At 43.4% G+C, this 57,671-nt stretch carries 54 protein-coding genes and 1 pseudogene (2 of these 55 only partly in view); 37 read left to right on the top strand and 18 right to left on the bottom strand.

Annotation, left to right across the window (positions count from 1 at the left end; genetic code table 11):
• From alaS to I2494_RS07425, 5 genes are all read right to left on the bottom strand, one after another.
• Window positions 1-17 carry the 5' end (the start) of an alanine--tRNA ligase gene (gene alaS / locus I2494_RS07445; protein WP_218466439.1) on the bottom strand. The gene continues 2,611 nt to the left of window position 1, outside the view, so 17 of the gene's 2,628 nt are visible here — the first part of the coding sequence; it begins with the start codon at window positions 15-17; the stop codon falls past the left edge of the window.
• 139 nt (window positions 18-156) lie between these two features.
• Window positions 157-624 carry a regulatory protein RecX gene (locus I2494_RS07440; protein WP_218466438.1) on the bottom strand — a complete coding sequence of 156 codons (468 nt, stop codon included), beginning with the start codon at window positions 622-624 and terminating at the stop codon, window positions 157-159.
• A gap of 37 nt (window positions 625-661) precedes the next feature.
• Window positions 662-1,717, bottom strand: coding sequence for a recombinase RecA (gene recA, locus I2494_RS07435; RefSeq protein ID WP_218466437.1), 1,056 nt, complete (start codon window positions 1,715-1,717; stop codon window positions 662-664).
• A 105-nt stretch (window positions 1,718-1,822) separates the two neighbouring features.
• Window positions 1,823-2,311, bottom strand: coding sequence for a nicotinamide-nucleotide amidase (gene pncC, locus I2494_RS07430; protein WP_218466511.1), 489 nt, complete (start codon window positions 2,309-2,311; stop codon window positions 1,823-1,825).
• 214 nt (window positions 2,312-2,525) lie between these two features.
• Window positions 2,526-3,713, bottom strand: a complete 1,188-nt coding sequence (locus tag I2494_RS07425) for an MFS transporter (protein WP_218466510.1) — start codon at window positions 3,711-3,713, stop codon at window positions 2,526-2,528.
• 102 nt (window positions 3,714-3,815) lie between these two features.
• Between I2494_RS07425 and I2494_RS07420 the strand changes: the two genes are divergently transcribed.
• A complete protein-coding gene (locus I2494_RS07420; RefSeq protein ID WP_218466436.1) occupies window positions 3,816-4,703 on the top strand; it encodes a LysR family transcriptional regulator in 888 nt (295 codons plus the stop codon).
• Here I2494_RS07420 and I2494_RS07415 read toward each other — a convergent pair.
• Entirely contained in the window at window positions 4,700-5,260 is a 561-nt protein-coding gene (locus tag I2494_RS07415) for an acetate and sugar kinases/Hsc70/actin family protein (RefSeq protein ID WP_218466435.1), read from the bottom strand. The genes I2494_RS07420 and I2494_RS07415 overlap by 4 nt on opposite strands.
• A gap of 236 nt (window positions 5,261-5,496) precedes the next feature.
• The gene (locus tag I2494_RS07410) at window positions 5,497-6,780 is read right to left on the bottom strand and encodes a maltoporin (RefSeq protein ID WP_218466434.1); all 1,284 of its coding nucleotides are present in this window, start codon (window positions 6,778-6,780) and stop codon (window positions 5,497-5,499) included.
• An 845-nt stretch (window positions 6,781-7,625) separates the two neighbouring features.
• On the opposite strand from I2494_RS07410, the gene I2494_RS07405 reads away from it, so the two are divergent.
• The 3 genes from I2494_RS07405 to I2494_RS07395 all read left to right on the top strand — a co-directional run bounded on the left by I2494_RS07405 (window position 7,626) and on the right by I2494_RS07395 (window position 11,967).
• On the top strand, window positions 7,626-8,360 hold the full coding sequence (locus I2494_RS07405; protein ID WP_130592011.1) for a MurR/RpiR family transcriptional regulator: 735 nt from the start codon (window positions 7,626-7,628) through the stop codon (window positions 8,358-8,360).
• Between the two features lie 172 nt (window positions 8,361-8,532).
• A complete protein-coding gene (locus I2494_RS07400) occupies window positions 8,533-10,506 on the top strand; it encodes a beta-glucoside-specific PTS transporter subunit IIABC (protein WP_218466433.1) in 1,974 nt (657 codons plus the stop codon).
• A gap of 24 nt (window positions 10,507-10,530) precedes the next feature.
• The gene (locus I2494_RS07395; RefSeq protein ID WP_218466509.1) at window positions 10,531-11,967 is read left to right on the top strand and encodes a 6-phospho-beta-glucosidase; all 1,437 of its coding nucleotides are present in this window, start codon (window positions 10,531-10,533) and stop codon (window positions 11,965-11,967) included.
• A 122-nt stretch (window positions 11,968-12,089) separates the two neighbouring features.
• Here the strand turns inward: I2494_RS07395 and I2494_RS07390 are convergent, their stop codons facing one another.
• Together I2494_RS07390 and mltB are read right to left on the bottom strand one after the other, a co-directional pair.
• Window positions 12,090-12,833 carry an SDR family NAD(P)-dependent oxidoreductase gene (locus I2494_RS07390; protein ID WP_218466432.1) on the bottom strand — a complete coding sequence of 248 codons (744 nt, stop codon included), beginning with the start codon at window positions 12,831-12,833 and terminating at the stop codon, window positions 12,090-12,092.
• A gap of 715 nt (window positions 12,834-13,548) precedes the next feature.
• Window positions 13,549-14,658, bottom strand: a complete 1,110-nt coding sequence (gene mltB, locus I2494_RS07385) for a lytic murein transglycosylase B (protein WP_218466431.1) — start codon at window positions 14,656-14,658, stop codon at window positions 13,549-13,551.
• Window positions 14,659-14,852: 194 nt separating this feature from the next.
• On the opposite strand from mltB, the gene I2494_RS07380 reads away from it, so the two are divergent.
• The 7 genes from I2494_RS07380 (at window position 14,853) to I2494_RS07350 (ending at window position 26,276) form a co-directional block, all read left to right on the top strand.
• Complete coding sequence (locus I2494_RS07380) at window positions 14,853-17,399, top strand: penicillin acylase family protein (protein ID WP_218466430.1); 2,547 nt, start codon at window positions 14,853-14,855, stop codon at window positions 17,397-17,399.
• Entirely contained in the window at window positions 17,396-18,493 is a 1,098-nt protein-coding gene (locus tag I2494_RS07375; RefSeq protein ID WP_218466429.1) for an acyltransferase family protein, read from the top strand. The genes I2494_RS07380 and I2494_RS07375 overlap by 4 nt, the downstream gene beginning before the upstream one ends.
• 174 nt (window positions 18,494-18,667) lie before the next feature.
• On the top strand, window positions 18,668-19,918 hold the full coding sequence (mdtM, locus tag I2494_RS07370) for a multidrug efflux MFS transporter MdtM (protein ID WP_218466428.1): 1,251 nt from the start codon (window positions 18,668-18,670) through the stop codon (window positions 19,916-19,918).
• Window positions 19,919-20,127: 209 nt separating this feature from the next.
• A complete protein-coding gene (locus I2494_RS07365) occupies window positions 20,128-21,312 on the top strand; it encodes an ROK family transcriptional regulator (protein WP_218466427.1) in 1,185 nt (394 codons plus the stop codon).
• Window positions 21,313-21,351: 39 nt separating this feature from the next.
• Window positions 21,352-22,623 carry a hypothetical protein gene (locus I2494_RS07360; protein ID WP_218466426.1) on the top strand — a complete coding sequence of 424 codons (1,272 nt, stop codon included), beginning with the start codon at window positions 21,352-21,354 and terminating at the stop codon, window positions 22,621-22,623.
• 32 nt (window positions 22,624-22,655) lie between these two features.
• A complete protein-coding gene (locus I2494_RS07355) occupies window positions 22,656-23,825 on the top strand; it encodes an MFS transporter (RefSeq protein WP_218466425.1) in 1,170 nt (389 codons plus the stop codon).
• Between the two features lie 459 nt (window positions 23,826-24,284).
• Window positions 24,285-26,276, top strand: a complete 1,992-nt coding sequence (locus I2494_RS07350; RefSeq protein ID WP_218466424.1) for an O-linked N-acetylglucosamine transferase, SPINDLY family protein — start codon at window positions 24,285-24,287, stop codon at window positions 26,274-26,276.
• Window positions 26,277-26,499: 223 nt separating this feature from the next.
• On the opposite strand, the gene I2494_RS20785 is transcribed toward I2494_RS07350, so the two are convergent.
• A complete protein-coding gene (locus tag I2494_RS20785; protein WP_456085660.1) occupies window positions 26,500-26,697 on the bottom strand; it encodes an IS1/IS1595 family N-terminal zinc-binding domain-containing protein in 198 nt (65 codons plus the stop codon).
• Between the two features lie 970 nt (window positions 26,698-27,667).
• Complete coding sequence (locus I2494_RS07345; protein WP_218466423.1) at window positions 27,668-28,663, bottom strand: winged helix-turn-helix domain-containing protein; 996 nt, start codon at window positions 28,661-28,663, stop codon at window positions 27,668-27,670.
• 488 nt (window positions 28,664-29,151) lie between these two features.
• Between I2494_RS07345 and I2494_RS07340 the strand changes: the two genes are divergently transcribed.
• The 21 genes from I2494_RS07340 to I2494_RS07240 all read left to right on the top strand — a co-directional run bounded on the left by I2494_RS07340 (window position 29,152) and on the right by I2494_RS07240 (window position 47,319).
• On the top strand, window positions 29,152-29,394 hold the full coding sequence (locus tag I2494_RS07340) for a Flp family type IVb pilin (protein ID WP_218466422.1): 243 nt from the start codon (window positions 29,152-29,154) through the stop codon (window positions 29,392-29,394).
• 245 nt (window positions 29,395-29,639) lie between these two features.
• A complete protein-coding gene (locus I2494_RS07335) occupies window positions 29,640-30,503 on the top strand; it encodes a CpaB family protein (RefSeq protein WP_218466421.1) in 864 nt (287 codons plus the stop codon).
• Between the two features lie 78 nt (window positions 30,504-30,581).
• Window positions 30,582-32,039, top strand: coding sequence for a type II and III secretion system protein family protein (locus tag I2494_RS07330; protein ID WP_228350867.1), 1,458 nt, complete (start codon window positions 30,582-30,584; stop codon window positions 32,037-32,039).
• 27 nt (window positions 32,040-32,066) lie between these two features.
• Window positions 32,067-33,203, top strand: a complete 1,137-nt coding sequence (locus I2494_RS07325; RefSeq protein ID WP_218466420.1) for a hypothetical protein — start codon at window positions 32,067-32,069, stop codon at window positions 33,201-33,203.
• Window positions 33,204-33,272: 69 nt separating this feature from the next.
• Window positions 33,273-34,559 (top strand): CpaF family protein, encoded by a 1,287-nt coding sequence (locus I2494_RS07320; protein ID WP_218466419.1) that lies wholly within the window; start codon window positions 33,273-33,275, stop codon window positions 34,557-34,559.
• Window positions 34,556-35,461, top strand: coding sequence for a type II secretion system F family protein (locus I2494_RS07315; protein ID WP_218466418.1), 906 nt, complete (start codon window positions 34,556-34,558; stop codon window positions 35,459-35,461). Before I2494_RS07320 ends, I2494_RS07315 begins: the two co-directional genes overlap by 4 nt.
• 8 nt (window positions 35,462-35,469) lie before the next feature.
• A complete protein-coding gene (locus I2494_RS07310) occupies window positions 35,470-36,318 on the top strand; it encodes a type II secretion system F family protein (RefSeq protein WP_218466417.1) in 849 nt (282 codons plus the stop codon).
• Window positions 36,306-37,877, top strand: a complete 1,572-nt coding sequence (locus tag I2494_RS07305; protein ID WP_218466416.1) for a hypothetical protein — start codon at window positions 36,306-36,308, stop codon at window positions 37,875-37,877. Before I2494_RS07310 ends, I2494_RS07305 begins: the two co-directional genes overlap by 13 nt.
• A gap of 23 nt (window positions 37,878-37,900) precedes the next feature.
• The gene (locus I2494_RS07300; protein ID WP_218466415.1) at window positions 37,901-38,359 is read left to right on the top strand and encodes a hypothetical protein; all 459 of its coding nucleotides are present in this window, start codon (window positions 37,901-37,903) and stop codon (window positions 38,357-38,359) included.
• A gap of 50 nt (window positions 38,360-38,409) precedes the next feature.
• Complete coding sequence (locus I2494_RS07295) at window positions 38,410-38,772, top strand: hypothetical protein (protein ID WP_218466414.1); 363 nt, start codon at window positions 38,410-38,412, stop codon at window positions 38,770-38,772.
• A gap of 305 nt (window positions 38,773-39,077) precedes the next feature.
• On the top strand, window positions 39,078-39,638 hold the full coding sequence (locus I2494_RS07290; protein WP_218466413.1) for a GTP-binding protein: 561 nt from the start codon (window positions 39,078-39,080) through the stop codon (window positions 39,636-39,638).
• A gap of 23 nt (window positions 39,639-39,661) precedes the next feature.
• A complete protein-coding gene (locus I2494_RS07285; protein WP_321206108.1) occupies window positions 39,662-40,087 on the top strand; it encodes a roadblock/LC7 domain-containing protein in 426 nt (141 codons plus the stop codon).
• Between the two features lie 15 nt (window positions 40,088-40,102).
• Window positions 40,103-40,627 carry a hypothetical protein gene (locus I2494_RS07280; protein ID WP_218466411.1) on the top strand — a complete coding sequence of 175 codons (525 nt, stop codon included), beginning with the start codon at window positions 40,103-40,105 and terminating at the stop codon, window positions 40,625-40,627.
• 32 nt (window positions 40,628-40,659) lie between these two features.
• Window positions 40,660-41,079 carry a prepilin peptidase gene (locus tag I2494_RS07275; protein WP_218466410.1) on the top strand — a complete coding sequence of 140 codons (420 nt, stop codon included), beginning with the start codon at window positions 40,660-40,662 and terminating at the stop codon, window positions 41,077-41,079.
• 85 nt (window positions 41,080-41,164) lie between these two features.
• The gene (locus tag I2494_RS07270; RefSeq protein WP_218466409.1) at window positions 41,165-41,536 is read left to right on the top strand and encodes a roadblock/LC7 domain-containing protein; all 372 of its coding nucleotides are present in this window, start codon (window positions 41,165-41,167) and stop codon (window positions 41,534-41,536) included.
• Window positions 41,536-42,072, top strand: coding sequence for a protoglobin domain-containing protein (locus I2494_RS07265; protein ID WP_218466408.1), 537 nt, complete (start codon window positions 41,536-41,538; stop codon window positions 42,070-42,072). Before I2494_RS07270 ends, I2494_RS07265 begins: the two co-directional genes overlap by 1 nt.
• A gap of 102 nt (window positions 42,073-42,174) precedes the next feature.
• Window positions 42,175-42,684, top strand: a complete 510-nt coding sequence (locus I2494_RS07260) for a TadE/TadG family type IV pilus assembly protein (RefSeq protein WP_218466407.1) — start codon at window positions 42,175-42,177, stop codon at window positions 42,682-42,684.
• Window positions 42,684-43,304, top strand: a complete 621-nt coding sequence (tadF, locus tag I2494_RS07255; protein ID WP_218466406.1) for a tight adherence pilus pseudopilin TadF — start codon at window positions 42,684-42,686, stop codon at window positions 43,302-43,304. Before I2494_RS07260 ends, tadF begins: the two co-directional genes overlap by 1 nt.
• A 46-nt stretch (window positions 43,305-43,350) precedes the next feature.
• A complete protein-coding gene (locus I2494_RS07250) occupies window positions 43,351-45,234 on the top strand; it encodes a TadE/TadG family type IV pilus assembly protein (RefSeq protein WP_218466405.1) in 1,884 nt (627 codons plus the stop codon).
• Window positions 45,235-45,310: 76 nt separating this feature from the next.
• Complete coding sequence (locus tag I2494_RS07245) at window positions 45,311-46,570, top strand: RCC1 domain-containing protein (RefSeq protein ID WP_218466404.1); 1,260 nt, start codon at window positions 45,311-45,313, stop codon at window positions 46,568-46,570.
• Window positions 46,571-46,662: 92 nt separating this feature from the next.
• Complete coding sequence (locus I2494_RS07240; protein ID WP_218466403.1) at window positions 46,663-47,319, top strand: lytic transglycosylase domain-containing protein; 657 nt, start codon at window positions 46,663-46,665, stop codon at window positions 47,317-47,319.
• Window positions 47,320-47,342: 23 nt separating this feature from the next.
• On the opposite strand, the gene I2494_RS07235 is transcribed toward I2494_RS07240, so the two are convergent.
• A complete protein-coding gene (locus tag I2494_RS07235) occupies window positions 47,343-48,227 on the bottom strand; it encodes a LysR substrate-binding domain-containing protein (protein ID WP_218466402.1) in 885 nt (294 codons plus the stop codon).
• Window positions 48,228-48,342: 115 nt separating this feature from the next.
• On the opposite strand from I2494_RS07235, the gene I2494_RS07230 reads away from it, so the two are divergent.
• Complete coding sequence (locus tag I2494_RS07230) at window positions 48,343-48,918, top strand: nuclear transport factor 2 family protein (RefSeq protein ID WP_218466401.1); 576 nt, start codon at window positions 48,343-48,345, stop codon at window positions 48,916-48,918.
• Window positions 48,919-48,967: 49 nt separating this feature from the next.
• Here I2494_RS07230 and I2494_RS07225 read toward each other — a convergent pair whose 3' ends face one another.
• Complete coding sequence (locus tag I2494_RS07225) at window positions 48,968-49,672, bottom strand: SDR family oxidoreductase (protein ID WP_228350878.1); 705 nt, start codon at window positions 49,670-49,672, stop codon at window positions 48,968-48,970.
• 164 nt (window positions 49,673-49,836) lie between these two features.
• On the opposite strand from I2494_RS07225, the gene I2494_RS07220 reads away from it, so the two are divergent.
• Entirely contained in the window at window positions 49,837-50,673 is an 837-nt protein-coding gene (locus tag I2494_RS07220; RefSeq protein WP_218466400.1) for a LysR family transcriptional regulator, read from the top strand.
• Window positions 50,674-50,767: 94 nt separating this feature from the next.
• Here I2494_RS07220 and I2494_RS07215 read toward each other — a convergent pair whose 3' ends face one another.
• Window positions 50,768-51,661: a LysR family transcriptional regulator gene (locus tag I2494_RS07215; protein ID WP_228350866.1), complete on the bottom strand. Its 894-nt coding sequence runs from the start codon at window positions 51,659-51,661 to the stop codon at window positions 50,768-50,770.
• Between the two features lie 102 nt (window positions 51,662-51,763).
• On the opposite strand from I2494_RS07215, the gene I2494_RS07210 reads away from it, so the two are divergent.
• From I2494_RS07210 to I2494_RS07200, 3 genes are all read left to right on the top strand, one after another.
• The gene (locus tag I2494_RS07210; protein WP_407657875.1) at window positions 51,764-52,969 is read left to right on the top strand and encodes an MFS transporter; all 1,206 of its coding nucleotides are present in this window, start codon (window positions 51,764-51,766) and stop codon (window positions 52,967-52,969) included.
• A gap of 11 nt (window positions 52,970-52,980) precedes the next feature.
• Window positions 52,981-53,445, top strand: a complete 465-nt coding sequence (locus I2494_RS07205; RefSeq protein WP_218466399.1) for a cyclophilin-like fold protein — start codon at window positions 52,981-52,983, stop codon at window positions 53,443-53,445.
• A gap of 97 nt (window positions 53,446-53,542) precedes the next feature.
• Entirely contained in the window at window positions 53,543-54,571 is a 1,029-nt protein-coding gene (locus I2494_RS07200) for an alpha/beta hydrolase (RefSeq protein WP_218466504.1), read from the top strand.
• Window positions 54,572-54,724: 153 nt separating this feature from the next.
• Here the strand turns inward: I2494_RS07200 and I2494_RS07195 are convergent, their stop codons facing one another.
• The 4 genes and pseudogenes from I2494_RS07195 to I2494_RS07180 all read right to left on the bottom strand — a co-directional run.
• Window positions 54,725-56,035 carry an anaerobic C4-dicarboxylate transporter family protein gene (locus I2494_RS07195; RefSeq protein WP_218466398.1) on the bottom strand — a complete coding sequence of 437 codons (1,311 nt, stop codon included), beginning with the start codon at window positions 56,033-56,035 and terminating at the stop codon, window positions 54,725-54,727.
• 312 nt (window positions 56,036-56,347) lie between these two features.
• Window positions 56,348-57,101 (bottom strand): annotated as a pseudogene (locus I2494_RS07190) (integrase core domain-containing protein).
• 31 nt (window positions 57,102-57,132) lie between these two features.
• The gene (locus tag I2494_RS07185) at window positions 57,133-57,279 is read right to left on the bottom strand and encodes a hypothetical protein (protein WP_218466397.1); all 147 of its coding nucleotides are present in this window, start codon (window positions 57,277-57,279) and stop codon (window positions 57,133-57,135) included.
• Window positions 57,280-57,283: 4 nt separating this feature from the next.
• Window positions 57,284-57,671: the 3' portion of a DUF6896 domain-containing protein gene (locus I2494_RS07180; RefSeq protein WP_218466396.1), read on the bottom strand. Its footprint extends 11 nt past the window's final position; 388 of the gene's 399 nt are visible here — the last part of the coding sequence; its start codon lies beyond the right edge, outside the window; its stop codon occupies window positions 57,284-57,286.

Raw genomic sequence — 57,671 nt, 5'->3', positions numbered from 1 at the left:
GCGGTGCTCTTGCTCATATAATTTCCAATATCTGGCTAAAAAGAAGGCGATTCGTAAGTTAAGCACGAAAAAACCGAAGTAAACGACTTATTTACGAATTAAAAGTAGCCATAAGATAAAATTTCTTTGATGGGAAGTAAATCCGCAGAGGATTTATTATTCAGAATCGCTGAAAACTGATTGAATTTCGTCCTGAGCAAACCCGCGATAAGCAAGATAACGCTGCATTTTTGAGCGTTCTTTCCAGTCGGTCGGGATCTCATCGCCAAAACGCTGAATCGCAACTTTTTTAGCTTTTTCATACCAGTCAATCTCGCACTCTTGCATTGCGCGGGAAATATCATCCCGACCGATCCCCTTTTGCTGTAATTCTGACTGAATGCGCTGACGACCGTAACCTTTATGGCTGCGACTGATAATAAACTTACGGGAGTATTCTGCATCGTCAAGCCAGTTGTACTGGTGACAATATTCAATGGCTTGATCGATGGATTCTTTGGAGACAGGTTCTTTTTCTGCGGTGCGGTCGAAAGGAGAATGCGCCGCAAGCTTACGGCGCATCTCTTGTTCACTATAGTCACGCTGGGCTAATAACCGCATTGCTCGTGGTAATAGTGATTTCATAACTAACCAACTCTAAATTTTAAGCTTATCGTCGTGATTAAAACTCTTCGCCTTCCGGCAGTTCGGCATCATCTTCAACATCAGCAGTTGCTGGCACAAACGGGTTCGCAGTCAACAATAACTCACGCAGACGTTTTTCCAGATCATTAGAAATCACTGGGTTTTCCTTCAGGAATTTCATTGAATTTGCTTTACCCTGACCAATTTTTTCGCCGTTATAGGCATACCATGCGCCAGATTTGTCCACCAGTTTATGCTTAACGCCCAGATCGATCAGCTCGCTCTCTTTAGAGATACCGCTGCCGTACAGAATCTGGAAATCAGCCTGACGGAATGGTGCAGAGATCTTATTCTTCACCACTTTAACGCGCGTTTCGTTACCAACCACTTCTTCACCATCTTTAATCGCACCTACACGGCGAATATCCAGACGAACAGAAGCATAGAATTTCAGCGCGTTACCACCAGTGGTGGTTTCTGGATTACCAAACATAACGCCAATTTTCATACGGATCTGGTTAATAAAGATCACCAGACATTTAGCATTCTTGATGTTACCGGTTAACTTACGCAGCGCCTGAGACATTAAACGAGCCTGCAGACCAACGTGTGAGTCGCCCATTTCGCCTTCGATTTCAGCTTTTGGTGTTAACGCTGCAACGGAGTCAATAATGATAACGTCAACCGCACCGGAACGAACTAACGCGTCACAAATTTCCAGCGCCTGCTCACCGGTATCCGGTTGAGAGATCAGTAAGTCATCAACCTGCACGCCCAGTTTGGCGGCATAAATTGGGTCGAGGGCATGTTCAGCATCAATAAAGGCACAGGTTTTGCCTTCTCTTTGTGCCTGAGCAATAACGGACAGCGTCAGCGTGGTTTTACCGGAAGATTCTGGCCCGAAGATTTCAACAACGCGGCCCATAGGTAAACCGCCAATGCCCAGCGCAACGTCCAGGCTCAGAGAGCCGGTGGAAACAGACTCAACATCAAGAGATTGAGTGTCACCCAAACGCATGATAGAACCCTTACCAAACTGCTTTTCAATCTGTCCTAATGCGGCGGCAAGCGCTCTTTGTTTGTTGTCATCCATTATGCGGCTCCGTGGTTATCAAATGTGGTCATAAAGTATTACGAGACTTTATCTCTAAAGCGATGAAATGATTATACTGTATAATCATACAGTATCAAGTCAGTTTTAAATAAATTTTTCCAGCACTACCGTCAGGGCATATTCTACCGCCTGTTGACGAACCTGATGGCGGTTGCCATTAAAGCGTCTTTTACGGGCAATCACCAGCCCTTCTCTGTTGGCCCAGCCAAACCAAACGGTACCAACCGGCTTTTCTGCGCTACCGCCGTCCGGCCCGGCAATACCGCTAACCGAAATGGCAATATCTGCAGCAGCCGCCTTTAGCGCACCGCTGGCCATTTCTCTCACCGTTTGCTCACTAACGGCTCCCCATTGAGAAAGGGTTTGTTGATTAACCCCCAGTAACTGCTGTTTAGCCAAATTGCTGTAAGTGACAAAGCCGCGATCGAAATAAACTGAGCTTCCGGCTATTTCAGTAAAATAAGCCGCGATCAAACCACCCGTACAAGACTCAGCGCAAGTAATCCACTGACCTGTCACAGCAAGACGTTGGCCTATTTGCCGGCTTAACTCACATATTCTGGTATTCAAGATGGATACTCCCCTGCAGTTATTATCTTAATACAGGCTACTCGTAACAAAGCCTGAGAACATATGTCTCAGGCTTTCTTTGCCCTATTGAAGATTACCATATCTGAACCGCTGGCCGGGAATCAAACCTGCCGTATTAATATGCGAAATCTCTTCCAATCTTTAATTTATTGAATCTTTGTCAGTTTTAATTCAGCCAGCAAAATTTTCCACGGTATTAAATATGGCAGGCCGCCACGCGTGTTGCACTGCGATTATCCAGAAAACCTGACAAGCGCGTCATTGCTAAAGCCAGTATCACGATCAGTCCACCAATCCATGGGGTATCCATTAGCCCCATATCTGCGACAACATGACCACCTAACCAGGCACCAATGGCAATACCAACATTAAACGCGGCGATATTCAGGCCAGATGCCACATCAACCGCTTCCGGAGCGTATTTATTCGCCAGTTGGACAACATACACTTGTAGTCCGGGTACATTACCAAAAGCAAAGGCGCCCCAAACAAACACGGTTAATAGCGCACCAATCTGGCTATTTGCTGTAAAGGTAAAGACAAACAGTACTAATGCCAGCGCAGCGAAAATGATATTCAGCGCCCGAACGGGCCCCATGCTATCCGCCAGTTTACCGCCCCAAATGTTACCAATGGTGACGGATACACCATAGACCAACATGATTCCGGCAATTGACCCCGCCTGAAAACCAGAGACTTGCTGCAAAATAGGCGCTAAAAAAGTGAAGGCAATGAATATGCCGCCATACCCTACTGCGGTAATGCCATAAACCAGTAACAAGCGTGGCTGAGTTAATACTTTAAGCTGCGCAGACAATTTTGCCGGGACGGCCTGCTTCAAATCGGCAGGGATCAGTAACGCACTACCCAGTAAGGCGATAATACCCAATACAGAAACGATCAGGAAGGTTGCCCGCCAGCCAAAATGTTGACCAATCCAGGTACCTAAAGGAACGCCGGTCACTAACGCAACCGTTAATCCGGTAAACATCAGCGCAATGGCACTGGCCTCTTTATCTTTGGCAACTAACCCAGTGGCAATGGTAGAGCCAATAGAGAAGAAAACCCCGTGGGCCAATCCGGTGAGAATACGTGCTGCTATTAAGGTTTCATAACCGGGAGCATTCCAGGCCAACAAATTACCCGCAATAAACAGCCCCATCAGAGCCAGTAATACTTTTTTGCGCTTCCAACGTCCGGTGAGCGCAGTTAATACCGGAGCACCTACGGCAACCCCTAACGCATACAGGCTCACCAATAAACCGGCTGATGGTAATGACACCTGTAGATCGCTGGCAATCGTCGGGATAAGCCCAACAATCACAAACTCAGTAGTACCTATAGCAAATGCACTCAAGGTCAGCGCCCATAAAGCAAGCGGCATTTTTGACATGGAAAAAGTTCCTCAGATTGACTTGACTGGCGCCATTGTGCTGATAGATTCTTTTTCAATAAATACCAATAAAAGCAAAAGATTTTATCAATTATGACAATAATCACTCATTCTGAAGATTTAACTATTCTGATTGCCGTTGCCGATTCCGGTGGTTTTTCCGCTGCCGCAGAACAGCTGGATATTCAGGTGGCTAAAGTCTCCCGTGCCGTGGCCCGAGTGGAAAAACAGTTAAATACCACCCTGTTTTCCCGTACCACCCGGCGCGTGGAGTTAACCGAAGAAGGAAGTCAGTTTATTGAAAAAGTCAGAGTGGGACTGGAGAAACTGTCTGAGGCTGAAGAATGGCTGAAGGTTCGCCATGAAAAACCATCGGGACGTTTACGCATCGACTCCGCCAGCCCATTCATCTTGCATCAGATAACACCCCATATTAAGGATTTTTCTCAACGCTATCCGATGATTGACATCGAACTAAGTGCCAGCGATGGCATCATTAACCTGTTGGAAAAACGCACCGATCTGGCTATTCGCATTGGTAAACTGGAAGACTCCACTCTGCATGCCCGAGTTTTAGGACATTCAAAACTCTGGCTGGTAGCCAGCCCTGGATATTTGCAATTATCCGGTATTCCTCAAACGCCTGAGCAACTTCTATCCCATCGTTTGTTGGGCTTCATTCCTCCTTCTAATTTGAATCATTGGTCAGTCGGTAGCGGTATCACTATCACACCGGATATTGCCGCCAGTAACGGAGAAGTATTACGCCAGCTCTGTCTGGAAGGCAACGGTATTGCCTGTTTGTCCAACTTTATGGTTCAACGGGATATTGAGAAAGGAAAACTGATGGTGATTTTAGCCGGGCAAATGCAAAGCCCGCACCCAAGAGAAGTAGTGAGGGCAGTGTATTATCGCAACACTGCCCTTTCCAGCCGTATTAAGCTATTTATCGACTTTATTGAACAGCGAATAGTACTTTAGTTTTGCTTCATAATAGCGATCGAGGGGAACGCCAGATGATGCATAAACTCACGCAATATTAATAGACGGGCAGCAAAGCTATTTTCTTCCGGTATTCCTTCTGATGCCGCGGGTCTGCCCAACATCACTGAAGCCAGGCGATCAAATGTGCGCTCCATGGTGTCCAGAGACATACTCAATTCAGCTTGTTCCGCAAGACCGGCAATCAATGCCATATCCCGAATAGATAAATCCGTAGTACAAAGCTGAGCACCGTCAGGGATAGAAGCTCGAATGCGGATCACTTCATCTTCAACCGCCATAATGGCATTTTCCATCTCATCCGGCGTTGGCGGTTGATGATGAAAATAATCAGCGGCGGTTTTATCACTACCAATATGTAACAGCTGCACAGATATCGGTTGATGTTTAACACCAGAAATAACCAACGTATTTTGACTACCAATATGTAGCAGGGTTAATGGAGCATCATTTTGCATACGAGTCTGCAATACCGCATATTGCTGCTGTATTTCTGCTTCAGATAATTGATATTTTTCCGTTGATAAATTGTGCATTGCCACCTCTTCACTAACCGTCAGCTATAGGTTGATGATACAACAAAATCAGTGCATTAACCTGCGGGCTGCAACACATCATTTAAGATAAAAACCCGGATAAAAAAAGTGCGCCCATGTCTGGCGCACACCCCAATCAGGGAAACAGTAGAAAAAGGCGCTTACGTTTGCCTTAACACTACCAATGAAGCTCTTTGAATATCCTATTATCACCCGTAGATCATCAATGCCCCTGATTACCACCAGGCTTCAAATTGAACGCCAAAGGTGACTTCATCATCATTACCACGGCTGTAGCTAATACTCTTGGTATCCTTATAAGCATTACCACTGTCGTCATAACCCCACTTCTCATCCCAGTTGGCATAAGTAGCAAACACACGAATGGCTGGACGAGACCAAATACTGCTCCCCGCCTGCCACTGTTGAGCCAACGTCACTTTATATTGGCTATTACGTTCACTGGTACGTTGTGATTTGACGTTATCGTAACCAACTTCCAGCAGTGAGCTCATGGTTGGTGTCCATTTATACATGGGGCGTACCCCTACCGTGTACCAGGTTGAACCAGTTTGATTATCCAGATCGGTATCCTGATACATGGCGACATACATCATGTCCCAGTCGTTGCCCATTTGAATAGCACCATGGTCAAGAATACGCACCATGCTACCGTCATTATTCACGCTGGCACCTTCTGCGTGCCCTTTGTTAACCGTATTGGTATTAGCGGAAGTCATGGCATCGGTTGCATACTGAACCACAAACTTATTAAAACCACCAAACATGCTTTGAGTATGCTCCGCAGTGAACATCATGCCGTCTTTTGAGGCATTTTTATCCAGCGAATAACCATCCCGGGCATTGGCCCGGCCGTAATCCAAACCCAGCTCCAGTACACCATTATTATTGGTCTCCAGACCGGCCAGTCGTACGTCAAACACATCGTTGGATGTAGGAATTTCGTCTTTCTCCCCCATGATCCACGCCTGGGAGCCGCCCGATTCTGTATTCCGACTGGCGGCCAGCGACAATTTACCAAAGCCCAGATCAATGTTCTCCAAACCTGCACCAGGGCCTGAAATATCCCAATAGTAGAAGTCGATCATGTGTACATCATGGCGCTGATAGAATCGCTTACCCGCCCACAATGTTGAGCCTGGTAGCCATTCGATCAAATCTTTACCTTTGACGTTAACTTCAACGAATGCCGGTGACGTGGTTTCCCAATCATTAGACTGATCGATGGAATAAGCCACGTTAGTGTCAAAATAGAAACTTTTATCCCCTTCTGTCCACAATTCCTGTCCCAGTTTAAGCTCAGCATAGGTTTCACATTCGTTACCCAGACGATATTTGCTTTGAGCTCCGGTTGCTTTAAAACACTGCTGCTCACCACCGCTTCCAGTCCAACCGATACCAGAACGAGCATAGCCATGAAAATCTACTGCCATAGCCTGAGTAGCCAATAATCCTGCCGCGATGGCCAGTGAAAGTGGTAGCCGGTTAAATCCTGCCATTGTCTGTTCTCCTTGTATCGCTACTCAAACGGCAGCGCATGATTATTTCGGGTTCATGACTATCCATCACCAGTGATGGCAGAACCTTCTCTGTTGGTATAACGTTGCTTTGGCGACAAAATCAGGCAGGATATTTCTGCAACAGACAAACCAGACCAATATGAAGAAACGAGCCCTCCCCACACAGATTAATTACTAATATGCGTTGGCATTGGTTAATTTAAATATTATTAAGGTTATATCCGAAGACTTATATTTCCCGAATAGACGCCATCCTTACAATTTTAATCAGGCAAACAAATAATAATTAGCTATATATTTAGCAATAAATATAAATAAATCTAATGGATAAATATTAATTGAGACAGAGGCTAACATAAAAGTTTTAAATCTGTCACCCGCATTAGCCACTTGTTATTTTTTATTTATTTGTGATTTGTTACACCGATAAAACAGGCTGTTTTAATTAACGTCTAAAATAAAAAATACCTTTGTTATTTAAAGAATTTTTCATTATGTTAATTTTTACTATTAAAATAAAAATGCATTACTCGTCTGATATTTAATTTTAAATATTGTGAATTACCTCACAATACATAGCAAAACGTTAAATCCCTATACATATAGCCATTTATTTGGCACCTAAAACACAACACTATAAATCATCATATTTCATAAAATAAATTCATCACTGGTACTGAAACCAATTACATAAACTCACTGATTTTAGTGAGTGTTTATTCGCTATATTTCTGATAGTTATGTGATGTTCAGGTATGTTATCAAAGCTAAAATCTGCTATTGTGTTGATGGGTTTTTAACGTACTTAATACACGGGTTTATCTATGTTCACTCACACTTCAATAGCAAATCTTAATGGTCTGGAACTCATGGTTTATAACTATGCCATTAAGAATAAAGATAAAGTGATGTACATGACTATCCGTGAACTGGCAGATGCAGCGGAAGTCTCGACAACTACCGTACTACGCTTTTGCAAAAAAATGGGGTGCGATGGTTATTCTGAATTCCGCATTCGCTTTAAGCTCTATCTGGAACAAGAAGTTCACCAACCGGTCAATTTTGGTGTCAGTGAAATCCTTAGCTTCTTTAAAAGTATCAATAATGAAGAGTTTGATGAGCTGATTAATCAAGCAGTTATTCAGATTATCAATGCAGAGCGCATCGTGTTTGTTGGTGCAGGAACCTCTGGCTCTCTGGGGAAGTATGGCGCTCGTTTCTTTTCTAACGTAGGTAAGTTCAGTAACTATATTGATGACCCCTATTATCCGATTAGCAGCGATATGTTTAAAAATGCTATTGCCATCATTCTTTCCGTTTCAGGAGAAACACCGGAAATACTTCGGCTGGCAAGCCAATTCAGTTTGCACCATTGTAAAATAATTAGTATCACCAATAGCGAAACCTCTTCTTTAGCCCGTATGGCTGACTTTAATCTTTCTTATCATATGCCCCAGACATTAATATCCGGCGAATATAATATCACTACTCAAGTTCCGGTTATTTATATGTTGGAAGCAATTGGAAACCATTTAGCCAAAACCTATCTCAAAAAATAAAACAGGCTGTTTTATTTCTGTGACAAATTACTTTTTTAGCGAATTGTTATATCGTGACATTCTATTTCTTTTTGCTAGGCTTCAGGAAACAGAATAATAAATCCTCATATAATCTGACGAAACACGAGAGTGTATCAACGGTTATTCGTACCTGAAGGCAGGAGAATATATAATGGCAATTGATTATGCCCAATCGGCAAAGGAAATTGTGAAACTAATTGGCGGCGATGATAACGTGATTAATCTCACACATTGCGCAACTCGTTTACGCTTTATTTTAAAGGATTTCTCTAAGGTAAATAAAACAACGTTAAGTCGGGTCAAAGGCGTCATTACCGTTCTTGAATCCAGCGGCCAGCTACAGGTAGTTATTGGTAACCATGTTGGTGATGCTTATCAGGAAGTCATGACGCTGATTCACATTGATGAAAAAGCCGCTGCGACCGGTGGCGCAAAGGTCGGTATTGTTAGCCGACTGATGGATATCATCTCCAGTATCTTTGTTCCGTTTATCTATCCATTAGCCGCCTGTGGGATATTACAGGGCATTATCTCTTTCCTTAGTGCGATTGAAGTAATGGATCCGGCCAGTGGTACTTATCGCATTTTAAACTTCGTCTCCTGGACAGGTTTTACTTTCCTCCCGGTAATGGTGGCTTTTACTGCAGCAAAAAAATTCAACGTAAATCCGTTTACCGCTGTGATTTCTGCCTGTGCGTTAGTATGTCCGGATTATATGAATATGCTGACAGCCAATAAGATTGCCACCCTTAACTCAGCCGATCCCGCCATTCATAAACTGATGCAGGAAGCGCTGAGCAACCCGGAAATGGCCACGGTTCTGACGCAGTTGGCCGGTATTCCGGTTACCGCACCAAATTTAGACTTCTTTGGCATCCCGGTGCAGTACCTGAGTTATACCGCTGCCGTTATTCCCATCATATTAATGGTATGGGCTATGTCATACGTTCAACATTTCTTTGAACGTCTATTACCGCTGGTTATCCGTAACCTGTTCACGCCGATGTTCTGTATCGCCATTATGGTTCCATTAACCCTGCTGGTGTTTGGTCCTATCGGCAACGCTATCGGTGGCGGTATTGGCAACGTGTATAACTACCTTTATCACCTCAATCCTTCTATTGCCGGTTTTGTTGTTGGTGCGATGTGGATGCCGCTGGTTACTCTCGGGGTTCACTGGGGAATTACACCCGTTACCGTAGGTAACTACGCCACGCTGGGATATGACACCTTTACCGGTTTGCAAGCCTCTCCAGTGTTTGCTATGGCCGGCGCAGTACTTGGGGTATACCTGAAATCTAAAAACAGTGAAATGAAACGAGTCGCCCTTTCTGCCGGAGTCACGGGTTTGTTTGGTATTACTGAACCCGCTATCTACGGCGTCGCCTTACGACTGAAGCGCCCTATGCTGTGCGGCTGCCTGGCTGGTGCTATCGGTGGTGCTATTGCTGGCTGGTTTAATGCGGTTTCCTGGAGCTACTGTTTGCCAGGCATCGCTGTATTACCGGTGTTCTTTAAAACCGGCCATATGCCACAATTCCTTGGCTTCTTATTATCTATTACTGTTGCCTTTGTGCTTGGAGCGGTATTTATCTGGCTGGCAGGATTTAAAGAAGACGACGAAGTCCAGGATCAGCCAGAAGATGACGCCTCTCAACTGCTGGCTGTCGGTGAAAGTTCACCAATCACCAGCCCACTGACAGGAACCGCTATTGAACTTTCCGCCGTTAAAGATGAAGCCTTCTCCAGCGGTCTGCTTGGTCAGGGTGTGGCAATTGTTCCGCAAGAAGGCAAAGTGTATGCACCGTTCAGTGGAAGAGTTGAAACCGTACTCCCTTCTCAGCACGCCATTGGTCTACGCTCAGAATCAGGTATTGATCTATTGATTCACGTGGGATTTGATACGGTAAAACTGGCAGGGAAAGGCTTTAACGCGCTGGTAGCTGAAGGTGATGAAGTAACACAGGGCCAGCTGTTAATTGAATTTGATATGGCCTATCTGGCCGCTCAGGATATCGATGCAACTACAGTAATTGTGGTAACCAACTCGGAAGAGTTCTCAATAATTAACCCACAGCATCATGATGTGAATAGCGGTGATGAACTGATTACAGTTACCAGATAGTAAGGACTAAATGAGATGCAAAATATGAAACAACATCAATTACCCAACGATTTTTTATGGGGAGGCGCCGTTGCTGCGCATCAGGTTGAAGGCGGTTGGGATCAGGGTGGCAAAGGCATCAGTATTGCTGACGTACTGAGCGGTGGGCGGCACGGCGTTGATCGAGTTATCACCGATGGTGTCATTGACGGCTATTTCTACCCTAATCATCAGGCAGTAGATTTCTATTCACATTATAAGCAAGACATTGCGCTGTTCGCCGAGATGGGATTTAAATGTTTTCGCACCTCCATAGTCTGGTCACGTATTTTTCCTAACGGTGATGAGCTACAGCCAAATGAAGCGGGTCTGCAATTTTATGATGATATGTTTGATGAATTGCTAAAATACAATATCCAGCCAGTCATTACCCTGTCGCACTTCGAGATGCCCTGGCATCTGGTTACCGAATATGGCGGCTGGAAAAACCGCAAAGTTGTCGATTTCTTTATTCGCTACAGTGAAGTGGTGATGCGCCGCTACCAGCACAAAGTGAAGTACTGGATGACGTTTAACGAAATCAACAATCAGCGTAACTATAAAACGCCGCTATTTGGTTATTGCTGTTCTGGTGTCATTTTCAATCAGGAAGAAAACCCTGAACAGGCAATGTATCAAGTACTGCATCACCAGTTTGTCGCCAGCGCTGCAGTGGTTAAATTAGGCCACGCCATTAATCCTGAGTTTCAGATTGGCTGTATGATCGCCTGCGTTCCGCTTTATCCTTACTCATGTAATCCGGACGATGTGATGTATGCTCAGGAGGCGATGCATGAACGTTTCCTGTTTAGCGATGTTCATATGCGCGGTTATTACCCAAAGTATATTCTGCGTGAATGGGAACGTAAGGGTTTCAATATCGTTATGGAACCACAGGATGCACAGATCCTGCGTGATGGCTGTGCCGATTATATTGGTTTGAGCTATTACATGAGTAATGCGGTACAGGCTAATGCCAAAGGCACCGGCAGTGCATTGTCAGGATTTGAGGGTAGCGTACCGAATCCTTATGTAAAGGCTTCTGAATGGGGATGGCAGATCGACCCCGTTGGCTTACGTTACTCATTAAGCATTCTGTATGAACGTTATCAAAAACCGCTGTTTATTGTGGAAAACGGTTTCGGTGCCATTGATAAACCCGATGCCAACGGCAAGATTAACGATGACTATCGTATTGCTTATATGCAGGCTCATATTGAGCAGATGAAAAAAGCGGTTACTTATGATGGTGTTGAAGTAATGGGATATACCCCATGGGGTTGTATCGATTGCGTTTCATTTACCACCGGGCAATACAGTAAACGTTATGGTTTCATCTACGTTGATAAGCATGATGATAACAGTGGAACCATGAAGCGCTCGAAAAAAGCCAGTTTTGACTGGTTTAAGAAGGTCATCGCCAGCAACGGCGAATCCCTGTAACTCATCGCTAAAATATATCGCTGGTTGATGAAAAATCTTGTTCAACAACCAGCGATGATTACATCAACCAGCCCTTTTCCTGCCGGATCGCGATTAACGTCGTCCTGTTTCACTACCGCTCATTATTGCGCGGTATAACCACCATCTACCAGAACTGAAGCACCGTTAACAAAAGTGGCTTTATCTCCGGCCAAAAACAGCACGACATTTGCCACTTCCTCTGGATGACCAAGACGCCCCTGTGGATGCAGTTTCACAAGTGCCTCTTTTTGTTCTGAGGTTAATGCACTCAGTAAAGGGGTATCGATATAGCCGGGACAAACTGCGTTGATACGAATGCCTTTACCGGCATAATCTGCCGCCAGCGTTTCCGTTAACAGTTTGACACCACCTTTAGCTGCGGCATAAGCGGTGACATGTTTTTTACCAACAAAGCTGTGAATGGAGCCGCAGTTAACAATAACCCCTTGCTGTTTCTCTGCCAGCCAGTGGCGGATGGCGGCTTTATTGCTGAGAAACACCCCGGTTAAATTGATATCGATGGTTTTCTGCCAGTCATCAAGGCTGAGCATATCAATGGCGTTATCTCTGGCTATACCGGCGTTAGCAAACAGAATATCCAGACGTTTAAAATGACTTAAGGTTTGGTTAATCAGATTTTCCTGATCTTTCTCGCTGGTCACATCGGTTTTAACAAACAGAATATCCAAACCTTCAGCCTTTAATGATTCCGCCACTTTCTGACCACTATCGCTGATATCGGCTATCACGACAGAAGCCCCTCGTTTAGCAAATGCCTTAACGGTTTCAAGACCAATCCCGCTGCTACCACCGGTAACGATGGCGACTTTCCCCTGAAAATTCATACTGACCTCCCCTGTAACGGTTTTATTAACCTTATATTGTCTTATCCATTGATACGCTTTTGGGGGGAAGGATGTTTCACATAAAGAGGGATTTGATTACAATTTATTCACAATGTGGAAACATTGCAGATGAAGAACGGGTGTTTTTATTCTAGTTTTATTGTGGTGGATATTCCGGCCGTAAAAGCTATGAACGACTATAGCCATCGTGCTCGGCCGGAAGACAATGTGTACTTAACTACTGAGCGCGTTGGGCCTGGCTGGGTTAGGGGCCCTCCGGCAGCTAAAGCTGCTACGACCCCAACACTCGTCCCTCCCAACGATAAACTATTTAAGGTACAAAAATCCTTTATCATCGTTTTGAAGCATTTCTGATACGTGTTGGCAGAGTCAGGAGTTGAATATTAATACCTAAAGATTGCCAATCGGAGGGAAAAGGTGCCGAGGGGGGAGACTTGGGGTAAGTCAACGACAAACAGGCAAAGCCTGTTTGAACAGCGCGAGCGCTGGCCCACCGGGCAAAACACTGAAGGTGTTTTGTAACTGCCCGTAGGCAGCTTAGGCCCGACGCACTCCATACTCAAGTATAGATGGTCTTCCGGCCGACCACGATCGCAATAAACGCTCATTGTATTTACGGCCGGAATATCACTAATGCTAGTTTGTTAGCCACAGGGAAGCACAACCGCGCTCCCCTACCGCCAACAATAAACAATTATCTGGCGCGTTTAACCGCTTCACCTAACTGCCATACCGCCATCGCGTAATGCGTGCTGTGGTTATAGCGAGTGATAGTGTAGAAGTTAGGTAAACCGTACCAGTATTCATAGTTGGTGCCCATATCAAAGCGTAGCAGGCTGGCTTCCTGATAGCCGCCAAGGGAGCTTTGTGGTCTTAGCCCGGCGGCGGCCAACGTAGAAACCGGATAGACGGTGTTAAAGCCGTGTTTCAGTGAAGGCGCTTCTCCTACGCCAGGTACGGCGATCGGTGCATTTCTCTTCCAGCCGTGCGCCTGGAAGTAATGAGCTACGCTGCCAATAGCATCTTCCGGATCCCACAGGTTGACATGACCGTTGCCATTAAAATCGACCGCATAATCTTTAAATGAAGATGGCATAAATTGACCATATCCCATGGCTCCCGCATAAGAACCGCGTAAAGAGAGTGGATCGTTACCTTCTTTACGAGCCATCAGCAGGAAGGTTTCCAGCTCACCGGTGAAATATTCAGAACGGCGTGGGTAGTCGAAAGAGAGCGTCGCCAGTGCATCAATGATGCGAGTTTTGCCCATTACGCGGCCCCAGCGGGTCTCTACCCCGATAATACCTACGATAATTTCCGGAGGAACACCATATTGTTGCCATGCGCGTTGCAGTGCACCTTCATATTGATTCCAGAAAACAACGCCGTTTTGTACGTTGTCCGGCGTGATGAACTTACTGCGATAGCGAATCCATGAACCGTTTGGCCCTGATGGTTTACCGGTGCTCACTGTGGTAGACGGCGCCTGTTTGTCCATCAATTTGATAACGTAATCCAGCCGTTTGGTCTGACCTAATACGCTTTGTAACTGTTGACGATCGAAACCGTGTACCTGCACCATCTTGTCAATAAAACGAGATGTCGCCGGATTATAGGCAAAATCGCCATCGGCCAAATGGTTTGCATGTTCGGCTTCAAGCTGAAAACCGCCCCTTACCGTATATACAGAGGGAAGCTGTGTTGTTCCGGGGACAGGCGCAATAACAGGAGAAGTAGATTTAGGCTTACTGCTACAGGCAGAAAGCAACAGAACTAAAGGTAAAAGAGCAGCCAAATAACGCATCAAATATCCATATGACCAAACAGAAAAAGAATGGCGACTATGGTAAGGCATTATCCTCCGTGAACAAACAGGAATATGCCTGACGGGCGGCACCCCCTTGAATCAACTGGTGATAAAACAGTCATGAATCGCTGGGTTTATTAACACTAACGGATATAATCGCAAAAGAGTTTTAAATTTTACGGGGTACAGAGATGAGATTACAAGGAACGTTACGCTATTGCCTGCTTATCAGCTCATTGCTGTTAACCGGCTGCCACAGCCTGATCAATCTCTATTATTCCGATACCCTACCCCGCAAAGAAGGTCAAATCACGCTGGCAGGATTACATCAACCGGTCAGCGTACGCTATAACAAGATGGGTGTTCCACTGATTAAAGGCCAGAATCTGGATGATGTGTATCTGGTTTGGGGCTATATCCATGCTTCTGAACGCATTAATCATATGGTGTTAATGCGTCTGACTGCTGAAGGTCGATTATCCGAATATTTGGGAGAAAGCGCCCTGAGCATTGATAGCTTTATGCGCAAAATGCGCTTTCGCCAGGCCGCGGATAAGCTTTATCAGCAAACTAATGCCCAAAATCGCCGCTATCTGCAAGCCTATGCTCAGGGAGTAAACCTGTGGCTGGATACCCATCAGGATAATCTACCGATGGATTTAGCCGCTGCGGACTATCCGGTTCCTGCATGGCAAGCCACAGACGCCATTCTGATTTTATCGCTGGCTAACTTTGGTCTGGCAGGCAACCTGCATGAAGAGATTGATAGCCTGATTATTGCCCAACAGCTGGGCACCGAGCGACTCCCCTGGCTATTTCCGGTTTATCCGGATGAACCCATTCCCCACGCTGAAGCAAAAAAACTGCAGGGGCTTAACCTGCAACCATTACAACAGGAAGCCGACCAGTTAAAGCTGGTTAGCCGATCGCTGGAGAGTATTCATCTCCACGATATTATGGCCTCCAATAACTGGGCAATAACAGCCGATCTGACGCAAAACGGTGGGACTCTGCTGGCAAATGATACCCATCTACCCATTGGTTTACCTTCGCTGTGGAGCATGATCCAAATTGAAACCCCCGAGTGGCAAATGGCAGGAGCTGCCATTCCGGGAATTCCGGCCATCGTACTGGGAGCCACACCGCATCTGGCCTGGGGCTATACTATGGTAATGGCAGATAATCAGGATCTGTTTCTGGAACAGATGCGCCCTACCGACAAAGGGTTTGAATATCTGTATAAAGGAAAATGGCTGCCGGCAAAGCAAACCCGGGAAGTCTTCCATGTAAAAGGGCTGCCAGACGTTAGCGAAAATATGTATGAGACTCAGCACGGCATTTTGCTTAATGAATCACTAAAAAGCCGTAGCTATCTGCTACAACCGCTGGAAGTGGAATCCCGTTACGGCATCGCCCTGAGCACCCTTTCACCAACAAATGACGATAACAGTATTAATGCGCTAATGGCGATTCCCTACCAACGGCAAGTGCCCGAGGCAATGAGATTAGCCAATCAGATTAAAGTTATCTCAGTAAATATGCTGCTGGCGGATAAACAGCAAATTGGCTGGCAGTTAACCGGCAGTTACCCATTACGCAAAAATGGTCTGGGCTTGTTCCCTTCACCGGGCTGGGATGGGAAATATGACTGGCAGGGAAGCGTTCCTACCAAAAGTTATCCGTCGGCATTAAAAAATAAACAAGGCTGGCTGGCCAGCGCCAATAACCGCATTGTAGAAAAAGGTTATCCGGTTAATTTTTCACAAACCTGGGCCCATCCGGAACGCTTCGAACGCATATCGACCATGTTGAATGTTACCGACCAACATAGCCTCACTACCATGAAGCAAATGCAGTACGACCAGTTGGATCCCATGGTAGCCAAACTTCAGACTTATCTGAGCGAGCCGGCACTCAGTATCGCTATCGCCCGCCTGCCAGAGCCAGAACAGCAACAGGCGAGATTGGCCCAGTCCCGACTGATGGATTTCGACGGCCAGCTACATGCAGATAGTCCGACAGCGGCACTGTATAATCTGTTTTTATCAGCGTTTAGCCACCAACTGTTTGCCGATGCGTTTACTAACCATCCACAGGCCTGGCATGCTTTTGTTGAAAGTTCAAAATCCTACTCGGCTCAGGCTGACCACTTGTTATGGCAGGATGACACTAAAACCAACGCCAGTCCGTTCTGGCAAAAAGCAGATCCGGCTCGCAGCGGTAAAGCGGCGATTGTGGCTTATGCATTGGCAGCCGCTATACAAAACGGAGAACAGCAACTTGGCAGTGACTATTCCCGCTGGCAATGGGGGCAGTTGCACCGTTATAAATGGAACAGCCTTTCATCACAAATAGCGGCATATTTACCGGAAGAGCAACAAAAAATGATTGGTCGCCTCGACGGCTATCTGAACCGGGGGCCTTATCCTGCTGGCGGTAATATCAACACGATCAATATTGCCAGTTACACCATGGGGCAAGACTTCAATACGTTGCTGATCCCAGCCATGCGCTTAATTGTAGATTTCAGCCAATCCGATCCGGTTTGGGTAATGAACAATGCCGGCCAGTCAGCGAATCCGGCCAGCCCACACTATGCTGATAATATTGATGACTGGTTAACAGGGGAGTATCAAAACTTACCTTTCAGTCAGGAAGGTCAACAGCGACTGTACAGTGCCGATGTACTCAATTTTATACCGGGACAAACATCATTATCGGCATTTGAGGCACCATGACATTAATCAGGCTGTTTCAGCGGTTTACGCCTATTGAGCAAGCGGTCTCTCACCAGCTTGATATGCTACGCGGTTTCAGTACCGCCATGGTGCTGTTCTGCCATGCCTATTTACTGTTTCTCTATCCGGTCTGGCCTGCCGTTATGTTGCCGGTTTATCTGTTTGCTCACGCCTGGGTGATGGCACTGTTTGCCCTGAGCGGCTTTTTGATCTGTAAATCTGCCTGTTATAACATTCAGCAAAATCACCAGTTCAGCGTTAAACGCTATGCTTTTTCCCGCTTAAACCGCATTGTTCCCCCTTTCTATTTTGGTTGCGCAGCGCTGTTATTCATTTATCTGATCTCACCCTGGTTTTTTGCCTCCGGTAGTCGTGAACTGGCGGTTATCAGCGATACCATGAGTCAGGCCAAAATGGTGTTGGATGTTAAAAGCTTCACCGGCGTTCTGCTGTTTGTGAACGGATTTTTAACTGAAACACCCGCCAGTAACTTCTCCTTCTGGTCGTTGCCGTTCGAGGTTTGGTTTTATGTTCTATTTGGCCTGCTACTGTGGCCACGCAACAAAATAGCGATCTTTATCGCTGTATTGTTACTATTGGTATTAAGTCTGCTTAATTATGCTTTTCTGCTGTATAGCTTGATTTGGTGTGGTGGCGCTATTGCCGCACTGTTGCATAACCATCAACGTCAGCTTAAAGCCGGCGTTTTAATAACGCTCTTTTCCAGCGTCACTATCGTGTTGCTTCTGTTGGCTGCAATAGGACTATTGATGCTACCGGCGGAGGTAGATAAACCCAAACTGCTGCTGGCATTATACGGCACGTTGTGTGGTATCGGTTTTGGATTACTGTTTTACCTGATGAGTTTTCAACGCATACGTATTCGTCTGCCAGGCTATCGGTTAGCAAGAAGTTCATACACCATCTACATTCTGCACTTTCCATTACTGTTGTTTATTTATGGTATTGTGCAGCCCTATATTTATCGAAATTCCTTTCTGCTACTGGCTGCTACATGGGTGATTGCCTGTGCTGTCATGCTGCTGGGGCTTATCGTTGGTCGATATATTGAGAGGCTAAAGCCTTTCCCTTAACCATCATGTTAATTAAAACTGGCTAAGGACAATTGCCCGACAGATTTATCCGTATCAATCCAAAATAGCAATCAGTGATAAGCGCAATAAAAACCAGAACATTAAAGTAACGCCCCCGTATCCGGAAAATCATAGATAAGAACAGCTGGTTCGGAAGTGAAGGAGCCCTATTTTATGCAGTCACTATTTCGTTTTTTTGCTCGCCACAGCACCACGCTATTCTTTCCCATGGCGTTGATTCTGTATGATTTTACCGCCTACCTGAGCACCGATATGATCCAACCCGGTATCATTCATGTGGTACGGGATTTCAACGCCAATGTTAGCCTTGCTCCAGCATCGGTCAGCCTGTATATGGCCGGAGGTATGGCGCTACAGTGGTTATTAGGCCCGTTATCCGACCGTATTGGCCGTCGACCGGTGTTGATAACCGGAGCCCTTATTTTTACCCTCGCCTGTTTTGCTACACTGTTCACTACCTCAATGGAGCAATATTTGTTGGCGCGTTTCATTCAGGGCACCAGCATCTGCTTTATTGCCACTGTTGGTTATGTGACGGTACAGGAGGCGTTTGGTCAGATAAAAGCCATTAAACTGATGGCAATCATCACCTCTATTGTATTGATTGCACCGGTTATCGGTCCGCTGGTTGGGGCTGCCCTGATGCAATTCACGCACTGGAAAGTGTTGTTTGGCATGCTTGCCGTTATGGGACTAATCGCCTGGCTGGGGTTGCTGTTCAGTATGCCGGAGACCATCAAAAAAAGTGATCGGCCGTTTAGTGCTGGTACCGTCGTTAATGATTTCAGGAACGTGTTTCGCAATCGTATTTTTCTTACCGGCGTAACAACCATCTCATTAAGTTATATCCCAATGATGAGCTGGGTTGCGGTCTCTCCGGTGATCCTGATAGATGACGGTGGCCTCACCCCATCAGAGTTTGCCTGGATGCAAGTACCGGTATTTGGGGCAGTTATTTTGGCCAATATTGTTGTGGCTAAATTTGTCAAAGACCCCGGTTCACCCACGTTTATCTGGCGCGCGGTGCCTTTTCAGTTGGTCGGCCTTATTACTCTTATCGCCGGTAATTTACTCATGCCGCATGTTTGGCTATGGTCTATTCTCGGCACCAGCCTTTATGCATTTGGTATCGGACTTATCTTTCCAACCCTTTTTCGCCTCACGTTATTCTCTAACGACCTTCCCAAGGGCACGGTTTCCGCTTCATTGAATATTGTGGTTCTCAGCACCTGTGCCGCCTCAATTGAAGTTGCCCGCTGGCTCTATTTTAACTTGGGGGGAAGAATCTCTTTTCATCTGTTGGCGCTTATCGCCGGCTTTATGGTGGTATGGTGCTTAGCTAAGCTACTAAGTCGTCTTCAGGATCGTGAAAAAATGCTCGTAGCTAATCCCGAAAATAGCTAAACCTCATAATACGTGAAGCTCGACATTAACGCCGTAGCTTCACTCCTTCATTAAAAATGTGCTGCACGCCACAAAAGTTCACAAAGCAAACCAATAGATCAATAAAACGCTTTACAAGGTGTGATATTCGAGTCTATTTTATAAAAAAACACATTTCAGCCTATTTTTTTACTTAATTAGTTTAGATTCAAAACTAATTGGAGAATAACATGAGTCCTAACGTACCAAATACCCTGAGACTGATGAATAAGTCTTTAGTTCTCAATGTGATTCGTGAACATACGCCCCTTTCCCGGGCCCAGATAGCTAAAGTCTCGGGTATCACTAAAGCCACTATTTCTGAAATTGTGACAGAACTGCTGGATGAGAAGATCATCTATGAAAGTGGTATGACTGAAGGCGGTCTGGGACGTAAAGGCGTAATGGTTAATTTTGATGCTAACCACGGTGTTGGTGTTGGTATCGATCTGGGTGGCACTAAAATATCGTTCTCCTTATTTAACCTGAATGCTGAATTACTGGCCACCGCACAGACTGAAACCTATAAGGTTGCGACACGCGTTGAATTTTTACAGCACTTTAATCATGCCATTCGACAGTTCCTCAACCAGCATGCTGTTAGCGCGGATAAACTCAAAGTCATTGGTATCGCTACGCCTGGCATCGTTGATTATCATCACGGTATTGTGCTGGAAGGTTCACCTAACCTGCCGGAATGGGAAAACATCCCTTTGGCTGATGAAGTGTCCGCCGTGTTTAAAGTACCGGTGGTGCTGGAAAACGATATCCGCTCCGCCCTGATAGGCGAAATGTGGCGCGGCAAATGTCAGAGAGTCCATAGCGCTGCATTAATTGGCGTCGGTACCGGGTTAGGCGCAGCATTATTAATGGATGGCAAAATCATTCGCGGTGCTAATAACGCTGCCGGTGAGATCGGCTATATGATGTTTAGCCGGGAACATCTCTCCCATAACTGGCGTAATAAAGGCTGTTTTGAAGTTCATGCTTCCGGCTCCGGCATCAGCCAACGCTATCAGGAACTCAGCGGAAAAGCGTTGAGTGCCGAAGCCATCGCTAAACTGGCCCAACAGGGTGACACACTAGCTGAATCGCTATTCCGAGAACTGGCTGACTATTTAGCCATTGGCATCTTGAATATTGTTGCTATCGCCAACCCGGAAAAAATTATTCTGACCGGCGGCGTAACTCAATCGGCGCCACAATTCCTGCCTTATATACAGGCGCATATTAACCAACATACATTTTCACAAACCTTAATTCAGATAGAGCAATCCGAACTGGGCACTCAGGCTCCACTCTACGGTATTGCCGTACTGGCGTTGAATCAGGTTTATCCTTCGATTCAATTTATGTCAGACGCTCAGCTCAGTTAGCGCCAACTAAATAGACGATTATCAAGCGAGGATTTCACCATGTCAGGTATTCATCTCCACCCTCACGATATTCTTGATGAAGGCGTGGATAACATTGTTAGCCGGTTGGCAAAGATGGGTGATGTTGACCATCTGTTTGTGGAAGTTAATACCATATTTGAACGTAACCCCTATCCGGTAGGTCATCTTCCCCATAATCCGGTTCATCAGGTCGTCATGGGAACCGGAACCCTACACGCCAGACTGAACGATTATCAACAGGGCGCGCTGTATCAGCGTGTTGACCCCACTATTCTGGCGGGTCAGGATCCATTAGCTATCATCAAGCAGGAAACGGATGGTAGCACGATGAAAGTCATCCCCTGGGTCAATATTCTTAACGGTGATTTTGCCGGCGATCTGGCAAATAACCAGGTGATTGATTTTCAGGGCGATCCGGTTGAGCACTGGCTGTGTCCCAATGCCCCGGATGTGATTGAACTGTGGAAAAAAACCTTCCACAGTCTGCAAAAAACATACGGTTATGATACCTATCTGATTGACCGTATTCGCTTCCCTGACTGGGCAGGTAAAACCGTTAACCCACGTGGTTTGTTAACCTGCTTCTGCCCGCACTGCCAAAAAAAGATGCAACAGCAGAATATTGATATCAGCAATCTAATATTCACCATTAATCAATTAGTTATTTTGCTCAAACAGCATGAATATGATGTAGTTGTCGATTACCTGCTTAATGACCCGGTGTTGAAACAATGGCAACAATTCCGTCAGCAGAGCATCAGCAATTTTGTTAAAAATCTGCTGCATGACGTTAATCAACATGATGGTTCGTTGAAGCTATGGCTTGACCTGTGGCCACCGGCTTATTCATGGATCCTGGGACAGGATTATACCCAGCTCACCAAACTCTCTCCGGCATTAAAACATTTCCCTTACCACAAGCTGGGTGGCGGGGCTGATGTGCAGGGGCTGATTAATTTTCTGGCTAATACGCCAGAGAAACAGGAAACGGCTTTCTCCGCCTTCCTGCGGTTATTCAATTTGCCTTATGACCTGAGCTACCAGCAGTTTAAACAACATGGATTTCCTATCGCTTTCGTTAAGCAGCAAAACGATATTGTTCGTGAGCGCTCACAGCCCGGCACCTGGATTTTCAGCGGTATTCAAATGTGGAATATCGATGCCGATAGCCTGTCAGAAGCAGTGAAGGCCGCTAAAAACAGCGCCTGTGATGACCTGCTGTATTACTGCTATGGATGGGCAACCGACGACCTGTTTACCGCTATCGGTCAACAATCCGCTAAACGCTAACACTTTCATCCTGACATCAGGGAGAACAAAACATGACTAATGCACAAAAATGGAAAGTGTTCTTTTTGTTGTTTACCACTATGTTTCTACTGGGTGGTATCCAAAACACCAAGGGCATCATTCTGGAACAGGTCCATCATGACATTGGTTTAACCATGTCACAAATAGGTACCCTGATTTCTACTTTTCAATACGGTTTTCTTATTGCCAGCCTGCTAACCGGTTACTTCACCGATAAGAAAGGCTTACGCTTTATGATGTTTATTGGTGCCAGCTGTATGGCGATTGGTTTGGTCGGCACCAGTATGGCATTTACCGTGATGCTGTTTCTTGGCTTCTATCTGGTTATCGGGCTGGGTATTGGTTCGATGCTGGTGTCTATCGTTACCGTGATTCCGACTTTTTATAAAGAGCGTGCCGGTATGATGTTCAACGTGGCAAACGCCATGTTCGGCGTTGGTATGATTGTCACGCCACTGGTGCTGAATATGATGTTCAGCCATAACATTTCATGGCGAATCTTCTATATTGCCGTAGCGGTTATTGTAGCGCTGATCTTGCTGGTACTCACCACGCTTCGACTGGAAAAGTCCGGCGGCATGGATATGAATGTCAAAGATTTTATGCAGCTATTAACTAACGGCCGTTTGATGTTAGTCATCGCCTACTTACTATTTTATGTCGCGGCAGAAGTGGCTTTCCTTAACTTCTTCCCTATTTTCTATAGCTCGCTGGATATTGCCAACGCCACCGTCGCCGAAAAAACCGCTACCGGTGCCTATGTTATTGCCAGCTTCGCGGTGCTGTTTACCATAGGGCGATTTATCGGCGGCTTCATTAATATGCGTCTGGGGGAGCGTAATACGCTGATTCTGTTCTCTGCCCTGTCGCTGATTACGCTAATTATCAGTCGCATGATGGTATATGAGTGGATCTATGCCTTTATGGCCTTCGGTTTTGCCATGTCGGTTCTGTTCCCTACTGCTTCCGCTATTGGTACCCGTATGACTGATAAAAACGGCAGTATGCTGGGGCTGATATATGTAGCATCAGGGTTGGGTGGCGCATTTGCCGGTTGGCTGGTGGGTATGCTGTCAGATACTTACGGTATCGCATTTGGCTTTAATACTTTGATTGGTTTCGTTTGCGTATTTCTGGTGCTCTCCTGGTTTGTCAGAGAAGTACCGGATACGGCCAAATAGTCAGAGGTTTATAATAGTAAAATAATCAAGAACGTATTAAGGGACGAGAAATATCTCGTCCCTTTAGACTGCTAACAAACTTAATCAATCAGCAACGGTGCATATTCCAGCCGTAAAAACAGTATTGCTCATATCATCCTGGTGCCCGGCCGGAAGACCATTTGTACTTAGATAAAGCAGCTACGACCCCAACGGACAACGCTTTCGTTGCCCCGAAGGGCAGGCGTTAGCCTGTAAATCTCTCCCTCCGATAAGCTATGCTAAAACATAAAACTGAATCATATGACTTTGGCTCATCAAAATGACGAATCCCACCTTTATTGGTAAACTTAGGTATTACTTACTGAAGGTGAATATTTACCTATTAAGCCGCCAGTTTTAACACAGCATCAAGTATGACGCGTAGGCTATGAGACAGATTTAATTCTGTTGTTCATATCGATAGCTCCAGGAGGGGCAATGAAGAGCAATCCACAAATTTTAAATCAGAAATATCAAGAAGCCCTTGGTTTGTATAATAAAGGTGAATACTTAAAAGCCGAGGGAATTCTGCGTCAGTTGATACAGCGAGCGCCAAGATTTGTTGATGCCCTACACCTGTTAGGTGTTGTTTATTATCTGCTTGGCCGACATAGCGAAGCAGAGTCGTTTATTCGTAAAGCAATCCTTATCAAACCCAGTTCTGAATGCCATTTCAATCTTGGTCTGGTTTATCGTGAATTAAATAAAGATGCTGAAGCGGAAACCGCTTTCCTCAACGCCATAAAACTGGATCCGCGACATGCCAAAGCCGCCAATAATCTTGGCAATATAGAACTTACCAGAAAGAATTTCGCTAAAGCAGAGCACTATTATAATCTTGCTATCACCAGCTCACCTAAATATGCCTTAGCCTATAAGAATTTAGGCCTTATTCTCAGAGATACCAATCAGGAAGAAAAAGCCAGGCAGGCACTGCTGAAGGCCATTGAATTTGATCCTAATCTTGCTGAGTCTTACTCAATTTTGGCTGGTATGTATGAGAAAGATGGTGAATTCCAATCAGCTATCGATATGTTTAAAAAGATTGATAATTACTGTTCCGCACAGCGTGCTGCTCGCCGTGGGGCGTTCTGGGATGGGCTTGATGAATTGGACAAAACGACACTGCAAAGTTTAACCAGCAGTAACGAATTCAACTTTTTTGAACCATGGTCACTGTTGAACGTCTCCGGGTTAACGCCAGTTCAGCACAGAGATATTGGTAAGAAGTTTGCTCAGTTCAAGCTAAAAGGGGTATTACAGCGCCCTCCCGTGCCGCTGGCTCCGTCATTACCTGCCGATAGTGTATTAAGGATCGGATATCTCTCATCTGATTTCTATAATCATGCCACTATGCATCTGATGTCCGGCATCCTGGAAAAGCATAATACCGATAACTTCTTTATTCGGCTTTACTCCTATTCCCCTCAAAGAAAAGACGCCTACACCGAACGACTGAATGCCTTAAACATGGAAGTCGTCGATCTCAGTAATATGTCGGACAGTGCCGCCGCTAAGACAATTGCTCAGGATAATTTACATATTCTGGTGGATTTGAAAGGCTTTACGCAAAACACCCGGCTGGAGATTACCGCACTACGTCCGGCACCGGTTATTGTGAGTTGGTTAGGCTACCCCGGCTCGTTAGGTGAACCACGACTGGCGGATTACATTATTGGCGATCCGGTGGTCACCCCCGTCGAGCATGCAGAACACTTCAGTGAAACATTGGCATTAATGCCCTACTGTTATCAGCCTAACGATGACAGAAAGAAAATTGCCCCACGCCCAACCCGTGCGGAGCAAAACTTACCGGAAGACGCTTTCGTTTTCTGTAGTTTTAACCAAATCATGAAATATACCCCGGAGACGTTTGCACTTTGGTGCAAACTGCTGCACAACGTACCAAACAGCGTGTTGTGGTTACTTACCAGTACATCAGTACCCGTAGATAACTTACGCGCTGAAGCAGTGAAAAATGGTATTGATCCACAGCGCCTGATTTTTGCCGATAGCCTGTCCGTAGAACAGCACCTTGGTCGTTTACAACTGGCTGATTTAGCGCTGGATACCTACCCGGTAGGTTCACATACCACCGCCAGCGATGCCCTATGGGCTGGAGTACCTTTAGTGACTCGCCTTGGGCCACTATTTGCCAGTCGTGTTGCAGCAAGCTTGCTTACCGCCGTAGGGTTACCAGAACTGGTGACTGCTACCGATGAGGATTACTATCAGCTGGCGCTTTCATTAGCTAACGATCCGGCACGACTTCAGCAGCTAAAAGAGAAACTGGCCGCCAATCGAACCACCTCACCGCTGTTTGATACCGAGCGCTTTACCCGCGATTTAGAGCGGCTGTATCGGGCTATATGGCAGCAGCATAGTATCGGGAATACTGAACATCATCCTATCGTTTTACAAAGCGAGTAGACCCGTTAAACAGAAAACTGCGCTCTTCGATGTGGAGAGCGCAAAATATCTCAGTTAATAGCACCAAAACGATCAAAACATATCAGGATCTACCCAACTCTCTTATGTCGTTTTTCAGTTCTTAAAGACAGCGATTATATTTTGTGTTTCATTCCCTGTTTCTCCAGAATGAGGCCGGGATCTCAACATTGAATGGCGTATATTAATGACCGCTAACATCGGTTTAAGAATCGATAGGTTTAACTCCTGATTTTGGATATTTATCCCCTCGATTTTTGTAGGCTGAATAGACATATCTTAACTGAAAAGTTCGCTGACAATGCTTACACATATACCGTTGGTAACCCGATTTGGCCTTACCATATTTTCTGACTGAATGTGTTTGTAAACAGTAGCAGCAAGGTACATTTTTAATAACCATTTCATTTTCTCCTGATAGCTGTCTATCATTCTTGTTAACTGGTCATACCTACTCATCTCAATATTTACTGATTTTTTATACTGATAACTGACGAATGCCTGCTGGATAATAATGAACTCAATCTCCGTTATTCCGCCCGGAAATGTACTACAGACAAATATCAGCGCCGTTAGAGCACTCTCTAAAAGAGAGTTCTAAATATGTTTTTGCCTATACCTAATCAAAGGCATTAATTGTATTTAATAAACATTCGCTACCTAATGGCAGATAACATGAATAATGACTCATAGCTCCTGTAGAATAACCAGAGCAAAAAAAGATGACATTACTCCACTTTACCCATGAAAAAACATCAGAATAAAATATAAACAAAAATCAAAACAATAACTTCTTAAGCGACAATAAGATTAAAGCACGAACAATAATATCAATCAACACAACAAAGACAGCATAAAGAACCAATTAAAGTAAAAATAACAACAACTACAACCAAAGCGTTGCGCCCAGATAAAATTATTAATATGATTTATTTTCATATGTTGATAATACTTTTTTCAATATCTCTTATTTTCTTAAAAAGAATAAAAATCACGCTAAAAAATAATTAAATAACTCATAAATAATGATTCAAAAATAATAACTCATAAATTAAATGTATTTAAATTTTAAAAACTATTTAATGACCTGATTATTCTCATCACAAAAAGATAATGACCCTGGTATCACACACATAAGTACTGAAGCGACTAAATTAGCCGCTCAGGACAGATGCCAAAAATGGTCAACCTGAATTTGACTACCGCTACAATGAGTTAAACAGTGGTAAAATATAATTTATGCTGAACTATGCAGTTTACTATCATTAAAAATTGAAATTTCCGTTCTAAATAACACTTACCACTATATGGACATCTCTTTTTCAAACTAACTTACTGACGTCAAGCATCTAAAAAACCTTTTTAGATTCAATTTATTGAGTGGAAATATGTATACACTGACGGGCAATTTCATCAATGGAAAAATTTGAGGAAAATCTTTTTTCGGTTAACTGAAAATGTTGGAAAAGAAACTGCTCTTGATCATAGATACAACTTAGCAAGATCGAGCCATGAGAGCTAAAAATCATTATCTTGACAGATTTTTCATTATCATCTGAAGCCAGATATTTCATAAAGGCATTTTTTATTGTTTGTATATACAGCGTATTATCATTACCCCGATGGAACGCAATGATTTTTAATTTGTTATTTACTATGCTTTCAGTATGTGTGCTAAGCGAAAAATTTATCAGCTCATCAGAGGCTTTATTGTGATTTGAAACCATCCAGGTGATGATACAAAAGAATAGAAAAGAGAGAATGTTAATAGCTTTGGAGGTTAATTTGGTGTAGCCGGGAACTATCCGATGAAAATTTATTCGTTTTTTTTTACACTGAGAAATATTTTCCTTGTCCTTGTCCTTGTCCTTGTCCTGATATCTATCTTTTTCCTTATCCCTGTCTCTTTCCACCTCACAAGTTAGAGCCTGTTTGCGGTCGTTCTTATCTGAGTCTCTGGATTGAGCAAGATATAAATCTATCGCTTCGTAAAAAACTTGTACATGGTAAATCCCATAGCCTATTCGTGGTTTATTTTTAATCACACGATGAGGTTTATCACAATCCATTAGCAAAGAACGAAGAGATAAGATTAACTGCCGCAAATTATTACTGGTAATTAATTTATCACTAACGCCACTTCGTTGAAGAGTCGAATTGCTGACTATATGACCAGAATTAGATAAAAGAACAAAAAGTATACTGGATTCAAGTGGACTTAACTCTTTCAATATATTAAAGATATATCCTTTAGCTTCATCATCATATATATAAATAGCGATTTCGTTGGGCATTGATTCTATGAATATTGCTATACATTCATTTTGCAAATTGATAGAAAACTTCCTTCCTCTCGAATCATCAAGCATAAAAACACCCTATAACACGTATAAAAATAGATTATTAAGAAATTATTAACATACTAATTTATATATCCAATTAACACTCAAGCACAAGAAAATAATAACCTGCAACCCATAATTGTGATGAAAGTCTGGTTTTTATATTAGCGTATATTTATGTTACTCACATGTAATGTGAACATTATTATTATATTATTTACCTTCAAAAAATAACAACAGATAAAAACAAAAATTTAAATAAAAAATAACTATAAAACAAAATAAAAACAATTATTAACGCATAAAACAACACCACATAACATGTTGTTTTAAATATATTTATTATCAAAAAAAACGCATATGAGATTAATTAATCGTTGATACTGCGTTATCTATAAAAAACCAAGAGAAATAAACATTTTTTTATATTATTGTAATGTAACAAAAGGTAAGAGCGGCACAAAGAAAGGTAAAACGTTTTGTTTTATTAAAAAGGAAAAACGGAGATAAAGATTATGATAATAAATGACATGACAATTAAAGGATATATCAAACTGGCTCAGGCGAAACAGGCCGTTAAAAAGTTTGTTAACAGTGAAAAAGGGGTTACCGCAATTGAATACGCCGTTGTTGTTGCCGGTGTTACTGCGGTGGTAATGGTTGTTTTCGGTTCAACCGGTCCGGTCAAAGAAATGCTTGAAGGTACATTTGAAACCTTAAAAACTCGCGTTGAAGGATTAATTGAAGCGCCAGAATAAAACAAGATAGATTCGCTGAACTCATAATTGAAAAACTTAATTTCCCCTGACGGGAAATTAAGCCTGAATAGTCACTAACAATAAAAGCGTTGATAAACGTTTATCAACGCTTTTATAAAAACAATATGTATAAAAATACCGGAAGTAAAATCCGTGCGGTAGCTATGCCAAAAATAACTGATTATCAATATAGCAAGATACATATATGACACCCGTTATAAATCTTGAGATTAGGGATGCTTACAATGAAGAAAAATGTCTTGGTTATTTATATTGTCATGACAGTTATTGGAATGATTGGCCTTTTCCTGATATTAAGCAAACCCGAACCTCAACCAGCCCCCGTTCAGGTAACTGCTAATCCAGTAGAACCGGCACAAGAAACCATTACTGTTGCCATGGCGTTAAAAGAGATTACAGCGAATACCGTATTAAGTACCGATGATTTTCGTCTACAAACCATGAAAATTGTTCAGGGCAGCGACGAGAAAAGGCAATTCTCGATAGGAACGAAAACACTGGCCACATCGATTGTGAATACCCCTGTCGCGGAAGGAGCATTGATTCCTGTTTCATCACTTATTGAGCCGGACTCCCCGGAATATCTGGCTATGTTTTTACAACCAGGAAATGTACTTTATACCTTCCAGTTATCCCAAAATGATAACTACCTCTTCGATAATATTAAAGCGGGTCAGGGTATTGATATCTATCTGGCTTATGGCAGGAAAATATTGAACGATGGCAGTGAGGAGATCGTCTCACCCAGTTCATCCATTGAAAATACACGCCTTAAACCACTACTAAAAGATCGCCGAGTGCTTGCGCTTCGGCCCGCAAAAGTCGTTGATAGAAATGGTGTTCCGGTTATAGAAAGCGGAAGCCAATTAATCGCCGAACTCAAAGATAAAGACGTCAAACTTCTGAAAGGTCTGGAAGACAAAGCGAAACTGATCATATTTCCTGCCTCACATAAAGAACATGCGATCAACGACAAATCCATTCTGCCGGATGTTGAAGCCATGTGGCCCGTTTCAGAAGACATCATTCTGGATACCAATACCAGTGGCACAGAAACTAAACAGACTGTTCATGAGCTACGTGGTTAAACCATCGCATTCACTGATAGTTTTTGGTGCCGTTAAGGCATGGTTACTCGATAAGAGCATCATCAAGGGATATAAATAATGAAAAGGTTATTTATGCACGTTTTCATATTTGGTAAGTCCGCCATCCGAACGCTTTCATATCCGCTTATGGCATTAGTCCTTTTTTTTGCCGTCAGCAGTGCAGCTTCTGCAAATTCAATTTTTCTGAAATACGGTCAGTCGAGAAATATCACGGTACCTGCAGGTCTGGAGACTGTCTTTGTCTCTAATCCTCGCGTCGCTGATTACAAAGTTATTAACGATAAAAATATCGTTATCTATGCAAAAAGCACCGGGAATTCCGAATTAATCGTTTATGGAAAAAACTCGAAAGTATTACTCAAACGTAATATCAGTGTTGACCCTTTCCTGGGCGATCTTAACCAGCGAGTCAGCAAAGAATTCCCCGGTAATAACGTTGAAATTACCCGTTTTGTTGGTGATGCCAATGCCGATAAAGTGACTTATATCATTAGCGGAACCGTTTCTGATGAAGAGAGTATGGATGCTATCTATCGTCTGGTTGGAGCAACCATCAGCGGTGTAAGAGACGATGAAAAGGATTCCACAAGAAACATTGGTGAAACCAATAAAGTAAAAGATATCAGTTTCATGAAAAACAGACGATATGAGAATGTTATCAATCGTATGCAACTCTTAAATACCAATCAGGTTAATGTGCAATTAACCGTTGTTGAGGTCAGCAAGAGTTTTACTGATGCATTAGGTATCGACTGGAGTAGCCTGACTCTCGACAGCATTATGACCGGTGGAACCACGGCGAATAATCCAGGTGTCTTTAGCTTGATCGGATTTAAAGGCGGATTCGACTCTAAAAATATCAGCAATACGATTAATGCCATCCAAAATGATTCTGTTGCCCGAATCATGGCGCAGCCGAATCTGACCGTCTTATCCGGTGAAACAGCCGATTTTTTGGTTGGTGGAGAGATTCCAATTCTAACCAAAAATGATAATAACGAAGGGACGTCAGTCACTTATAAAGAGTACGGAATAAAATTAAGTATTGCGGCCAAGGTGGAGAAAAAACAGAAAATTAAACTGTATTTATCCAATGAGATCAGCAGTGTTTCCGGTTCTTATGCATACAATACTTATAACATCCCTACTCTGGTCACTCGTCGTTCAAGTTCGACGATTGAATTGGCTGACGGTGACAGTTTTGTTATTGGTGGTTTACTCAGTGAAAATGATAAAGAAACCTTAGGCAAAGTTCCTTTTATCGGTGAAATCCCTATTCTTGGCGCATTAGCCCGCAATTCAAGTACACAACGAGAGAAAACCGAGCTGGTCATATTTGCCACGGTTAATCTTGTCAGACCGGTTACCTCCACTCAACCAATCTATTTACCCGATTACAACAAAAGCAACAGCAGCCAGCTGTTCTTCAATGTCAACGTAGATGAAGTCACGTATGAAGACAGGCTTTCTCAGAATACCCACAATTTCCTGAACCGCGGTGGTTTTTCTAAATAGACAGTCAATGTATCTGGAATCTTAAATATGAAACTATTCAACGATGACAAAACAGAACAGAACAAAGCCAGCGCGATTAATCCCGAAACTCAACATCGAGTCGCGATCATCTCTTCGCGTAAACGAATACTGGATGATATCAATAGTACTCTGCTGATGTACGATATTGATGATACGGAAAGTATCATGCAGAATTTCTTAAGTATTTCCGATATTACCATTACGCAGGGGGCGGATGTCATTGTCGCCGATATTGAAAACTGCACGGATATCACCAAGCTTCAACAATCTATTGCCCTGTTAGTTCCGGTAAATACACGCTGTATCCTGCTGGGAGATAGTGACTCAATTATCTTTGCCCGGGAAATGAATAAGTTGGGGGCATCGTATCTTCACCTTGCCAGTCAATTACCTGAACTACCGGAGTTTGTACTGGAGCAATCCAACAATACTCTCATGCGCGGCTCAATTATCTTCAGTGTTCTGGGGTGTAAAGGAGGCAGTGGTGCATCATCATTTTGCTACGATTTGCTGCAAACCGCCGGCAAAGCAAGCACCATCCCGCTCTTAATGGTTCAGGGTGCCGCAGGAAGTTTAGATCTGGATTTACTGCTGGGAAGAGCCATACCGAAAGATGGTTCTATTTTGCCTTTTGATAAGAATATCAGCGTCAAAATGGAACAAAAGGAGCGTCCCTGGAACTATGAAGACCAAAATTTTAACCGTTTCAATATGATCTTTATTGATAATCCGGTTTACAACTGCTCCCAGGAACGGCTTGACTACATTCTGAAGTATTCTCATAGCTTACTACTGCTAATTACCCGTGATTTGTCTTCTCTGCGCATCGCAAAAACGGTGCTTGACCATATTTCACGTAGCGGACTATCCGGTAATACCGCCCATGTGCCCAGAGTGTTTATTTGCCTGAACAATTATCGCCCTCCGATTAAAAACGAACTCACAAACAGTGATATTGAAGAGTATCTCGGGCAATCCATTGATGTTATTCGCGCCTATCAACAAGATCCGAAGAAAAGGAATGAGAACGTTGATGACGCATTGCGTCAGTTTGCCGCCATGTTGTTAGGTAAAAAAGCCTTACACACAGAATCCAGTCCAAAGAGTTTCTTCAAATCTTTTTTTGAAAAAAAAGTCAATTGAATCAAAAAGAAACTTTAACTCTATAAATAGGATTACGGATAATCCAGGTTAATAACTGAGCTAACCAATATGGATAAAAAGAACTCCCCAACACTGCTCTTAATTCGGGAACTGGTATTAAAAAACATTGATTTGGAAAAACTCAATGACTTGAGAAACGATCGGGATTTACTGATAAAAGAAATCTCAGAAAACATTCAACGCGTCGTGACAACATCGGGTCGTTATCTATCAAGTCATACATTAAACCAACTCACTGAAAGTATTGTCGACGAAATTACCGGTTACGGCCCTCTGCGAGAACTCATGGAGGATGATTCAATCAGTGATATTTTGGTCAATGGCCCTAACCATATTTACGTTGAGCGCGGTGGATGCCTTGAACGCGTCAATAAAAAATTTATCAGTAATGAACAATTAACAGAAATTGCTCGCCGATTAGTCTCTAAAGTGGGTCGCCGCATTGATGACTCCCAACCTCTGGTGGATGCCAGAATGCCGGATGGCAGTCGTTTAAATGTGGTTATCTCCCCTATCGCTCTGGATGGAACTTCGATTTCCATTCGTAAGTTTGGTAAAGGAAAAAAGACCCTTTCCGATCTGATTGAATACGGCAGCATTAACGAAATGATGGCTAATTTTCTGGTGATTGCTGCACGTTGTCGGGTAAATATCATCGTATCCGGAGGAACCGGGTCAGGAAAAACCACCTTACTCAACGCCTTATCACAATATATTGGCGATGATGAACGTGTACTGACATTAGAAGATGCCGCCGAATTGCGTCTTCTGCAACCACACGTTGTTCGCCTTGAAACCCGTATGGCCGGTTCAGAAAACCGCGGAATGATCTCCATGCGTAATCTGGTGGTTAACTCATTGCGTATGCGCCCCGATCGCATCATTGTTGGTGAGTGTCGGGGCGAAGAAGCCTTTGAAATGTTACAGGCCATGAACACCGGCCACGATGGTTCCATGTCGACTTTACATGCCAACTCCCCTCGTGATGCGTTGGCTCGTCTGGAGAGCATGGTGATGATGTCAAGCGCTGCCCTGCCCCTTGTCGCCATTCGCCGCAATATCGCATCAGCCATCAATTTAATATTACAAGTCAGTCGCCTGCCAGACGGTTCGCGGAAAGTGATCAATATTACTGAAGTGATGGGAATGGAAGGTGAAAACATCATTCTACAGGATATCTTCACGTTTACTGCATTACCTGAACGTGATGAAAATGGTCGGATAAAAGGAAACTATAACTCATTCGGATTACTGCAGCGTTCTGCTGTTTACCGGAATGCAGTATTCCATGAATTAATCGAGCCACTGAAGCAATTATTTGGGAAATCATCATGATTGCACTTTTTTTCGCTATCCTGCTTTTACTCGGTATTATTCATATAACTTTATATTATCGACAAAACAGGAGACTGAAACGCCTTAATTATATTGAATCATTTTCAACCAATATTACATTTGGCGAAAAGCTGAGTGGATATAGTTATGGCATGGCAATAACCAATATATGGAATGACTTTTATCGCCATATAAAAGGTAAAAATAGATCTGTCACTATCAAACATGCACTTATTCTCTTTATTATATTAATTAGTGGTCTGGTTATAAATAATCAATATATCAGAATGAGTATTGAGATTTTTTTACCGATGCTGGCTGTTATAACACTTTATGGTTTGTATTTACGTAGTAAAAAGGCAACCAGGCTGGAATTTGAAGAGGGGTTTGCCGAAGCCCTGAATATTATTAATGGCTCAGTCAGTGCCGGAAACTCCTTACTGCATGCTATTGAGCAGTGTGGGCAGAAAATAGAGGGTATCGTAGGCGATGAGTTCAAAATAGTATCTCAACGATTAGAGATCGGTGAAGATGTAGAACGCGTTTTTATGGACTCTTACCAACGTCTTTTCTACCGGGAATACTTTTTCTTTATTATTGCTGTATTAATTAATATGAAAGGCGGCGGTGAAGTGAAGGAAGTCATTAGTCGTCTGAGTAAACTTATTTCTAATGCACGAATCATGTACAGGAAGAAATATGCAAAAACCGCTGAGCCAAGGGCATCAATTAAAATATTAGTGATGATTCCTATTGGTTTCTTTTTCTTCCTTAAATTTCTCAGCCCGGAAAACTTTGACATTCTTCTAAACGATCCTACCGGACGCATGATTCTTTATTACTGTATAGCAAGCGAGTTATTTGGTCTTTTTTGTGTTTGGTCGATGATGAATAAAATATAGGTAATATTATGGCTTATATATTGGCATTACTATTCTTAATCGGTATTTTTGGCATTGCACAGCATCTGTATAAACAGAAAAGAAAAGATTCCGTTAAACAAATGCTGGAAATTGCCACTCACTCTGCAACCTCCTCCGTAGCTGAAAAGAAAGATGACTCACCGACAGAAAGATTACTCAGAAAAAGCAGCAAGGGTGTCGTTCTTGCGGCAATGCTTGATAAAAATATTCTGTTTAAAGCACTGGCGATAATATTTGTTGTTTTAACTGTACAGATCTTAGAGTCCTTAGAAATACTCGTTTTGTCTCAGACAATGAAAGTATTAATACTCTTCATATTTATTGCTTCTATTATTTTATTACCCAATAGGATCAAGAATATGATCATTAGCTCACGGGTAAAAAGAATCTCTGAAGATTTACCCTTTGTTATTGACATGATGGCCGTATGCGTTCAGTCCGGTATGACAATTGAAAATGCTATTCGCTATCTTGCTGTCAATACGGCAACCATTAATCCGGATATTTCTGTTTTACTGACACGCGTTATTATGAAAATGGAAGTCAGTGGAATGTCGGAAGCGTTAGATATGCTTAATGAAGAAGTGCCAAGTCAGGAAGTAAGAATGCTGGCTTCTACATTACAGCAAAGTATTAAATTTGGTTCTTCCGTTTATATGGTTCTATTAGATCTCTCAAAAGAAATGCGAGAAATGCAATTGCTTGCGATAGATGAAAAAGTATCAGGCCTGGCTGCAAAAATGTCATTACCCATGATCGTATTTATTATGTTCCCTATTTTAGCACTTGTTGGTGGACCTGGATTTATAAGGATGGTGGCGCTGTGGCCTTCATAAATAAAAATATTATATACGTTACACTTTGTGTATTACTTCTTAGTGCCTGCCAGAGAAGTATATACGGTGAAAATCAACTGGATGAGAAACAGCAGGAATATATCCTGACTAAGGTCAATAACTATCAGGGTTTAGTCAAACTCTATCGTGAGAAATTAAGTCGTAAAGAGGATCCTACTGTTCGCTTTAAATTGGCTGAATATTACAATCTTGTGGGAGACTACGATTCTTCTCTTCACTACCTTGAACCCTTAATTGAAAATAGACCAAACGATAAAGTCTATCTGCTACAGGCTAAAAACCTGAGTGCTACAGGTAAAGACCAGCAAGCGCTGGCAGCGATTACTTCAGCACTAAAATTGAATGCCAAAAATGGTGAAGCCTATAACATGCTGGGTGTACTTCAGGCACAGCAAGGTGAGTTTAATGCCGCTTACCAATCGTTCAATACGGCTCGTGCACTTTTTGTTCCGGAAGAACAGGTTGTCAATAATCTGGCCATGCTGATGATTCTTCAGGAAAATTACCAGCAGGCTTACAGTTATCTCATGCCGCTGTATCTCAGAGGGCATAGCACACCGTCGATAATACATAATCTCGTTTTTGTCTTAGTCAAAATGGACAATTATGAAGAGGCGGACAATTTAATTCGCGTAAATGGCTTAAGTGAAAGACCAGAACAATTAATTTCTGAATTAATGAGTACCGCAACACGCGTTAAGCGTAGCGATACGGAGGATATCTCTCTCGATAAGACAACGGTGCTGACTTCCGATGAGGAAACACCAACAGAATCAATAGCAAGTACGATCGTCCCTCCTTTTCCGGTGTTAGAACAAAAAGAGATAGCAACCAAAACGGCGCTCTCTGCAACACCTGAAGTTCAGACGCTAAGTTCACCGATTGCAGAGCCTAAAACCGAGAGTGCTACCGCTAAAGCGGCACCCTCTTCCATACCTAAAACTCCAGCACCTATTCTGGAGATAAGCTCACCAGTGACAGAACCACAACCGGTCACCGCTACGGCAAAAACAGCAGAACCGCCTGCTTCAGCAAGTAATACATCGTCATCAATAAAACCTCTGGATACCCTGGCGATAGATAAACTGGTTCAACCGCCGCCGATTATGTCAGGCGTAAGTGCCGGCACAAACAGCGTCACCACCACGACTCGCCCATCAACCTCATCGGTTAATTCAAATAGGGGCAATATTAATGAAGTGACAAATGCACGTTTTGGTACCCATTCCGGATTCTCTCGTCTGACACTGGAGTCCTTAAAGAATATAAATTTTGAGAAAGTGGCTCAAAATGAGAACACAACATTACAAGTCATTCTTAATAATACTCGTCAGGGTAATAATATGCCGAATGTTTTATCTAAAATAACCCGGCATATCGGTAATAAACACCGGGATATTAAAAAGATAAGTATTGAACAGAAAGAAGAGGATTCATTATTAATTACCTTTCATTTCATAAGGGATATGAAAGTGAATATCTTTAAAATTCCTGCTGAGAAAAACAAAAAAGAACGCCTTGTTTTTGATTTTATATAACAATACTTTAATCGCGAGTTTTTATGAAAATTTATGAATATAGGGGTATTTTAGTTCGGGTTCCCGAAACCACGAAATTTATTGGTGTTGGTGCTGATGGCACAATTAAAGCTTTCACTAAAATGCCTGACACTAATTTTGATGGTTCTTTAGATGATAGCTATTCTTCGCCTTTAACGGTATTGAATGCCAATAAATCATTAATTGATATTTCATTACTCAAAGTTTTTGCTCCGTTAGTATTAACTGAGACAGTCGCCCCTGGTTCAAAACCTTTTAAAATTGGAGATAAATATATTATTCAGTCAGCTGTTGATGAGGAGGCCTGTCTAAATTCTGAAGTGCATATCGTCGTTAATTGTTATACCCCGGGCACTGCACCCTGGACACAAGTTATTCATGTACACGTCAACGGATTATCAATTGATAACCAGTTGCTTTCCAGCGTCGTTGAGATTTTGCATGAATTACATGCGGTATAACAACACCTTCATTTTTTATATTCTAAAGTACAAGAGAAAGGAAATTAGTAATGGCAAATTTGAATGATAAAATCAAAGAACTGTTAGAGATCGATGGATCATTATGTGCAGCAATGGTTGATAGCAAAAATGGTATGCTCTTAGCTTCTGCAGGTTCTGGTGTCGACATTGAAATCGCTGCCGCAGGTAATACAGATGTATTACGAGCAAAAATGAAAACCATTAATTTATTAGGCCTCAATGATAAGGTTTCCGATATCCTTATTACTCTGGAAAAACAGTATCACATTATTAAACCGCTCCACTCGGTGGAAGGAATATTTATCTATTTAGTTCTTGATGTCCGGAATTCTAACTTAGCGTTAGCCAGACGCAAAGTGAGCGATTTCGAATCAACGATCCAGGATATCTGAACGTTTGATGAATCTGGAGCGGGAGGTAGCCTGACGGGGCTACCTCAGCCTACAGCGCCAGTGGTTCAGGAAGAGGTATCCGTAACGGAAGCTTCACTTGTATCACCTACGATATCGATGCCTGAAGCCCCCAACGATCAAGCCTTCCCGGAGGATAACTTACGGAATAACGATATCGTTAATCTTTGTAGGGAAGAAAATAGCTCTGCAGAAAACAACGATGATGAAGCAGACCTCCCACAAAAAGAGAAGTCCGGCATATTATCCGCGTTATTTCGACGATTATATAAAGGGTCAGCCCCAAAATGAGAGATTTCAAAGTTATGTTTGTTGGCTGTAGTGGCTCAGGTAAAACCACGGCTATTGCCAGCGTCAGCGAAATTAGTACGGTAACAACGGATGTAACCAATACCGACCTGGCAAACTATAACAAAGAGGTCACCACCATTGGGCTGGATTATGGCGAAGTTACCCTGCCCGGTCAGACTAATTTACTACGGTTATATGGAACGCCCGGTCAGGAACGCTTCTCTTTTATGTGGGATATATTGGGTAAAGGCACCGTGGGCATTATTTTTCTGTCAGATAACAGCCGTAGCGATCCTTTTGGTGAACTAAAAAGCTATCTTAATGCCTTTCATTCCCGGTTAACCGAAGGAAACTCGGTGGCGATACTGGGTATTGTTAAAACCGATCTTGCTCCCTACCCTGATAAAAACAGTTATGAACAACTATTACGCGATATGGGGCTTTCTCTACCTGTTATCAATGTTGATGCACGAGATCCAGCCAGTGTCATGTTATTGCTGAGGGTAATGTCGCGTCATTTAGAAAGGTCTATCGATAACCACCATGAGGCAAAATAACCATGACCATATCCGATACCTGAATAGTCAATAATTATTCTGGTTTAACCTCTGAACAATGTTCAGAAATTCAAAACACGATTGAGAAATTCGCTCAGGATCACCCCGGGCTGACCAATATGCTTTTGGCGACCGTGGACGGTTTCGAAGTGGCTGCCGTACTGGAAGAACAAGATCGTGCCAGTATGAGACGCTTAGCCGCGATGACCAGCTCCATATTATCAATAGGTATTGCAATGTTCAGGGAAATAGGAACCGGCGGCCAGCGCCTTCTTACTCTGGAGGGAGAACATAATAATATTCTGATCTTTATTGTACAAAATGTTAAATCAGAATTAGTCCTCACGCTGGTAAGTGCTGAAAATGAACCTTTGGGTCAACTATTCTGGTTGATACGCAAACTCTCCTCAGAAATCACGGAGATCTGTAATAAAGCGACAGAAAACTAAGCGGGAGGTCATTCGATGGATCCAATTTTAAAAGAAAAACTCGCCGTCAGATTATGTGCAGCAGATATTAGCTGCGCCTATATTGCGGTTAATCCTATTCTCGATAACAGAGATGAATTGATCGAAAATCAGCATGCTATCTATAGAATTTTATTAGACAATATAGAAACCACCTTAACCCCTGAATTTGTTGGCATCGAACATAACGCATTAGATCAACTCTGGTGTAGCGCCATTGAATTAACCGCAGCAGATATTATTAGTGAGGCTATCTCGTTAAATCCCGTCCTCTATGACAGAACAGAGAAAGTCAACGAAAGAATCATTTTTCATTTCAACCGGCTTAAGAACTGCTTCTCCATGGAATCTCAGAATGAAGCTCAACAATCGATGATTTCTGCAGAAAATGAAGACACAACGCCTCAATATGATGATGAAAATGAAATTATTACTGGTAATAATACGCCCGATAAAACACCAATACTGAGTTTAGATCGAATTAAAATCCTTCATAGAAAACATAAAAGAAGGAAAAAATAGTCTTTGTAGTAAAAAACCACTAAGGTGTTTTAGTGATAAAAATCATTTTATTATTCATTTATATTTTCCTTTTATATGCATGCTATACGGATATAACCGCCAGAATCATTAAGAATAAGACCGTTATTATTGTTGCCATTTTATCAATAATCATTGGCGTAATTAAATACAATATCCCTGAAATAGCACTCCCTCTATTTATTCTCTTTATTGGAACCATATTAAGTTCATTAGGTTTTTTCGGTGCAGGAGATATAAAACTTATATTTGCACTTTCTTTATCATTATCAAACTCATTAATTATTAGCTTTATATTAATGACGGCAATCTCCGGGTTGATTGTGGTCATCCCAATTATTATTACCAGTATCTACAGAAAGAAAAAAATAACCGTTCCTTATGGTATCGCTATCTCTCTAGGGTATTTATTCATCACTGTCCCTATGCTCTAAAAACCACCCTGTAATATAAATAATACGTTTCCAGAGATAGTCTATTTACTTATAAATTAATCACATCAGACCTATTGAGGGAAAAATGAGAACAGAATTATTGCAGGAAACTATTGAAAATTTGAGTAACAGCATTGCCGTTAAAAATACCGTTTTGGTTTGTTCCAAAGAAGGTGACTTAATAGTACAAACGGATCACGGTATTGAAGTTGACCTTAAGCGTGTCGCAGTGCAGGTTTCCACGGTACTTGGTGTGTCCTCACGTATCGGTACCTCGCTTAACCTTGGTACCAATATTGAATTAAGTCTGTCTGGAAAAATAGGAAGAATGTTTGTTTTTAAGCTTAATCAAAATTTTTGTCTGGCTATTATAGCGCCAAATGATTGCAATATTGCCATCCTCAATATTGTGGCTTCCCGTACGATTAGAACCATTTTAGCCAAGGAGATGATCTAATGGAAAAAATGAGCTGGAATGTAAAGGAAGAACACATCGTCGATGATTTAGTCGCACTATTATCGATTACCGCTGAGGAGTGCCAACTGCTTCGCAGCTTACAAGGAGAAGCGGAAGCTATCACCGCACGCATGGTTGATGAATATTACGACCGCCTGTTAGCCCACGAAATGACAAGAGAATTTATTACCGATCTGGCTGCGTTAAAAAGAACCCTGGCGCAATGGTTTGTGAAATTATTTTGCGGTAATTATGATAAAAATTATGCGTTAGATCGCCTGCGTATAGGCATGGCTCACGTCCGTATTGGTTTACCTGTACGTTACCCATTAGCCATGTTTGATGTTCTTGACCGTTATGGCGTTGAAGTGGCAGAGAAAAAAGGCCCGGAAGCCGTCATCGCATTTCGGAAAGTGCTTGCTCTGGATGTCGCAACATTTACTCAGGCTTACGATAATACTCAATTAAACCATTTAAAAGATCTGGTTGGCGGCAGTGAAACACTCGCCAGACGATTACTGACTGATAAATACTAGAAATTATATTTTTCTATTTCTCTAATATTAATTGATTAGACAGAACTCAGGATAAGTCTGTTTCAATTAATACCCATTAGTAAATTATACGTTGGGTTTATTATGATTAATTACTCAAAAATCATGTTTGCTATTAAGGACAAAGTCTCTGCTATATTTAAAGAAGAAAAAGGTGCTGTTGCCGTTGAAATATCACTGATATTTATCCCTCTAATTTTTATTATTCTTTTAATATTTGAACTTTGCCGAATAGTTTATATTTCTTCAGCTTTAGACCTCGCCGTCGCGGAAGCCAGCCGTTATGCTGCTATATCAACCATGACGGAAGAAGACTACCAGGCCGTTTTTCATAGTAAATTGAATAAAGATATTCCTCTTTGGCCATTATTAACACGAGATGAAAATCTTTATATTGATGTTAGCTATTGCAGCACGATTAATGACGTTATAACCAGCAACTGTGATAAAAACGCTGAGCAAAAATCACTGGCTATATATAATGTCGGCTATAACTACACACTTCTTTTTTCTTTTATGCCCACGGCTACTTTAAATTCTTATTTGCAAAGAACGGTTGTTTATGTCCAGGAATACCAGAGGGATAATAAATAATGTTAATCAATAATCAAATCAAAGCGCCTTATTTAAAAAACGCGATTAAAAATGCCAAATCCGAAAATGGTGCCGTTACCGTTGAGTTTGCTATTGTTATGATCTCTTTCATTCTTATTATGTATTTGGTTACGGATTTTGGCATTACTATCACCAAGCAAGGACGGCTTGATCGCACCAGCCATTCGCTGGCAACCCTGATAAGGGAAAGAACGGCGCTTTATCAATCCAATGAAGATATTACACAGGAAGACGTTAACCAATTATTGTCTGTTGGCCAAACCCTGTTGCATGAACCCAATCTGACAATTGCTATTGATGCCCTCTATCTCGCTCCGGACCCTTTAAATCCAGGGAATAATGCCTCAGCACGTGTCAGTAAAACGCTCTCTTTCACCGCAGGCAATAACGCATGCCAATTAACTAAAAAAGCGGTAGACATCACTGAGCTAAAAGGCCTTTCCCCCTATGCAACCAGTACCGGTCGATGGGTACCGATTTATCGCGTCATCGCATGTATCCCTAATGAAGCAAGTCTTTTTAAACGGTTTACTCACACCTTCAATAACGAAATATTGCCTGACTTAATCACCAGTGACGTAGTTATTTCAAGAATTTAACCACACAAGGAATCATTATTTCTTAAATATCTGACGGAATAATCTATTGAGTGATCACATTATGAAAGCGTTACGCACAATATTTATGTCTGAAAGCGGTGCCATTGCGGTGGTATACGTTATTATTTTCCCGTTTTTACTCGCCTCTGTAGCTTTTGCGCTTGATGGCTCCCTGGCCTTAAACAGAAAAGCCCGCCTTGCCGATGCGACCAGTGAAGCGATATTAGCCATCGCAGCGATAGATAATCGACTTGTCGACGAACGTGCCCGGAATATTAATAAGGCCATCGCAAAAGAATATATTGGTTTTTATTTACCGGATAATGCTGAGCAACTCCAGCATTTAGATATATCCATGACAGATAATATTGATAACGATGGCTATGTTGACTATAGCCTGGTGGCATCAGTCAGTCTTCCGGCTTTATTACCGGTGTCGGATTTGGGTTTCCCCGGTTTTGATAAAAATATTAATGTAGGCAATCAAGGCGATAACAGTGGTAATGCCAGGAAGTTTATTACGACCAATGCAACCCCTGCCGATTATGTTTTCGTGGTTGATTTTTCAGATACCATGAATTCAAGCTATACCGACTCAAAAGGTTTGGCAACGACTCGCTTAGGCATGCTTAAAACAGTTGTCAATGATGTCATTAGCGGTAATAAACATACTGACTCACAATTTGCGCTTGTTCCTTTTGATTTAGGGGTACCTTTTAAAGTAGAAAATGCCGTTAATACCGCATTGCCATACAGAAATTTAAAAAATGAAACCGGTGGTGAACTGATCGGTTGCTCCGCACTCTATGTCCCGCGCTATGCCTATTCTTCAGACAATATTGATTATGCATTTTGGGCCAATAAACACATTATGCAAACGCAATATCCGGATTATGACAACAATAAAAATACCATACTTTATAATACCGACCGCTCAAGATATCTGTACTATCGTTTTATCGTCGGTGAAGCGCTAAGCGAGGATATCGGCGATCTACAACAGCGAGGATGGTGTGTTCATAACACCCCATCAGGGATAACAACCGGTCGTTATCTTTTCAGTTGCGAGCAAGATCCTACCCGCAGTATTTTCACTTCAGCTAACCAGCAGAAATTTGACCAACAATATGATCGCATCATCGATTTAACCAAAACTATGCGAGGTGCTTCATCCCTCGAACGCTCATCCATAATGAATAGTTTGACTATCGACTATGACGCAACCATAGATATCAATAATCTCTTTAGCCACAGCAATGTACAAGAATTTATCCAACCGTGGGCGCCTAATATGTATGAGTATCGGGCCTTTACCGGGATGTGTCAGTCAGCAACACCTTTATATACTGTGAGTGATAGCTTGACTCAGGAACAGGCGGAAAAGAATATGGCCGCCACTCTCCCATCCGCCCAACCCCGTGCATTTCTTATCCCGCTGACCACCAATAGTAACGAGAAACAGAAGCTGGTCTCCAGTTTCATGAACATGATTGCCGGTGGAGGCACCGACAGCTCGGTTGGACTATTGCGTTCCGTTCCCATTATTGCCGCGGGTCAAAATACTAAAAAGGTGATTATTGTTATTTCTGATGGTGAAGATGAGGTTGATCCTGCCATTGTCTCAACAGAGCTTCACTCCCGAGGGATGTGTGATGCCATTAAGTCTGGTTTAAAGAGCGAGTCACTGTTTGCCGCCAATAAAATTGGTGTCGTCGCAGAGACAGTCGAGATTCACTACGTCTCAATTAATGATGATATCACCAACGCTGAACGTATTGCCTTTTGGGGGAAATATTGCGCTAAAGGCGATACCGAAACTGACGGCACCCAATATGTCCATACGGCCACTGACTACGCCTCACTGATCAGCACATTAAAATCAATTATTGGCGTTGAAACCGGGTATTACATTCGGGATGACCAGAAATAACCTATTTTGATATCCCGCCAATCCACAGTTTCATTCTGAATATAAACAGGAAGTTGTAACGAGGTGAATTATGAATATGAAATTCATTAAAGATAAAAAAACAACGTTAGCGATTTTATTGTACTTATCCGGGCTAATATTTTGCCCTTCTGTTTACGCGGGAGACTCCATTCTACCGGGAGAGAATGAACCCAATTCAGCGGGAGATTTTATGCCGACCGGCTCATCCCTTGATACCGGACTCGCCATACACAATGGCGAAGTGTGGGTATGGGGCTTTCGCGGCTCAGGCCAACAGGGTAATGGAACCATGGTGGTTAACCAGAAATCCGCACCGGCTAAAGTGAAAACATTCTCCAACCAAAACATTAAAATCGTCGCGTTAACCGCAGGTGCTTATCATATGATTGCACTGGATGAGAATGGTGATGTCTGGGGATGGGGACAAAGTGGCTACGGTGAAACCGGATGTGGAACAGGCTATGTCACCACGCCTTGTAAAGTATTGAACGGAAAGAAAATCACCATAATTGGTGCCGGAGAATACTTCTCTGCCGCAATGGGTGAAGACGGTAAAGTTTATACCTGGGGACACGGCATTTACGGCCAACGTGGCGACGGCTTGAAAACAGCTTACTTAAACAATGCAAAACAGCCGGGCACAGTTCATGAAGTTGATTTAAAAGGCGAAAAAGCGCGTTTACTGGGTGTTGCCTATGAGACGGCCTATGTTGTCACCCATTCCGGCAAAGTCATGGGCTGGGGGGATAACGAAGACTGTGAACTTGGCGTTATAACAGGGAGATCAATTTGCTCCGGTCATGAATATGTGACTACGCCTCGTGAATTCACGCTATCGGGCATCAATCCCCATAACATTATACAAATCACTGGTGGAAATGCCTGGGGCCAGGTTCTGTTGAATAATGGCGATGTGTGGGGCTGGGGACGAGGTGCATCTATCGGACAAACAAGCGATGGCTCAACACATTATACCAACAACAGCGCGACCCCCAGAGAAGTCTTAGAGAATGTAGCTTATCTTTACGGGCGGTATGTTGGCTCTGCGGCGCTGACTAAATCGGGTAAATTCTATACCTGGGGACAAACTTCCGGCTCTGCATTTGATATCTATGGGCACAAACCTACTTTGCGGGAATCACCTCATGGTGCCATTGAAGGCTTTGGCGGTGGCAAAGAGCATCTCTACTACTGGACTTTCGATGGTAAAGCTTATGCCGTTGGTTATGGTGCGGGCTATAAACTACTCCCTGACAGTACCAAAAATATCCCCTGGCCTGGTGAAGAAATGACCTTTTTATTGGCGGACGACTAAAGCCATTAACCCATCCTCAATATGACTGCTCAACGTTTTATGACTTTACTGCCAACTGACGGTTTACCATAACCTGTCCATGGATCGTGCAAATGCTTGATATTTTTCTTTTAGCCGCACAATGTGCACCGGATATCTCCCCGCAAACGCTCGTTGCCATTACTAAAGTTGAATCTAACCACAATCCTTACGCTATTGGTATTGTTGACGGCTATCTTGTCAGGCAGCCCAAAAATAAAGAGGAAGCGCTGGCAACCGCACAAATGCTGCATCAAGGTGGATGGAATTTTTCAATGGGCATTGGGCAGGTTAACCTTCATAACCTGCCCAAATACAGCCTAACCTTCGAACAGGCATTTGAGCCCTGTGAAAACTTGCGCGTGGCATCAAAAATATTCAATGAGTGTTATCAACGTGCTCTGTCGCAATTTCCCACCAAAAGAGATGCACTATTAGCCTCTTACTCTTGCTACTACAGCGGGAATTTTACCCGTGGCTTTAAAGGTGAAGGCGCAAAAAATATCAGCTATGTCGATAAAATCGTCACCGCTGAATCACGCCTGTCATCTGATTTGATGGATAATGCACAGGCGATCCCGGTGATATCAACAAAATCGACCACAAGACAAAATGACAGGATGGAAACACAAAAATCTTCCGGTGAAAGAATTGAAGATAAAAATGCGCGCGTCTCCGATTATAAATCCAATAAATCAACGAAACGGATCAATGAATTAAGAGGAGATTAGTTAAAGCATATTGGTTGATATCTTCATAAATTGTCGGAACCTATCAAAGCCAGAAAGGCCCGAACCGCCCCATTAGTTTCATCTGCACGACTGAGCAACATCAAACTGGCAGAAAGTTCTGGTTCATTTAGTGCTTTGTAGATTAGCCCCGGAATTGCCACCTGTGCCAACGGCTCCGGCACAAGCGCCACACCCAGTCCAGCCGCAGCCAGCGCCAGAACGCTGAGAGTAGAAGTAGAACGATGCGCCACATTCGGCTCCCGACCTGATAGCCGGCTTAATGTCCTGTAGAGTTGTTCATCGGCGTCATGCGTATCGTAAAGAATTAACGGTTCTTCTGCCAAAATAGCCACAGTCAGGTTACTTTCATTCACTAATGAATGATCTACAGACATCGCCACTACCCTGTCCCATCGTCCTATCTGTTCACAAACCAATGTTGGAGCATGCATGGTGTTATGCTCCGGTGCGTAACCGATATCTATTTGTCCACTCATAATCGCTTCCACCTGAGCCTGTGGCGGCATTTCCCGGATAATCAATTCCGCATCCGGATAGGTATGACGGAAAGCGCGTAAATCCTCCATCAACTTACCGCTGAAAACAGCATTTCCGGCGAAAGCTACCCGCACGCAACCGATTTCACCTCTTAGTGAACGCTGTACCATTGATCTGGCGTGATCCGCCTGCGCCAAAGTGCGTTGCGCTTCCACTTGCAGCAACTTTCCCGCTTCGGTTAACTCTACGCGCCGGCTTGTTCGTGCAAACAACGGGCCACCAAGCTCTTCTTCCAGTGCCCGTATTTGCATGCTCAATGCGGGCTGAACGATGTTCAGGCGCTCGGCAGCGCGACCAAAATGGCCCTCTTCAGCAACCGCTAAAAAATAGCGTAAGTGGCGCAAATCCATGTTTATCACCTTTAATCAAAAAATATGATGAATCAGTCATATCTATATATTTGTCTTATTTTAATTTATTACTAAAGTAGATACCAATAATCCAATATTTAAAGCGAGAACCACCATGGAAAATAATCTTGAAGACCGTACACAAATCGCTGATTTAATTAACGGTTGGATACACCGGGATCTCGGACAGTGGGAACCATTGCGTCATTTATTCCACCCTGATGGCATCATTGAGATCACCTGGTTCGAAGGCTTATTCAGCGAATTCGTTAACGGCTCTATGCGTATGGGAAAGTCAGATCTTCGAACGAAACACCTGATTGGTACACCTGACATCACCTTTAACGGCAATAAAGCCATTGTTGAAACCAATGCGGTGATTATTGGGGAAAACGTCAAACTCAATCTTGGCTGTAATGTACATAATCGCTTTTACGATTTGGCGGAAAAACGTCATGGTGTCTGGAAGCTACTCAAGCGCCAGAGCGTCTATGACATGGGAACATTTACGTTTCCATTGGGACTGGTAGAAATCGATCAATCTTTGGCGGCCAAATACCCACGTGAGTATGCCGCACTGGCTTATCTTTTAGAAAAAAGCGGCTTTCCGGTCAACCGCGTATTCGCCACACGAGGAAGTGAACTGGAACAAGTAATGAAAGCAGAAGGGCAAGCCTGGCTGAACGGGTAAACTATTGCAATAAAGCAGGGGGAATTCCCCCTGCTTTAACCAACGGCTATTAAGCTCCCTGACGGGTCGCTGCCAGTACGATTTCACGAATACAGACGTATTGCGGCTGAGAATAAGCAAAATCAATCGCGTTAGCCACATCTTCCGGGCTCAGTACTTTACCGCCCATATCTTGTTTCCAGGCCTGATAACCGGTTTTGATAGCATCACTGGTGGTATGACTCAACAACTCAGTTTCCACTGCGCCAGGAGCAATCACCACCACGCGTACGTTATGCGGAGAGAGTTCTTCACGCAGGTTCTCAGACATGCCGTGCACCGCAAACTTAGTTCCGACATAAACCACATGGTTAGGGAAAGTTTTACGACCAGCCACCGAGCTGATATTAATAATGGTTCCGGCTTTACGCGCCATCATCCCTTCTGTTACCGCATGAACACCGTTCAACAGACCTTTCACGTTCACATCCAGCATCTGATCCCATTCATTTGGGTTCTGTTGTTCAATGTTACCCAGCAACATCACTCCGGCATTATTCACCAGCGCATCCACTGGCCCAAATTTCTGTTCTGCCTCTTTTACCGCAGCGGTAAATGCATTGCGATCGGTTACATCCACAGCGCGACACAATGTGTTTGGCAAATTCAATTCTGTCATGCGTTCAATACGACGAGCCAGTAGTAACAGCGCATGGCCTTTGGCAGATAACAATTTGGCCGTTGCCAAACCTATACCAGAGCTGGCGCCAGTAATAACAATTAAGAGCTGGCGCCAGTAATAACAATTAAAGGCTTAGATGCAATACTCATTGAACTTCTCCATAAATAAAAATGATGACTAATGTCATGCCGCTACTTTAAATCCGGATGAATTTAGTTAAAAATGGTTTATTACTTTCACCGTCATAAGAAATTTCTATGGATAAGCGACAGCTCAAAGCCTTTATCTGCGTGTTCGAAGAACGTAACATCACTCGCGCCGCTCAGAAATTAAGCCTGACACAGCCCGCGCTGTCCGCCACGATTAAGGCGCTGGAAGACGATCTGGGGATACCTTTATTTATCCGCAAAACTCGCGGTGTGGACGTAACCGAAGATGCACGAGTGCTCTACCCACATGCCCGGCGTATGATTAATGATATGGCTGCGCTGGCATCACGTTTTCGTAGACGTCAGGATAAAACACCACTGACCATCGGTATCGAACATGATATTGCCTCATCCCATCTGATCACGTTGTTGGAAAAAGCGCGTACAACCCTGCCCGATATACTGCTTACCCTTGATCCGGGCTGTACCGGGGATATCCGGCTTGGCTGTGAAAGTTTACGTTGTGAAGACGAACTGTTTATTCCGCTATTTGACGAAAACTATGAGCTGGCCTTTCCGGTAACGCATCCCCTTAATCAGGAATCCGTACTGACCATTGAACAGCTACACGACCAGTCATGGGTGATGTTTCCAACTCACGATTCCCATCAACGTTTTCTACCGTTTTACGGTGCTTCCGCCAGTACACCCGCCGCCAATGCAGGAAACTTTATACTGGCGTTGAATCTGGTAGAAGCAGGCTTTGGCTTAACCATTGCCCCAAAACCGCTGGTAGAGACACGTTGTGATTTGGCTTCCCGCCCCCTACCCGGACATCCGTTAATACGTCGGATAGGTATTTGCTATGCCGTGCAAGCGCTGGAAAACCCGGCGATTGAACGGTTGTTAAAGGGGTTGAGTGTGTCGTGCGGGGTTACATCTTGATCTAAAAATAAAGCAAGGAATGGCAATTGGTGAAACATCTCGTATCAAGCCGATGACAGACATCTCAACCTTACCATTAAACAAATCTAACTCACTATTCCCGATATCGCACAGCGTCAACAAATGCCATAAAGGCTGGTGAGGCCTGACGGCGATTGGGATAATACAAATGAAACCCCTTAAAACAAGGACTGTAATCAGTTAATACCGCCTGTAACCTACCGTCAGCCAGATAAGGTGCTGCAAGTTGTTCCGGTACATAAGCCAGCCCGATACCATCTACGGCAGCATTCAAGGTGTGCATAGTACTGTTAAACACCAATTGCCCGTTCAGTTTGATATTAAAAATACGTCCCTGCTGTTCAAATTCCCAGGCATAAATAGCACCCGCTGGCCGGTGGCAAATATTGATACACTGATGTTCAACTAAATCATAAGGGGTATTAGGCTTGGTGTGTTGCTTAAAATAGTCTGGTGAACCCACCGTAATCAAACGCCAGTCTGGCCCAATTCGCACGGCAATCATATCTTTACTAATCTCATCACCAATACGAATCCCGGCATCCAAACGCTGTTCAACCACATTAGTAAAACCATAATCGACATACATTTCCAACGTGATATCAGGATAGTTTTGCAAGAAATCGCGTAATACAGGTCGTAAATGCAGCTCGATTTGATCGTCAGTACAGCTAATCCGAATTGTGCCTCTTGGCTTGTCTCTCAGCTCTCCCAGTGCTTCAACCTCGGTTGTTATCTGTTCAAACAAAGGGCCTATCGCATGCATTAATCGCTCTCCGGCTTCTGTCGGAGAAACGTTACGCGTTGTGCGTGTCAGCAAACGGACACCTAAACGCTCTTCCAACGTTCGAATACTATGGCTTAACGCAGAAGGTGTAACACCTAATCTTGCCGCTGCTCTGGTAAAGCTTTGTTCTTGAGCAACCGTCAGAAAAGTGTGCAAGTCATTCATTTTACTGTTTGCCATTGATGAATTTTTCTCACAACTACATAAAGATTACACCTACTAATCAAAATATCATTGCTCTGTCAAGATACATACCATCCATTATTTCCACGGTTTACTTTGATGGCAACAATAAATCATCCCCTTTTGCACCAGATGCAGAGTCAACAACCCGCTTACTGGAGTGGCATATTCGCCATGACATTATGTGTATTTGTCCTGATCGCTTCGGAATTTATGCCTGTCAGCCTGCTTACCCCTCTGGCTAACGATCTTCAAGTCACAGAAGGTATGGCAGGGCAAGGCATTGCTATTTCAGGCGCTTTTGCAGTAGTTACCAGTCTGTTTATCTCCACACTGGCAGGTAACATGAACCGCAAAACGTTACTCCTTGGGCTAACGGCAATGATGGGTCTATCCGGCATCATCATTGCCCTGGCACAGAATTATGCTATCTACCTGATCGGTCGCGCCTTAATCGGAATAGTGATTGGTGGTTTTTGGTCAATGTCTGCTGCTACGGCAATGCGTCTTGTACCCGCCAACAAAGTCTCCCACGCTTTAGCTATTTTTAACGGCGGCAATGCCTTAGCGACTGTGATTGCTGCACCGCTCGGTGCCTATTTAGGAACCGTTATCGGCTGGCGTGGTGCGTTTTTCTGCTTAATGCCCATCGCTGCTATCACTTTTATCTGGCAGTGGTTCAGCCTGCCTTCATTACCTGTTGAATCTGGTTCCAACAAAAAAAACGGGAATATTTTCACCCTGTTTAAACGACCTATTGTTACGCTGGGTATGTCAGGCGTCGGTCTGTTTTTTATGGGGCAATTTACCTTATTTACCTATGTGCGCCCGTTTCTGGAAAACGTTACCCAAGTCGATGTTTCCACCGTGACACTGGTATTACTGCTGATCGGCGTAGCTGGTTTTATTGGTACGGTACTAATGAGTCGCGTGCTGAGATATGGATTATATCTAATCCTAATCATCATCCCGCTGCTCATGGCAGTCATTGCATTTCTCTTGATCGTCTTCGGCAACTGGACCGTTGCGGTGGTAATGCTGCTTGGCCTTTGGGGACTGATAGCAACCGCAGCACCGGTTGGTTGGTGGAGTTGGGTGCCGCGCACATTCCCAACAGATGCAGAAGCGGGTGGCGGCCTGATGGTAGCAATGATTCAACTCGCTATCGCGTTTGGCTCCACTGTTGGCGGTTTGTTATTTGATCACCATGGCTACCCAAGCACCTTTATGGTTAGCGCCTTACTCTTATTGGTCGCCGCAGGGTTAATAGCGATGACGGCTCGAACAGAGAAACGGCCTCACTAAAAGGAATACTAATGTATAAAACAGATCGCAAAAAAACGGTTGTACTGTTATTTGCCTTTATTTTGACGGCGGTTTTTAGCATCACCACCGTACACGCCAGAAAGAGTGAAGCTCCCCGGTACACTATCCAAATTACACTGGATGATGTCGTGGCCATCGGCACATTGGACAACACCCCAACGACTCGAGATTTTATCGCACAGTTGCCATTAACGGTAAAACTTGATGATTACTCTGCTACTGAAAAAATCACTTATCTCCCTAATAAACTGACGACTCAGGGTACACCTGCAGGTATTACCCCCAATATCGGTGATATTACCTACTACGCGCCCTGGGGCAATATCGCCATTTTTTACCAAAACTTTAGCTATTCGCATGGGCTGATCAAGCTGGGGGAAATTACTCACGGTTTGGAACACTTTCACTATCGAGGTTCCAGACAAGCAACCATTGAACTTGTTGACAAAAATTAAGCAAAAGGAATCTAAAACCATGAACAAACATTTATCACTACATATGGCCAGACCAACCGAAAGTGCGCTTGATACAGGGCGTCGTAATCTATTAAAAATGACCAGCATGGGTATCTTCGCAGCAGGCGTTGCATCAACAATCATCGCGCCAGCCTTCGCCCAATCACCTTTACAACCGGGTAATGAGTGGGACAAAACTTTTGTCAAAAGTGATCACGTTGATCACCAAAAAGTCACTTTCAAAAACCGTTATGGCATTACTTTAGCCGCTGATTTATATCAACCCAAAAACATCAGTGGTAAATTAGCCGCCATCGCTATTAGTGGCCCTTTTGGTGCGATAAAAGAACAATCGTCAGGTTTATATGCACAAACAATGGCGGAGCGTGGGTTTATCACTCTGGCGTTTGATCCATCTTATACCGGCGAAAGTAGCGGTGAACCGCGCCATGTTGCTTCTCCGGACATCAATACTGAAGATTTTAGTGCTGCCGTAGATTTCCTTGGTTTGCTTCCAACAGTCGATCGTGAACGCATTGGTATTATTGGCATCTGTGGTTGGGGTGGGATGGCATTGAATGCAGCCGCGGTAGATAAACGCATTAAAGCCGTTGTTGCCAGCACCATGTATGACATGACGCGAGTGATGTCTAAAGGTTATAACGACAGTATGACACAACAGCAGCGCACGCAAACACTGGAACAATTAAGCCAACAGCGCTGGAAAGATGCCGAAAATGGCACACCTGAACTTGGCCCAATCTACAATGAGTTGAAAGGTGATGAACCGCAATTTATGGTTGATTATGCTGAATACTATAAGTCGCCAAAACGTGGTTTCCATCCAAGAGCGATCAATTCCAACGGCTCGTGGACAATCACCAATCCACTTTCGTTTATGAATATGCCTTTGCTCTCTTACATTAATGAAATTTCTCCGCGACCTATTCTGTTCATTCATGGTGAAAAAGCTCATTCACGCTATTTCAGTGAAACAGCCTATGAAAAGGCAGCGGAACCGAAGGAGTTAATGATTATTGAAGGTGCAAACCATGTTGACCTTTATGACCGGATAGATGTCATCCCATTCGATAAACTCACTGATTTTTTCCAAAAGAATTTGTAACTTCATAACACCATGAACCTGTTCATAGCGTTTGTGGTATTACCTTCGCCTTTAATTGTTGATAGAACGAATCCCAATCGGTTTTACCCAATTGGGATTTGTTTTAAACGCCTTTATTTTGCACATTCTTTCCGAATATCAATTTCTCTGGCTCTAACCACCAATAAATGTGTTAGCCAGAAAAAAACCGACAGGTAACGCAGCACCTACCCCACACAACCCCGGTAAAATAAAGGGATGGTTAACCAAATAGGAACCGTTCCAACGTTTACTCATATAAGAACCCGTGTCATCGGCAGCAATCGCATAAGCTGCCGTTGGATAAATATTCGTGATATACATCGCGCTCATCGCGACAAAAGCGCCGACAATAGTCGAGGCTTCAATGCCTAACGAAGCAGCAATTGGTATCAGCAAAGCTGCCGCTGCGCCGTGGCTGAATAACGCCGCACTGGTAATAAAAAACACCAGCGCCAATAGCGCAGGATATTGCCTCAGAATTTCACCGGCCTGTTCTTTTATCTCAGGAATATAGACCCCGATAATTGAACCGCTCAGCCAAGCGATACCCAGGATTACCACCAGCGACTCGGTGCCATCGGAAAACAGGCTAGCTTTTTTAATGCTTCTCAAACTCACATTGCAGGTCACCACAATCAATAATGTGGTGACAAACATCGTAATAATAATAATGTCGCGCGAACCGATTTTATGACCAATTATTGGCTTAAAAATCAGCATGGTAACGATAAATACCACTGAGGCGAGAAACAAATAAACAGCGCGTTTCGCCAAATGGCTGTCAGGGAGTTCCTTTGAATCCTGAATGCCGACTTCAATTAATCCTTTTTCTTTTCTATCGATAAATATTGGATCGTTAAGTAATTCCCCCCCCTGACGGCTGGCAACAAGCGCCGCGACGCAAATAGCGACAAATCCGGTCGGGACAATAACCAAAAGCACATCGCCGTAAGGAACACCCATTTTTTCAACAACAACATACATTGCTGCTGTCGCAGCTGAAATCGGCGATGCCGTGATGGCGATCTGACAGGAAACTACCGCCGCAGTTAACGGCTGACTTGGCCGTACGCCAATGGATTTAGCGACTTCTTGAATCACTTTCAAGACAGACAGCGTGGTATACGCAGTACCGGATAATACCGTCAGAACGAAAGTCGTTAATGGTGCAAGAAAGTTAATATAGCGAGGGTGATTACGTAATAATTTTTCTGCTACCTGAACCATAAACCTTAGTCCACCGGCGTTTTGCATCGCCGATAAAGCAAGAATAACGGAAAGAATAATCAAAATGACGTCAATCGGCATTTCACCGGGTTTTATACCGAATAAAAATACCGCTATCGCCATACCCAGCCCACCGGCAAGCCCAACGCCGATTCCGCCAAGCCTCGCTGCTAATATAATAATCCCTATTAACAATACAACATGAAGATACACCATGATCCACACCTCTTATCCGTAAATGAATGTTTTCGAAATCAAGCGTCTGGCTGCAGCAAACACGGAATAGCGTTATTGTGAATCAATGTTAACAGTCATAAATCGTGAATAAAATTAGCCATTCGTGATAGCAATAAACACAATTTGTGAATAATTACTGTCATCTGAAAACGTCAACATTCTTTACGGTTATACGTCGGTAAACGAGTCATAACAGGCTGTTTTGTATCAGCGGAGCAGCATATGTTGGGGGAGCCATATTCAATGGCTGGATGATGGTTTGTATCAAGTGGGGATGTAAATATCCCCATTTTAGTACCACGCTCTTTTTGAGATTTTCGTATTTTCAACCATCAGCCGGTACTCTTCTGGCGTCAGGTTACTCAGAGATTCATGTGGTCGCTCACTGTTGTATTCATTCAACCAGCGCTCTGTGATTTCCCGTGTTCCATTCAGTGTTCTGAACAAGTAAAAATCCAGTATTTCTGTCCTGTACGTTCGGTTAAACCGTTCGATATACGCATTTTGCGTCGGCTTACCTGACTTGATAAATTCTAGTATCACGCCATGCTCTTCAGCCCATTGCGCCAGTGTCAGTGATATCAACTCCGGCCCGTTATCCATACGCATTTTCAGCGGGTATCCGCGCTTTTCCACTATCCTCTCCAGTACTCGTCCCCCCAGAGCCGGGATGTTCAGGTCGATTTCTATGGCCAGTGCTTCGCGGTTAAAGTCATCCTCGACGTTGAACGTTCGAAAACGTCGCCGTCAGATAGCTGACGAACTCACGCTTTATCGCTGGTTTTAAAGCTTTTTTCGATGACATCCTTCAACGCTCGGCATTAACTTAGATCGGCAAACATCTGCTTGAGGCGACGATTCTCATCCTCAAGATCTTTGATCTTTTTGATATCAGCGGCTTCCATACCGCCATACTTCGCCTTCCAGTTGTAATAGCTGGCTTCAGAAATAACGGCCTCATGGCAGACACTTTCACAGTTCTTCCTGCTTCAACGGATTTAAGAACGGCAATTATCTGGTGCTCTGTGAATAAGATTTTACGCATGGTTATCTCCCTAAGGGACATAACCAGTATGTCAGAAGATCTCTAAAAGTGGATGGTCCAGATTACAGGGATACATACAAAGAACCCCCATGGCCCAGTAACCGGAAATATCATTATTTCTGCTGATAAAATAGTCCAGCACGTTACCAGCAACCACTTTCAGGCGTTTTCTTTTCATTGTGCTAATTCAGGTAGTAATTGATGTAGCCAGAAAAACGGATTTTGCCACGATCAACCCCTTGATCAATGAGCGGCTGAATCATCTTCATATCCGTTAAATCAGTATCAATTCGATGACTTTCGATAAAACCGGCTAACCCGCTGGCGGTGAAACCATCTATTTCGCCGTTATCTCCTAAATCAAAATTGGTCACGCTGCCGTCCTGATGCATTGCAATTCCAAAACCATGCTTGAAACATCGAATGCCATTGGGAAGTATTGCGGGAACAGGTATATCGATCGCCAGCCAATCTGTGTTAGTCACTGGCAGTGTAATATCATAATAATCGGCGACCTGCTCGAACAGTTGTTTTACAGACCGTTGAAACAACTTGATAAGCCGTAGTAGT

This window comes from Limnobaculum allomyrinae (assembly GCF_016649425.1).
Classification (GTDB): Bacteria; Pseudomonadota; Gammaproteobacteria; order Enterobacterales; family Enterobacteriaceae; genus Limnobaculum; species Limnobaculum allomyrinae.
Note: the sequence above shows the minus strand (reverse complement) of the source record. Positions and strands in the feature narration are given on the sequence as shown.

Excerpts from the sequence above, each read along its gene's own strand:
- I2494_RS07280 (WP_218466411.1), top strand. The coding sequence starts at position 40,103 with ATGGATCCAATTTTAAAAGAAAAACTCGCCGTCAGATTATGTGCAGCA.
- I2494_RS07310 (WP_218466417.1), top strand. The coding sequence starts at position 35,470 with ATGGCTTATATATTGGCATTACTATTCTTAATCGGTATTTTTGGCATT.
- I2494_RS07195 (WP_218466398.1), bottom strand. The coding sequence starts at position 56,035 with ATGGTGTATCTTCATGTTGTATTGTTAATAGGGATTATTATATTAGCA.
- tadF (WP_218466406.1), top strand. The coding sequence starts at position 42,684 with ATGTTAATCAATAATCAAATCAAAGCGCCTTATTTAAAAAACGCGATT.
- I2494_RS07340 (WP_218466422.1), top strand. The coding sequence starts at position 29,152 with ATGATAATAAATGACATGACAATTAAAGGATATATCAAACTGGCTCAG.
- I2494_RS07395 (WP_218466509.1), top strand. The coding sequence starts at position 10,531 with ATGAAACAACATCAATTACCCAACGATTTTTTATGGGGAGGCGCCGTT.
- I2494_RS07360 (WP_218466426.1), top strand. The coding sequence starts at position 21,352 with ATGTCAGGTATTCATCTCCACCCTCACGATATTCTTGATGAAGGCGTG.
- I2494_RS07200 (WP_218466504.1), top strand. The coding sequence starts at position 53,543 with ATGACCAGCATGGGTATCTTCGCAGCAGGCGTTGCATCAACAATCATC.
- I2494_RS07245 (WP_218466404.1), top strand. The coding sequence starts at position 45,311 with ATGAAATTCATTAAAGATAAAAAAACAACGTTAGCGATTTTATTGTAC.
- I2494_RS07325 (WP_218466420.1), top strand. The coding sequence starts at position 32,067 with ATGAAACTATTCAACGATGACAAAACAGAACAGAACAAAGCCAGCGCG.
- I2494_RS07425 (WP_218466510.1), bottom strand. The coding sequence starts at position 3,713 with ATGCCGCTTGCTTTATGGGCGCTGACCTTGAGTGCATTTGCTATAGGT.
- I2494_RS07405 (WP_130592011.1), top strand. The coding sequence starts at position 7,626 with ATGTTCACTCACACTTCAATAGCAAATCTTAATGGTCTGGAACTCATG.
- I2494_RS07295 (WP_218466414.1), top strand. The coding sequence starts at position 38,410 with ATGGCAAATTTGAATGATAAAATCAAAGAACTGTTAGAGATCGATGGA.
- I2494_RS07440 (WP_218466438.1), bottom strand. The coding sequence starts at position 624 with ATGAAATCACTATTACCACGAGCAATGCGGTTATTAGCCCAGCGTGAC.
- I2494_RS07365 (WP_218466427.1), top strand. The coding sequence starts at position 20,128 with ATGAGTCCTAACGTACCAAATACCCTGAGACTGATGAATAAGTCTTTA.
- I2494_RS07260 (WP_218466407.1), top strand. The coding sequence starts at position 42,175 with ATGATTAATTACTCAAAAATCATGTTTGCTATTAAGGACAAAGTCTCT.
- I2494_RS07345 (WP_218466423.1), bottom strand. The coding sequence starts at position 28,663 with ATGCTTGATGATTCGAGAGGAAGGAAGTTTTCTATCAATTTGCAAAAT.
- I2494_RS07410 (WP_218466434.1), bottom strand. The coding sequence starts at position 6,780 with ATGGCAGGATTTAACCGGCTACCACTTTCACTGGCCATCGCGGCAGGA.
- I2494_RS07420 (WP_218466436.1), top strand. The coding sequence starts at position 3,816 with ATGACAATAATCACTCATTCTGAAGATTTAACTATTCTGATTGCCGTT.
- I2494_RS07240 (WP_218466403.1), top strand. The coding sequence starts at position 46,663 with ATGCTTGATATTTTTCTTTTAGCCGCACAATGTGCACCGGATATCTCC.
- I2494_RS07210 (WP_407657875.1), top strand. The coding sequence starts at position 51,764 with ATGGCAACAATAAATCATCCCCTTTTGCACCAGATGCAGAGTCAACAA.
- mdtM (WP_218466428.1), top strand. The coding sequence starts at position 18,668 with ATGCAGTCACTATTTCGTTTTTTTGCTCGCCACAGCACCACGCTATTC.
- I2494_RS07330 (WP_228350867.1), top strand. The coding sequence starts at position 30,582 with ATGAAAAGGTTATTTATGCACGTTTTCATATTTGGTAAGTCCGCCATC.
- recA (WP_218466437.1), bottom strand. The coding sequence starts at position 1,717 with ATGGATGACAACAAACAAAGAGCGCTTGCCGCCGCATTAGGACAGATT.
- I2494_RS07315 (WP_218466418.1), top strand. The coding sequence starts at position 34,556 with ATGATTGCACTTTTTTTCGCTATCCTGCTTTTACTCGGTATTATTCAT.
- I2494_RS07265 (WP_218466408.1), top strand. The coding sequence starts at position 41,536 with ATGGAAAAAATGAGCTGGAATGTAAAGGAAGAACACATCGTCGATGAT.
- I2494_RS07230 (WP_218466401.1), top strand. The coding sequence starts at position 48,343 with ATGGAAAATAATCTTGAAGACCGTACACAAATCGCTGATTTAATTAAC.
- I2494_RS07215 (WP_228350866.1), bottom strand. The coding sequence starts at position 51,661 with ATGGCAAACAGTAAAATGAATGACTTGCACACTTTTCTGACGGTTGCT.
- I2494_RS07270 (WP_218466409.1), top strand. The coding sequence starts at position 41,165 with ATGAGAACAGAATTATTGCAGGAAACTATTGAAAATTTGAGTAACAGC.
- I2494_RS07350 (WP_218466424.1), top strand. The coding sequence starts at position 24,285 with ATGAAGAGCAATCCACAAATTTTAAATCAGAAATATCAAGAAGCCCTT.
- I2494_RS07335 (WP_218466421.1), top strand. The coding sequence starts at position 29,640 with ATGAAGAAAAATGTCTTGGTTATTTATATTGTCATGACAGTTATTGGA.
- I2494_RS07220 (WP_218466400.1), top strand. The coding sequence starts at position 49,837 with ATGGATAAGCGACAGCTCAAAGCCTTTATCTGCGTGTTCGAAGAACGT.
- I2494_RS07300 (WP_218466415.1), top strand. The coding sequence starts at position 37,901 with ATGAAAATTTATGAATATAGGGGTATTTTAGTTCGGGTTCCCGAAACC.
- I2494_RS07400 (WP_218466433.1), top strand. The coding sequence starts at position 8,533 with ATGGCAATTGATTATGCCCAATCGGCAAAGGAAATTGTGAAACTAATT.
- mltB (WP_218466431.1), bottom strand. The coding sequence starts at position 14,658 with ATGCGTTATTTGGCTGCTCTTTTACCTTTAGTTCTGTTGCTTTCTGCC.
- I2494_RS07375 (WP_218466429.1), top strand. The coding sequence starts at position 17,396 with ATGACATTAATCAGGCTGTTTCAGCGGTTTACGCCTATTGAGCAAGCG.
- I2494_RS07185 (WP_218466397.1), bottom strand. The coding sequence starts at position 57,279 with ATGAAAAGAAAACGCCTGAAAGTGGTTGCTGGTAACGTGCTGGACTAT.
- I2494_RS07355 (WP_218466425.1), top strand. The coding sequence starts at position 22,656 with ATGACTAATGCACAAAAATGGAAAGTGTTCTTTTTGTTGTTTACCACT.
- I2494_RS07390 (WP_218466432.1), bottom strand. The coding sequence starts at position 12,833 with ATGAATTTTCAGGGGAAAGTCGCCATCGTTACCGGTGGTAGCAGCGGG.
- I2494_RS20785 (WP_456085660.1), bottom strand. The coding sequence starts at position 26,697 with ATGGTTATTAAAAATGTACCTTGCTGCTACTGTTTACAAACACATTCA.
- I2494_RS07380 (WP_218466430.1), top strand. The coding sequence starts at position 14,853 with ATGAGATTACAAGGAACGTTACGCTATTGCCTGCTTATCAGCTCATTG.
- I2494_RS07205 (WP_218466399.1), top strand. The coding sequence starts at position 52,981 with ATGTATAAAACAGATCGCAAAAAAACGGTTGTACTGTTATTTGCCTTT.
- I2494_RS07290 (WP_218466413.1), top strand. The coding sequence starts at position 39,078 with ATGAGAGATTTCAAAGTTATGTTTGTTGGCTGTAGTGGCTCAGGTAAA.
- I2494_RS07415 (WP_218466435.1), bottom strand. The coding sequence starts at position 5,260 with ATGCACAATTTATCAACGGAAAAATATCAATTATCTGAAGCAGAAATA.
- I2494_RS07320 (WP_218466419.1), top strand. The coding sequence starts at position 33,273 with ATGGATAAAAAGAACTCCCCAACACTGCTCTTAATTCGGGAACTGGTA.
- I2494_RS07235 (WP_218466402.1), bottom strand. The coding sequence starts at position 48,227 with ATGGATTTGCGCCACTTACGCTATTTTTTAGCGGTTGCTGAAGAGGGC.